Annotated in this window: 53 protein-coding genes and 1 other annotated feature; of the genes, 12 read left to right on the forward strand and 41 right to left on the reverse strand. The window is 55.7% G+C overall.

Translation table 11 applies throughout. From position 1 onward, the window contains the following. Positions 1–19: 19 nt before the first annotated feature. Positions 20–1,243, reverse strand: a complete 1,224-nt coding sequence (locus DWV16_RS08525; RefSeq protein WP_066458470.1) for a DUF3798 domain-containing protein — start codon at positions 1,241–1,243, stop codon at positions 20–22. Positions 1,244–1,411: 168 nt separating this feature from the next. Then, the gene (locus DWV16_RS08530; RefSeq protein ID WP_118478727.1) at positions 1,412–2,245 is read right to left on the reverse strand and encodes a class B sortase; all 834 of its coding nucleotides are present in this window, start codon (positions 2,243–2,245) and stop codon (positions 1,412–1,414) included. A gap of 288 nt (positions 2,246–2,533) precedes the next feature. On the opposite strand from DWV16_RS08530, the gene DWV16_RS08535 reads away from it, so the two are divergent. Further along, positions 2,534–4,024 carry a polysaccharide biosynthesis C-terminal domain-containing protein gene (locus tag DWV16_RS08535; protein ID WP_066458463.1) on the forward strand — a complete coding sequence of 497 codons (1,491 nt, stop codon included), beginning with the start codon at positions 2,534–2,536 and terminating at the stop codon, positions 4,022–4,024. 47 nt (positions 4,025–4,071) lie between these two features. Here the strand turns inward: DWV16_RS08535 and DWV16_RS08540 are convergent, their stop codons facing one another. From DWV16_RS08540 to DWV16_RS08620, 18 genes are all read right to left on the reverse strand, one after another. Further along, on the reverse strand, positions 4,072–4,902 hold the full coding sequence (locus tag DWV16_RS08540) for a sugar phosphate isomerase/epimerase (protein WP_066458459.1): 831 nt from the start codon (positions 4,900–4,902) through the stop codon (positions 4,072–4,074). A gap of 42 nt (positions 4,903–4,944) precedes the next feature. Next, positions 4,945–5,271 (reverse strand): cupin domain-containing protein, encoded by a 327-nt coding sequence (locus tag DWV16_RS08545; protein WP_066458456.1) that lies wholly within the window; start codon positions 5,269–5,271, stop codon positions 4,945–4,947. Next, positions 5,268–6,008, reverse strand: a complete 741-nt coding sequence (locus tag DWV16_RS08550; protein WP_158572826.1) for a GntR family transcriptional regulator — start codon at positions 6,006–6,008, stop codon at positions 5,268–5,270. The genes DWV16_RS08545 and DWV16_RS08550 overlap by 4 nt, the downstream gene beginning before the upstream one ends. A gap of 96 nt (positions 6,009–6,104) precedes the next feature. Then, entirely contained in the window at positions 6,105–7,397 is a 1,293-nt protein-coding gene (locus DWV16_RS08555) for a TRAP transporter large permease (protein WP_118478731.1), read from the reverse strand. Next, a complete protein-coding gene (locus DWV16_RS08560; RefSeq protein WP_066458447.1) occupies positions 7,397–7,969 on the reverse strand; it encodes a TRAP transporter small permease in 573 nt (190 codons plus the stop codon). The genes DWV16_RS08555 and DWV16_RS08560 overlap by 1 nt, the downstream gene beginning before the upstream one ends. A gap of 97 nt (positions 7,970–8,066) precedes the next feature. Continuing rightward, entirely contained in the window at positions 8,067–9,134 is a 1,068-nt protein-coding gene (locus tag DWV16_RS08565) for a TRAP transporter substrate-binding protein (RefSeq protein WP_158572827.1), read from the reverse strand. 66 nt (positions 9,135–9,200) lie between these two features. Then, entirely contained in the window at positions 9,201–9,572 is a 372-nt protein-coding gene (locus DWV16_RS08570) for a cupin domain-containing protein (RefSeq protein WP_066458442.1), read from the reverse strand. Positions 9,573–9,881: 309 nt separating this feature from the next. Beyond that, entirely contained in the window at positions 9,882–10,826 is a 945-nt protein-coding gene (locus tag DWV16_RS08575) for an AEC family transporter (RefSeq protein ID WP_066458440.1), read from the reverse strand. A gap of 202 nt (positions 10,827–11,028) precedes the next feature. Further along, positions 11,029–11,658, reverse strand: coding sequence for an RraA family protein (locus DWV16_RS08580; RefSeq protein WP_341472911.1), 630 nt, complete (start codon positions 11,656–11,658; stop codon positions 11,029–11,031). Between the two features lie 38 nt (positions 11,659–11,696). Then, complete coding sequence (locus DWV16_RS08585) at positions 11,697–13,343, reverse strand: CoA-transferase (RefSeq protein ID WP_370218985.1); 1,647 nt, start codon at positions 13,341–13,343, stop codon at positions 11,697–11,699. Then, a complete protein-coding gene (locus DWV16_RS19030) occupies positions 13,286–13,435 on the reverse strand; it encodes a hypothetical protein (RefSeq protein ID WP_158572828.1) in 150 nt (49 codons plus the stop codon). Before DWV16_RS19030 ends, DWV16_RS08585 begins: the two co-directional genes overlap by 58 nt. Before the next feature lie 17 nt (positions 13,436–13,452). Then, positions 13,453–14,742: a TRAP transporter large permease gene (locus DWV16_RS08590; RefSeq protein ID WP_242863652.1), complete on the reverse strand. Its 1,290-nt coding sequence runs from the start codon at positions 14,740–14,742 to the stop codon at positions 13,453–13,455. Next, the gene (locus tag DWV16_RS08595) at positions 14,739–15,245 is read right to left on the reverse strand and encodes a TRAP transporter small permease (protein ID WP_066458427.1); all 507 of its coding nucleotides are present in this window, start codon (positions 15,243–15,245) and stop codon (positions 14,739–14,741) included. Before DWV16_RS08595 ends, DWV16_RS08590 begins: the two co-directional genes overlap by 4 nt. A 40-nt stretch (positions 15,246–15,285) precedes the next feature. Beyond that, positions 15,286–16,326: a C4-dicarboxylate TRAP transporter substrate-binding protein gene (locus DWV16_RS08600; protein WP_066458425.1), complete on the reverse strand. Its 1,041-nt coding sequence runs from the start codon at positions 16,324–16,326 to the stop codon at positions 15,286–15,288. 11 nt (positions 16,327–16,337) lie between these two features. Further along, on the reverse strand, positions 16,338–17,021 hold the full coding sequence (locus DWV16_RS08605; RefSeq protein WP_243007296.1) for an enoyl-CoA hydratase/isomerase family protein: 684 nt from the start codon (positions 17,019–17,021) through the stop codon (positions 16,338–16,340). Positions 17,022–17,083: 62 nt separating this feature from the next. Then, positions 17,084–18,262 (reverse strand): hypothetical protein, encoded by a 1,179-nt coding sequence (locus DWV16_RS08610; RefSeq protein WP_118478741.1) that lies wholly within the window; start codon positions 18,260–18,262, stop codon positions 17,084–17,086. Between the two features lie 18 nt (positions 18,263–18,280). After that, positions 18,281–19,480: a CaiB/BaiF CoA-transferase family protein gene (locus DWV16_RS08615; RefSeq protein ID WP_118478743.1), complete on the reverse strand. Its 1,200-nt coding sequence runs from the start codon at positions 19,478–19,480 to the stop codon at positions 18,281–18,283. A gap of 145 nt (positions 19,481–19,625) precedes the next feature. After that, positions 19,626–20,690, reverse strand: a complete 1,065-nt coding sequence (locus DWV16_RS08620) for a LacI family DNA-binding transcriptional regulator (RefSeq protein WP_118478745.1) — start codon at positions 20,688–20,690, stop codon at positions 19,626–19,628. Between the two features lie 227 nt (positions 20,691–20,917). Here DWV16_RS08620 and DWV16_RS08625 point away from each other — a divergent pair, with 227 nt between their 5' ends. Both DWV16_RS08625 and DWV16_RS08630 read left to right on the forward strand, forming a co-directional pair. Beyond that, entirely contained in the window at positions 20,918–21,358 is a 441-nt protein-coding gene (locus tag DWV16_RS08625; RefSeq protein WP_161940202.1) for a cell wall hydrolase, read from the forward strand. Between the two features lie 15 nt (positions 21,359–21,373). Continuing rightward, positions 21,374–21,754 (forward strand): hypothetical protein, encoded by a 381-nt coding sequence (locus tag DWV16_RS08630; RefSeq protein ID WP_118478747.1) that lies wholly within the window; start codon positions 21,374–21,376, stop codon positions 21,752–21,754. Positions 21,755–21,983: 229 nt separating this feature from the next. Here the strand turns inward: DWV16_RS08630 and DWV16_RS08635 are convergent, their stop codons facing one another. From DWV16_RS08635 to DWV16_RS08675, 9 genes are all read right to left on the reverse strand, one after another. Further along, the gene (locus DWV16_RS08635; RefSeq protein ID WP_066458400.1) at positions 21,984–23,309 is read right to left on the reverse strand and encodes an MATE family efflux transporter; all 1,326 of its coding nucleotides are present in this window, start codon (positions 23,307–23,309) and stop codon (positions 21,984–21,986) included. Between the two features lie 184 nt (positions 23,310–23,493). After that, positions 23,494–24,555, reverse strand: a complete 1,062-nt coding sequence (locus DWV16_RS08640) for a type IV pilus twitching motility protein PilT (RefSeq protein WP_066458398.1) — start codon at positions 24,553–24,555, stop codon at positions 23,494–23,496. 21 nt (positions 24,556–24,576) lie between these two features. Next, a complete protein-coding gene (locus DWV16_RS08645; protein ID WP_066458396.1) occupies positions 24,577–25,080 on the reverse strand; it encodes a hypothetical protein in 504 nt (167 codons plus the stop codon). A 38-nt stretch (positions 25,081–25,118) separates the two neighbouring features. Next, on the reverse strand, positions 25,119–25,574 hold the full coding sequence (locus DWV16_RS08650; protein ID WP_118478749.1) for a hypothetical protein: 456 nt from the start codon (positions 25,572–25,574) through the stop codon (positions 25,119–25,121). A gap of 32 nt (positions 25,575–25,606) precedes the next feature. Continuing rightward, a complete protein-coding gene (locus DWV16_RS08655; protein ID WP_066458390.1) occupies positions 25,607–26,092 on the reverse strand; it encodes a DUF4860 domain-containing protein in 486 nt (161 codons plus the stop codon). Between the two features lie 21 nt (positions 26,093–26,113). After that, positions 26,114–26,464, reverse strand: coding sequence for a hypothetical protein (locus DWV16_RS08660; protein WP_066458386.1), 351 nt, complete (start codon positions 26,462–26,464; stop codon positions 26,114–26,116). A 128-nt stretch (positions 26,465–26,592) separates the two neighbouring features. After that, the gene (locus tag DWV16_RS08665) at positions 26,593–27,645 is read right to left on the reverse strand and encodes a type II secretion system F family protein (RefSeq protein WP_243007297.1); all 1,053 of its coding nucleotides are present in this window, start codon (positions 27,643–27,645) and stop codon (positions 26,593–26,595) included. A gap of 33 nt (positions 27,646–27,678) precedes the next feature. Beyond that, entirely contained in the window at positions 27,679–28,728 is a 1,050-nt protein-coding gene (locus DWV16_RS08670; protein WP_243007298.1) for a transglutaminase-like domain-containing protein, read from the reverse strand. 32 nt (positions 28,729–28,760) lie between these two features. After that, positions 28,761–29,627, reverse strand: a complete 867-nt coding sequence (locus tag DWV16_RS08675; protein ID WP_118478751.1) for a sortase — start codon at positions 29,625–29,627, stop codon at positions 28,761–28,763. A 227-nt stretch (positions 29,628–29,854) separates the two neighbouring features. On the opposite strand from DWV16_RS08675, the gene DWV16_RS08680 reads away from it, so the two are divergent. The 4 genes from DWV16_RS08680 (at position 29,855) to crcB (ending at position 32,914) form a co-directional block, all read left to right on the forward strand. Further along, the gene (locus tag DWV16_RS08680) at positions 29,855–31,075 is read left to right on the forward strand and encodes a BTAD domain-containing putative transcriptional regulator (protein ID WP_158572829.1); all 1,221 of its coding nucleotides are present in this window, start codon (positions 29,855–29,857) and stop codon (positions 31,073–31,075) included. 193 nt (positions 31,076–31,268) lie between these two features. Continuing rightward, positions 31,269–31,778, forward strand: a complete 510-nt coding sequence (locus DWV16_RS19575) for a hypothetical protein (RefSeq protein WP_242863646.1) — start codon at positions 31,269–31,271, stop codon at positions 31,776–31,778. A gap of 143 nt (positions 31,779–31,921) precedes the next feature. Beyond that, positions 31,922–32,506 carry a sugar O-acetyltransferase gene (locus tag DWV16_RS08690; protein ID WP_118478755.1) on the forward strand — a complete coding sequence of 195 codons (585 nt, stop codon included), beginning with the start codon at positions 31,922–31,924 and terminating at the stop codon, positions 32,504–32,506. A 30-nt stretch (positions 32,507–32,536) separates the two neighbouring features. Beyond that, the gene (crcB, locus tag DWV16_RS08695) at positions 32,537–32,914 is read left to right on the forward strand and encodes a fluoride efflux transporter CrcB (protein WP_066458365.1); all 378 of its coding nucleotides are present in this window, start codon (positions 32,537–32,539) and stop codon (positions 32,912–32,914) included. Positions 32,915–32,971: 57 nt separating this feature from the next. Here crcB and DWV16_RS08700 read toward each other — a convergent pair whose 3' ends face one another. From DWV16_RS08700 to DWV16_RS08720, 5 genes are all read right to left on the reverse strand, one after another. Further along, positions 32,972–34,648, reverse strand: a complete 1,677-nt coding sequence (locus DWV16_RS08700) for a carbon starvation protein A (protein ID WP_066458363.1) — start codon at positions 34,646–34,648, stop codon at positions 32,972–32,974. A 92-nt stretch (positions 34,649–34,740) separates the two neighbouring features. Then, positions 34,741–35,024 (reverse strand) — a binding site (T-box leader). Between the two features lie 166 nt (positions 35,025–35,190). Then, positions 35,191–35,787, reverse strand: coding sequence for an ATP-binding cassette domain-containing protein (locus tag DWV16_RS08705; RefSeq protein ID WP_066458359.1), 597 nt, complete (start codon positions 35,785–35,787; stop codon positions 35,191–35,193). Next, positions 35,784–36,572, reverse strand: coding sequence for an ABC transporter permease (locus DWV16_RS08710; RefSeq protein ID WP_118478757.1), 789 nt, complete (start codon positions 36,570–36,572; stop codon positions 35,784–35,786). Before DWV16_RS08710 ends, DWV16_RS08705 begins: the two co-directional genes overlap by 4 nt. Further along, positions 36,547–37,641, reverse strand: a complete 1,095-nt coding sequence (locus DWV16_RS08715) for an ABC transporter substrate-binding protein (protein WP_118478759.1) — start codon at positions 37,639–37,641, stop codon at positions 36,547–36,549. Before DWV16_RS08715 ends, DWV16_RS08710 begins: the two co-directional genes overlap by 26 nt. A 38-nt stretch (positions 37,642–37,679) precedes the next feature. Next, complete coding sequence (locus DWV16_RS08720; protein WP_066458352.1) at positions 37,680–38,336, reverse strand: Crp/Fnr family transcriptional regulator; 657 nt, start codon at positions 38,334–38,336, stop codon at positions 37,680–37,682. Between the two features lie 134 nt (positions 38,337–38,470). On the opposite strand from DWV16_RS08720, the gene DWV16_RS08725 reads away from it, so the two are divergent. Then, positions 38,471–38,926, forward strand: coding sequence for a metallopeptidase family protein (locus DWV16_RS08725; RefSeq protein WP_243007299.1), 456 nt, complete (start codon positions 38,471–38,473; stop codon positions 38,924–38,926). Between the two features lie 57 nt (positions 38,927–38,983). On the opposite strand, the gene DWV16_RS08730 is transcribed toward DWV16_RS08725, so the two are convergent. Continuing rightward, entirely contained in the window at positions 38,984–40,291 is a 1,308-nt protein-coding gene (locus tag DWV16_RS08730; protein ID WP_118478761.1) for an amidohydrolase, read from the reverse strand. Between the two features lie 245 nt (positions 40,292–40,536). Here DWV16_RS08730 and DWV16_RS08735 point away from each other — a divergent pair, with 245 nt between their 5' ends. After that, positions 40,537–41,163, forward strand: a complete 627-nt coding sequence (locus DWV16_RS08735; RefSeq protein WP_118478763.1) for an RICIN domain-containing protein — start codon at positions 40,537–40,539, stop codon at positions 41,161–41,163. A 68-nt stretch (positions 41,164–41,231) separates the two neighbouring features. On the opposite strand, the gene DWV16_RS08740 is transcribed toward DWV16_RS08735, so the two are convergent. Both DWV16_RS08740 and yfcE read right to left on the reverse strand, forming a co-directional pair. Then, on the reverse strand, positions 41,232–41,756 hold the full coding sequence (locus tag DWV16_RS08740; RefSeq protein ID WP_066458336.1) for a transcription repressor NadR: 525 nt from the start codon (positions 41,754–41,756) through the stop codon (positions 41,232–41,234). Between the two features lie 35 nt (positions 41,757–41,791). After that, positions 41,792–42,337, reverse strand: coding sequence for a phosphodiesterase (gene yfcE, locus DWV16_RS08745; protein WP_066458334.1), 546 nt, complete (start codon positions 42,335–42,337; stop codon positions 41,792–41,794). Positions 42,338–42,486: 149 nt separating this feature from the next. Here yfcE and DWV16_RS08750 point away from each other — a divergent pair, with 149 nt between their 5' ends. After that, a complete protein-coding gene (locus DWV16_RS08750) occupies positions 42,487–43,830 on the forward strand; it encodes an MATE family efflux transporter (protein ID WP_118478765.1) in 1,344 nt (447 codons plus the stop codon). A 29-nt stretch (positions 43,831–43,859) separates the two neighbouring features. Here DWV16_RS08750 and DWV16_RS08755 read toward each other — a convergent pair whose 3' ends face one another. From DWV16_RS08755 to DWV16_RS08765, 3 genes are all read right to left on the reverse strand, one after another. After that, positions 43,860–44,639 (reverse strand): HAD-IIB family hydrolase, encoded by a 780-nt coding sequence (locus DWV16_RS08755; RefSeq protein WP_158572830.1) that lies wholly within the window; start codon positions 44,637–44,639, stop codon positions 43,860–43,862. Positions 44,640–44,877: 238 nt separating this feature from the next. Then, positions 44,878–45,411 (reverse strand): RNA 2',3'-cyclic phosphodiesterase, encoded by a 534-nt coding sequence (thpR, locus tag DWV16_RS08760; protein ID WP_118478769.1) that lies wholly within the window; start codon positions 45,409–45,411, stop codon positions 44,878–44,880. 92 nt (positions 45,412–45,503) lie between these two features. Then, entirely contained in the window at positions 45,504–46,823 is a 1,320-nt protein-coding gene (locus DWV16_RS08765; RefSeq protein ID WP_158572831.1) for a serpin family protein, read from the reverse strand. A gap of 224 nt (positions 46,824–47,047) precedes the next feature. Between DWV16_RS08765 and DWV16_RS08770 the strand changes: the two genes are divergently transcribed. Next, positions 47,048–48,151, forward strand: a complete 1,104-nt coding sequence (locus DWV16_RS08770) for a Gfo/Idh/MocA family protein (RefSeq protein ID WP_066458318.1) — start codon at positions 47,048–47,050, stop codon at positions 48,149–48,151. A 53-nt stretch (positions 48,152–48,204) separates the two neighbouring features. Here the strand turns inward: DWV16_RS08770 and DWV16_RS08775 are convergent, their stop codons facing one another. Continuing rightward, complete coding sequence (locus tag DWV16_RS08775) at positions 48,205–49,815, reverse strand: gamma-glutamyltransferase family protein (protein WP_118478773.1); 1,611 nt, start codon at positions 49,813–49,815, stop codon at positions 48,205–48,207. A gap of 116 nt (positions 49,816–49,931) precedes the next feature. Between DWV16_RS08775 and DWV16_RS08780 the strand changes: the two genes are divergently transcribed. Continuing rightward, a complete protein-coding gene (locus DWV16_RS08780) occupies positions 49,932–50,822 on the forward strand; it encodes an NAD(P)-dependent oxidoreductase (RefSeq protein ID WP_118478791.1) in 891 nt (296 codons plus the stop codon). Positions 50,823–50,860 lie beyond the last annotated feature (38 nt).

Raw genomic sequence — 50,860 nt, forward strand, 5'->3', positions numbered from 1 at the left:
CGGCGCGCCGGTAGGTTCTTCAGATTTCCGAAGCAGCTTCGGAAGCGGAGGCTTCTTCCCCCGCCGCATCCGCGGCGCCGCCGTAAGTGTAGTAAGGCGACAGCAGGGTGAAAAAGTTGTCGTATTCCTTGCCGTTTTCGGTGAGCTTGCGCAGGGAGGTGCCCTCCGAAAGCTCTGCGCAGATTTCGGCCATCGCATCCATGTCGCTGCCCGATTCGATCTTGCCGTCGAGATAATCCATTGCGTACTGGACGCCCGCGCGGACAAACAGCATGTTGATCGGCACCGGCCAGGTGGACATCCGTCCGGCGTTTTTGCCTTCGGTGATCTTGCGGGTGGTTTCCGAAAGAATATAGCCAACGTCACCCGCTTTATCCTCGGGGATCGCGATGCCGAGCGCGCCCGGATAGCCGTGATACGGGCTCGGGCAGCACTGCTGCGGGAAAATCGCGCCGCCCGCGATAACCTGCTTGATGAGCGGTTCCTGCATCGAGCAATTGGTTGCGAAGAAGGCGGTGTCCTTACCGTATTTGGCAATCATCTTCGGCACATCCTCAAGGATAAACTGCTGGGCGCCGGGCACGCCGGAATCGCCTGTCGGGTCGGGCGCTGTGGCTTCCACAAATTCGATGCCAAGTTCCTCCGCGGTTTGTCTCAGCAGGTCGCGGCGGCCGGCCAGCAGCGCGACCGACATGTGGCGCGGGAAGGAGTAGTGCACGAAAGTTTTCGCACCCATCGCCTTCGCCTGCTCCATAATGGTGCGTCCCATGCCGAGCTCATCCGCATTCAGCACCATATCGGCTTCCCGCGCGATGACCGCCGGATCTTCTCCGGTCACGCCCGCGATCACCAGCAGATCGGGACGCAGTTCCTTCGCTTTGGAAATGGCCGCCGCCGCGCCGGGCACCGCCTGCAAAAAGACCAGCGCCTTGACTTCCGGATCGGCCACGAGGTTCAGGACGTTTGAGATGGTGGTTTCCTGTTCCTTTGAGAAGTTGTCCGGGTAGGTCGCTGTGACGACGATATCCGGATATTTTTCCTTCATCTCCTGCGCGGCGCGGAATTCCTCCTCGCCCTGGGAAACAGTGCCCGTGATGATTGCAATTTTATAAGGTGCGGCGGCATCTCCCTGCGGCCCGCTGCCGGAAGAACCGGAAGGTGCGCCAGAACTGGATGAGGTGCCGCAGGACGCAAGGCCGAAAGCCATCGCCAGCGCCAGCAACGTTGAAATCAGTTTTTTCATTTGGAAATCCTCCTAAAATGGTATGGATTCTACAATCCGGAGCCTAACATACCACAACCGTTCGTCCGGCGCAATCTCCAGAGGCAGATGCTGGCGTGCCGGCCATCATTTCAAGTCGGGAATTTCCAAAAAAATACGAATTCAGCAGCGGCTGGCAAGATCACTTTCCTAAAATTGCGGAGCTTTTGGGGACGCATTGGCCGTAAGATTCGCGGTTTCGTGATAGCTCTCCCCGGGTTTTACCAGACGCCCCAATACAATATACCGCTGATTCGGATTCTGGGAATAGGTACCATATTTATAGGAACAGGTGGAAAGCGTGATGATCCGGTCCTCCGGCGCGACATCTACGTCATAGGTGTATTGGGAACGCGCTTTCATGTCCGCGATGAGCGCATCGAATTGTTCGTCCGAGTATTCCGCGTAGTGATATGGGACCGGCGTAGTCTCGCTTTCGCAGTAGACAACCGCAAAAATTTCAAAAATATGGGTTTCGGCCGGGGTGGTGAAATAGATATAGGGGGTCTTTTTGGCAATCTCGATATCATCGAGCTTTAAAAGCTGCGCGAACTTCACCCCATCCGGATTGTCCTTGACGCCCATTGGATCTCCGAGGTTATGTCCATAGATGATGCTGTTCTGCGCAAGATCGGCGCCGTCGTCGAATAGGAGGCTTTCGTAGTCGAGATAATAGCAGCCTTCATAGGCATATTTTTTCTCCACGTCGCGCCGCAGGTAATATTCGTTGTCGGTGGTCTGCACCACCGCCTCATTGATGGCGGTGTTCGGCAGCTGCAGCCAGCCAACCACATCGCTGTTCTTTGCAATCGCCGCTTCGAGCTGCGCGCTGACATCCGGCACCTTCGGCTGGTATCCGCCGCCCGATGTATATTCGCCTTCCGGCGGCAGGATTTCTCCCTGCTCCTTTTTGCAGCCGGCGCATTCGATCAGCAAAAGCACGCCAAACGCCGCGGCCAGAAGCCTTCGAGGGATTGCCGTCATGCTCAATCATCCTTTCAGAGAATGCTTTTCCCGATCTATTGTGTGCAAAGGATCTCTGGATATTACACGGCACACAAAAATCCACATCTGGAGGATAACGCCATAAAGGAACAAAACAGCATCATCGCCACCGCGCTGGGCACGAAAAATGAAATCGCCGCGCCAGCGCTTTTCACTGTTAAAGAATAAATGCTGGACAAAATCCACCCGCTTTCCTTTGGAAAACGGGCTTTTTTCGGCTCGCATTTCATATAGTTATTTGTAATCAACAAATATTGTGGTGAAACTATGAAACGTATCCAGATCTTTTTGGTCAACGCCGGCATCCTCACCGCGACCTCCCTGCTCATCAGCAGCGCCGGGGTCTGGTTCAACCTTTATATTTCCGAAAAGCTCGGCGCGGTCGGCATGGGCGTGTTCCAGCTGATGATGTCGGTCTATTCGCTGACTGTAACGCTGGCTTCCTCCGGCATCAACCTCGCCGCGACCCGTCTGGTTGCCGAGGAAACGATCCGCGGCGGCGCGGGCGGCAGAGCCGCGATGCGCCGCTGCCTTGCCTACAGCCTTTTCTTCGGGAGTCTTGCGGGCTGCGCGCTCTTTTTCGGCGCAAACTGGGTCGGTACAAACTGGCTGCACAATGAGGATACCATCCGGCCGCTCATGGTCATGGCGCTTTCGATGCCGCTCATTGGCATGTCCTGTGCGCTCACCGGATATTTCACCGCCGTGCGCCGGGTAGCCAAATCCGCCGCTTCGCAGATTCTCGAGTCCTTCCTCAAGATCACCCTCACCATCTTTGCCCTCACCTTCCTGATGCCTGAAGGGCTAGAGCATGCCTGCCTTGCAATCACCCTCTCCGGCGTGATCGCGGAGGGGGCCTCCTTCCTCTTCGCCTACGCGCTCTACCGTGTGGACAGCCGCCGCCATCAAACGCCCGGAGCGCCATCCAGAGGGCTCACTGTCCGGCTGCTGGGCATCGCACTGCCGGTCGCACTGAGCAGCTATCTGCGTTCCGGGCTCGCCACCGTCAAAAACCTGCTCGTCCCGGTACGGCTTCAAGCGGGCGGCGTGGCCGCCGGGGATTCCTTTGCCATGTTCGGCCTGGTGCATGGCGTAGCGCTGCCGGTCATCACTTTCCCATACGCTTTTTTGAACGCCTTCAACGCGCTCATTGTCCCGGAGCTTGCCCAGTCGCACAGCCAGCACCAGAATGTCAGCCGGATGATTGAGCGGATGTTCCAGCTCACGCTTTTCTGCGCGTTTGGGGTCTGCGGGGTGCTCTTCGCCTTTCCGCATGAGATCGGCGCGATGGTTTCCCAAAACCCGGATACCGCCGTCTACATCCGGCTGCTCGCCCCTGTCATTCCGGTGATGTACCTCGATACAGCCGTGGACAACATGCTCAAGGGCCTCAACGAACAGCTCAGCGTCATGCGCTACAACGTGATCGACGCCTTTCTCAGCATGCTGATGGTCTACGCCCTGCTGCCGTTTTGGGGGATCAAGGGGTATATCATCGTCATCTGTTTAAGCGAGGTATTCAACTTTTCGTTAAGCGTCGGCCGGCTCATCAAAGTCACTCAGTTCCGATTTGATCTCACCGAGCGGGTCGTCAAGCCGGTCCTCTGCATCGCCATCGCGGTGCTTGTGAGCCGCATACTGATGCGCGGCGTCCCGGCCGCCTTCCTCCCGCTTATGCGTTCGGTGCTGCTTTGCGGCTTCGCGGGGAGCATCTACACCGGGCTGCTGTTCCTCTGCGGTTATTTTAAACGCGGTTAAATAAAAAGAAGGGATTGGCCGGGGCCAATCCCTTCTTTTTATTCTTTTCAGGCTACCGCGATTTCCCTTGCCGCGCGCTGTGCCGCGCCGGAGAGGTATGCGCAGGTCTGGTCGATATCCTCCGCGAGCGATCCGAAATTGCGGCCTTCGATCGTGATCGTCCCGTTGTAATTTAAGCCGCGCAGCGCGCGCAGGACCGCATGGAAATCGATCGCGCCGAAACCGGGATAATACCGGTTGTTGTCGGAGATGTGCAGATTCCGGAAGAGCTCCCCGTACGCGCTCAGCGCTGCCACCGGGCTGCATTCCTCGATGTTCATGTGGTAGGTGTCTGGCAGAACCTGCACCGGGCCTCCAGCCTCCCGCGCGAAAGCCGCGCCTTCGGCCACCGTGTTCACCAGGAGCGCCTCATAGTGATTGGTCGCCTCCAAGTAAAGCGGCGCGCATTCAAGCGCCCCGCGTCCGGCAAGCTCACCGAGTGAACGCCGCATCTGCGCGGCGCAGACGGCGTGATTGCCGTCCGGGCCGCCTTTGAGAAAGCCGCAGATCACGCCCGCGCCGCATTTCCCGGCATATTTCAGGATTTTTTCCAGCGCATCCACCGTGGCGGCGCGCGCGGTTTCATCCGTGCTGCTCAGGGAAAGTCCGTTTTGTTTGGCATATGCTCCGGACGCGATCATCGTGAGCTTCAGCCCATGCGCATCCAGAACCGTCTGGAGCCTTTGCCGCCCCTTTTCGGAAAAATCCAGCAAGTTCAGCTCCACGCCGTAAAATCCACGCGCCTGAAGCTGCCCCAATATGCGCAGGAATTCCGGGTTGTCCGGATCCGGTGCCGCCGGCAATTGGATGCAAAGCGGATATAGATATGGATGTTTCATCGGTCAGTCTCCTCGAAAGACCGGGAAACTGAGAACTCCTTTTTAAAAATGGAAGAGGAATATCTTCAATTCCCCGCAATCTTTGTCTTTTTTGATTTGATGCTTGACCCCGGCGGGCGCATAAAAGCAGCAGCCCTCCGAAATCGCGGTCTCCTCGTCTCCGACCTTCGCCATCCCTTTTCCAGCGTAGACATAAAAGCCTTCATTGTCCTCATGGACGCCGGGCACGGGGTATTCGTCATTGAGATAGACGGCGGCGGATGCCGAAACGCCGGATACCGGTGCGTTTTCAGCCGTAAAAATGGGGTAATTGACCGAACCGTGCGGCTCGGTATAGACAGCAGGATTCATCCTGGCAAAATAACTCATGCAATATCGCTCCTTCCGGGATAGAGGGTTTTCAGCGCCTGGGGTGAAGTCAGGTTGCGGATCAGCCGAATCCACTCCTTCGCGGACATCCGCTGCAGCGCGTTTTTATACCGTTCGACAGTGATGTGCAGGTGCGCGCGCATCGCTTCCTCCGCGGCATGGATATCATGCGCTTCCAGCGCGTCGATAATGTCAGCATGCTCCCGGACCGTAAGCGCGCTGCGCTGGTCATCGATCAGGGTCAGGAACCGGTAGCGCCGCATCTGCAGCTGGGACACCCGGAACTGTTCAAGCATACGGCTGCTCTTCGATTTTACCGCGATATAATCATGGAGCCGTTCATCGATTTCGAAGGTCAGATGGATCTGGTTGGCCTGGTTCATCTTTATCATCTCGTCGTTGAACGCGCGCATCTGCGCGATATCCTGCGCGGTGAGCTCCCCATTCTGGATGGTCAGGCGCAGCATCATTGTTTCCAACGCTTCGCGCATATGGCAAAGGTCGGTTAGGTCGCCGGCGTCAATTTTCCGGACAATCTGCCCTTTTTCACTCATTGTGACAAGGCCGTCCTTCACAAGGGAGGCCAATGCTTCCCGTACCGGTGTCCGGCTGATCCCGAGCTGCTTGGAAAGGGTGAAATCCGAAACGCGCTGCCCTGGTTCCAGGTCGAAGCAGAGGATCATATCCCGGATCATGGTATAGGCCTGGTAGTTGATTGAATCGTTCGTCTTTTTCATGGTCTCCCTCGATTGATGTTTCATTGTAAAATCATCAGAATTCTTATCCTATTATTTTACATGAACCAACCCTATTAATCAAGCGGTGGATTTGTTTTAGAACGACCAATCCGGTTTAATCAGTCGTGGGACCGCAAAGGCAATGTCCGGGAAAAACGCAAGCAGCACCGCAACCGAAGCCGTGACCGCTATGTAGGGCAGCACCGCTTTGAACGCCCGGTGGATCGGCATGTGCGCGATATCGCTTGCAATCAGCAGGCAGAGCCCATAAGGCGGCGTGACCTGGCCCACGGCGAGCGTGATGACAATGACGATCCCCATCTGTACCGGTGTGACGCCGAAGGTTTCCCCAATCGGCAGAAGCATTGGGACAAACAGGATCATAGCCGGGTTGGCGTCCATGAAGGTACCCAGGAACAGGAAGAACAGGAACACCATGAACATAAACATAAAGCGGTTATTGACGATACCGTTTTCAAAGAACGCGGCGATGATCGTGGACACCTTATAGTAGCCCAGCAGCTGGCCGAGCGCATTGGCCGAAGCCAGCGCAAACAACGAAATCGCACTCGTCTTTGCGGATTCCATAAAGATCTCCGCAATATCACGCGGATGGATGGTACGGAATACGAAAATACCCAGGATTCCCGCATACAGGCAGGCAATACACGCCGCTTCAGTCGCGGTGCATACCCCGGCGAGCACGCCGCCCACAATGATGACCGGAGCCACCAGCGAAGGCAGGTTGATAAACGCCTGCCGGGCGATCTCTTTGAGCGGTACGCGCGGGCGGCAGGGGTAATTATGAATTTTCGACGCGATAAATACAACCGCCATCTGTCCCAGGCCGATCAGAATACCCGGGATGACGCCGCCCAGGAACAGCTCGCCGATTGAAGCGTTGGCCACGCTGCTGTAGACGACCATTGGGATGGAGGGCGGGATGATGATGCCGATGGTGCTCGAAGCCGCGGTCACGCCGACCGAGGTTTCCTCCGAAAAACCCTCCTCGATCATGCCGGGGATCAGGATCTTTCCGATACCGGCGGTGTCCGCCTGCGACGAGCCGGAAATACCGGCGAACAGCATCGACACCAGGACGTTCGCATAGCCGAGCCCGCCTTTGATGTGCCCGACCAGCGCACAGCAGAAATCAATCAGCTTGTTGGAAATCTGGCCGCGGTTCATCAGATTTGCCGCCATGATAAACAGCGGGACTGCCAGAAGCGTAAAAGAATTGAGCCCGCTGAACATCCGCTGTACGACCGTGATAAGCGGGACCGTCCCCATCGCCATAATGCCCGCGACGGCAACCGCCACCAGCACATACGCAATGGGAAGCCCCATGATGAGCAGAAGGATAAACAAACCGACCAGTGAAACGCCCATCAGCGCTGGCCTCCTTTCTGGTTCTGTGTCTGCCCGGCCTGTTGTTCCGCAAGCTCCGCCTCGCGGATTGCCGCGGTCGCCTCATCCACGATTTCGCGGGAGGAGGGATCACGGATGAATTTGTAGATCGCCTCGATGCAGTACATGGTCGAGGTGAATCCGCAAAGCGGCAGGCAGAGCCATGCCCAGCCGAGGCTGACGGAAGAAAGCGAGGTGAAATGCCAGGTCCAGAACTTTTGGGTAAGCTGCGCGCCGTGCACCAGCATCAAAAGACTGATGCCCAGCAGGATCAGCATGCAGATCATCTCGTTGGCCCAAAAGAGCTTGCCCTTGAATTTTGCCGCGATCGCGGTGAAACGGAAATGGCGGTTCTCCCGGAGCATCAGCGCCGTTCCCATAAAGGTCACCCAGATAAACGCATAGTTGGAGACCTCTTCGGTGAAGTTCGCCGGAATGCCGAGAATCCGGGAGAATACCTGAAAGGCAACCCCGCAGAAAAAGACCGTCAGACACGCAACCGCAAACCAGGTCTGTATTTTAAACAGGATATTGTTTAACTTGGTTAAAATCATAGAAATCTACCTTTCGGAGATACTGTGTGAAGTTCCATATAAGGGAAGGAGGCCATCGTCTGACCTGGCCCCCTTCCCATCGCGGGAATTTTCCGCCTTATTTGCTCAGTTCCACAATCTTTGCATACTGCTCGGAAACGCCGAGCTTCTCCGCGACCGATTCGATGACCGGGGTCGCGGTGGCGATCCACTGGTCGATGTCCTCAACTTCGATGAAGGTGCCGCCTGCGGCTTCGATATCCTTCTGGGCCTTTTCGGTCAGCGAAAGGTCATATTCCCACTGTTTCTCACGGGAGATCTCCGCCGCTTGGTCGACCCAGGCTTTCTGTTCGTCGGTCAGGCTGTCATATTTGGCTTTGCTGATAACGCACATGCGGGTCGCGTAGTCATGCTGGCTGAGCGCGATATACGGGCCGGCCTCATAGAATTTCTGGAGCAGGATATTGCCGAGGTCGTTTTCCGCGGCGTCGATGACCTTGTTCTGCAAGCCGGAATAAAGCTCGTTATACGCGAGGGAGGTCGGCTGCGCGCCGAGCGCCGCCCAGATCGCCTGGACATTTTCACTGCTGTGGACACGAATCTTCACGCCCTTGAGATCGGACATATTGTGAATTTCCTTGGTGCTGAAGATGCTGCGGATGCCGCACATCCAATAAGCGGTGATGCGGAAATCGGATTTTTCTTCGAGCAGCTGCGCCATCGTCTGGCCGACCTCGCCGGACGTGACCTCTTTCCAGTGGTCAACGCTGGTGTAGAGGAACGGCATCGAGAACAGGTCCATTTCCGCGACCGAGGAAGCCAGGAAACTCGGGGAAGTTGCAATCACGTCGACCGTGCCGGTGGCCATCTTCTGAACCAGCTCGGTTTCATCGCCGCCAAGTTCGCCGTTACCGTGGACTTCCAGCGCCATTTTGCCGCCGGAAACTTCTTTCAGCGCGTCGGCAAAGGCCACCATGCCGACATTAAAGGAGCTGTCATCCGAGTTAACATGGGCGCCGATCAAGGTAACTTCGGGGGTGACTTCCGCGGACCCGGCCGCGGAGGAAGCAGGAGCCGCCGTGGAACCCGCCGGGACTGCGGAAGATTCCGGAGCGGCAGAACCGCCGCAGCCAACCAGGTTTACAAACATCAGGGCGCTTAACAGGACACCAAAAATTCTCTTCATATCCATTCTCCTTATCTTTTTCTCGGGATAAACTTTGCCTCCTGACGGAAACAAAGATGCGGGCCATTATTTTTGATTGTAGCGCGCAAGGATCAGGTCGGTACAGGCGGGGTCCGAGAACACATAGGTATGGTAGGCGGGCTTTTCGGTACGGTTGAAGATCTGATGCCACTCGCCGGCCGGCACATAAATCACGTCGCGCGGGCCAAGCACTTCGGTCCTGTCTGCAAAAACGAACTCGAGCTCGCCTTCGACCACATGCATCACCTCGTCCGCATCATGCACATGGTTTTGATTGCTGCTGTGCGGCGGGACTTCGCAGCCGCCGCAGCCAAGCCGCACACCGTCCGCAGTTGAGAGCTGCACAAACGAAGTGCGTTTCGGCTCGTCAAATACGACTGCGGCGGCATCTTTGAAATGATTTACCTTGTGTTCCATGTAAAATTACCTCCAAAGTGTATACATATTTTTCTCATATTTCAAAATATATTTGAAATATTATGTATACATAATAGCCCTGTAACATCCCAATGTCAAGCTTATTTTACCATATTTGTTTATATTGTTAGGATAATATATGCTTTTATTGTCAATAATCCATTATTTCAATTTGATTTTGAATCTGATAAATGTATACACATCCGTTTCTTCCGGAATTCGTGCAAAAATCTACAGAAATGTAAGACAAAGAAGCCCATCTTCCCCAAACGAGGGAAGATGGGCTTCTTTGCTGAAAAATGTATACAGTTATTGCAGCAGCCCCGCCACCAGCGGCAGGGTGAACGCGCTGCAAAACACCGTGATGATCGCCGCCTGCGAAGCGTAGTCCACCTGGGTATTCCCGTAATCCCGGCACATCAGCGCAAACATGCTGCTGGAGGGCAGCGCCGTAATGAGCGTCAGAAAAATCCGAGCCGGTTCATAGATTCCCAACCAGCCAGCCACATGGTGGACCAACAGCGGAGCCAGGATCATCTTGATCACCACAACCGCAACAGACGGCCATCCCCGGTAAAGCTTACGCAGATCGATCCGGGCGATACTCGCGCCGATGCAGATCATCGCCAGCGGCGAGGAACAGCTTCCGATCTGTCCCAGCGCCTCCATTACCAAATTATCGGTTGGAACCCGCAGCAGCATAAATAAAAGTCCGATAAATACGCCCACCGACGCGGGCTGGAGGATTTTTCCCAACCGGTCCCGCATGGTAAGCGGCCCGTTGTCATCCGTCTGCCCGCGCGAAAGCGCCAGTCCAATTGTCCAGCAGGCGATATTGTCGACAATCGAATAGATCCCGAAAGCAGCCGCCCCCGCGGGCCCCCAAACGGCCTTCACCAGCGGGATTCCAAAGAATCCGAGGCTGCCGAAACTCATAAGCGCCATCTGCGCCTTACGCAGATCCCCTTTAAAGCGCATCAGAACTGCACTGATCCATCCAGCCCCCAGCAGCAGCAAAAAGGTGCAGAATCCACCGGCTGTCATTGGGAGAAACAGCCGTATATTTTCCGGGCCGGCGCTTCTGGTCATCGTATCGATCAGCAGCGCCGGCAGAATGAGCCGCATAATAATGGTATTGAGCCGGTCGTGCAGTTCATCGGTCAGCAGCCCGCACTTCTTGGCAAAAAAGCCGAATGCGATCAGGATAAGAAATCCATAGAGGCGCGCGGTTAAAATCTGCATATCGATCTGCATGAAACCATTCCTTTCGTCTCATCCGCCCCAAAACCGGATAAAAATACGGTTTTAATCATAGCCAAACCATCCGGCAAAGTCAATAGAAAGTTCCGCGGCACCCTTCTCTGTCCGCTGTTTTCGCAAGCTTCTTTACAGCAAACGGGCTCCAGGCCGATGCCCGGAGCCCGTTTTATTCAGGATAGGAGCTGGCGCGGCCTTCTCAAAGAATGCCAAATTTGGCAAATGCGGCCGTAGCGGTCATCCCGCCTTCAATTGCCTGGCGCACCACCTTTTCCCCGCGCGCTTTTTCAAGCGCCTGTTCAATCACCTCATGTTCTACCGCGCGCGGGATAATGAGCACACCGTCCACGTCGCCAAAGACCAAATCTCCAGGTTTGACCGTGACTGCTCCAACTTCAATCCGGCAGCGATAATCGATGACCTGCGTGCGCACGGAGGAGTCCTGCGCAAACCTTCCCCGGCTGAAAACCGGAAAGCCCTGCGCTTTCACCTGCGGGCTGTCACGGTAGTAACCGTTGATCACAGCGCCCACACAGCCGCGCACACGCGCCGCAGCGGTCAGCAGCTCTCCCCAATAGGCGCAGCGCATCTCTCCTCCGCTGGCAAGATAGACCTCTCCTTCCCTCAGCTGGTCGAGCGCCTCGGTCAAATAGCCGAACGGTTTCTTCTGCGGGCCGTAGACGTCGGTCATCAAAACCGGCATTGCACGGCCTACAAGCTTGTCCTCCTCCCGGATTGGGGACAGCCCCGCCGGCAGGAACTGGCGATAATAACCCAATCCATCCAGGATGTCCCCCACCACAGGGGTATACAGTTCCGTCCTGATCATTTCAAATAGCTCTTTGTCCGAATTCCACATATTTTGATTCAACCTTTGTCCTTTACCTCTATTAGTTCCGCTTCCTTTTCTAAGATTTCGCGGATTAGGTTCATCCGTTCTTCCCCGCCCGTGAACTCCAATCGGCGATAACCGAACGGGTCGATCTCATGGCGGATTTTGTAAAGCTCGTCTGCCGTGGGCGGCTGTGTTTCCTGTACGTCCGGGCTGAACATCACGTCGAACCCCGTATTCCGCCGGATCTGCTCCCGTGTGGCGCCGGGATGAATCTGCGTGACCCAAAGCCTGCGGTTTTGCTGTTCTAGCTCCAGAACGCAGAGATCGGTAATAACCCGCATGCAGCCATCCGGCAGCCCCTGCTTCTCCCGTTCTTCGGCGGTGACATAACAGAACCTGCCTCCGGGATAGGAGACCGCTTCACCAATCCGGCGCGGCTCATGCTTTGTAATGTAGTAATAGGCATTGTGATGCAGGTTCGGGATATCTGCCAGTCCAGCCTGTCCCGGCAGCAGCACCTTGAGTTCTCCCTGCGCGCCGCGGATCTGGGAATTGTTGATATTCCCGTTTGCATCCAGTTGGGCGCATCCGCCAAATTCCACCGCGGTGAGACTCTTCTGGTAAATCCATTGCCATAAATCTTCAATCGCCCAGTGCGCAGCAGCCGCATGATAGGCCACCGGTTCCGCAAAGGAAAGGGACGCCGGGCCATACGGCAGATCGACCAGCCCACAGAACGGGATCAGCGTACAGTGCGGCGCGCGGGTCCCCTTGGCCAGCAGATAGGCGACCATCGCAAGCGGGGTGTTCGAACCTACCGTCGTCACCATGTGATCCTGGATCTGCCGGGACATCAGGCAGGCCATCAGTTCATCCGGCGTATAACCCTCCGGATCCGGGGTCCGCGCGCACGGCGCAATCGCCTTTCTCAGCCGGTTATTGGTCATCCCCGCATATTCGCGGAGCCTCGCAAGGCGCGCTTTTGAAGGGTTCTGGAAAGGCTCCCCGGGCAGCGCTTCGAGCAGCCGTTCATAATCGGTGGCATAATACGGCAGACAGGAGGCTGGATAAGCCCCGCCGCTGTGCACGCATAAGCCGCTGATCAAAAAATGCGGAAAGATATGCGCACGGCTGTCCTGTAAAAAATTATGCGGCTCCACCAATTCCTCCACGCTGACAAAGGCTTTTTTGGACGCTCCGATATAGAGTTTGTCCAGCCCCATCGTCCCGAATACCGCCACATTTCCTTCCCGGTCGGCCTGCTGCGCGTGGATGAGCGCAACATCCGGGCAAAGTGCCCGTACAAGCCCTATTTTCCTGCCAGTAAACGGACAATCCGCATGCCGGTAGGAACCGGTTTCCCGGTCGAACGAGGAACCTTCCGGCGGCTGGAGCACCCCATAGGGAAGTCCCAGCCGCGCGGCCTCCAGCGCGGTGTTCATCTGTAAGGCGGTCCACTCCTCGTATTCGATCTCCCCGTTCTGGCAGGCCGACCGAAAAGCCGGCGCAAGCCCGAGCAGATCAAGGCTGATAAAACTGTAGATCACCTTTTTCACAAGCCCCGCACAGATCAGCTGTTCCAGCGCGTAACCGCTCGCCTGCGTTATGATGGTAAGGTCTTTTACACCCCTTCTGACCAGCGCCCCGATGAGCGCCAGAGGAAGGCGGATGAACCACAGCCCCCAAGCGCCACCGTATCTCCGTCGTGAATCTGCGCGGCAATCCCATCCGCGTCATAAAACGCGGCCGCGCCTAAATTGCGGTAATCCATTCCACCCCTCCGTCAGATCACATCAAAAGATTCGGCAGGAAAGTCGCAAGCGGCGGGATGAAGGTGATCATCACCAACACCACCAGCAGTGCCGCCAAAAACGGCCAAACATCCTTGATAAAATCGGCAATCCGCAGTTTCAGCACCGAACAGACGGTGAACATAATGGTTCCAAACGGCGGCGTCACGCCCCCGATGGTGATGTTGACCACCATGACGATTCCAAAATGAATCGGATCGATCCCCAGCGCGGTGATCACTGGAACCAAAAGCGGCGTCAGGATGATCAGCGTAGGCGTACCTTCCAGGAACATCCCCAGGAAGAGCAGGAACACGTTGATAATCATCAGCATCAGGTATTTGTTGTCCGTGAGGCCGACAAGCATCTCGGAAATCATCTGCGGGATCCGTTCCCAGCTCATATAATAGCCGAAAGCCGACGCCGCCACGATGATCAGCATAACTGTACAAGTCGAGAGAACCGATTCCTTGATAATGGCGGGAATATGCTCAAACCGGAGCTCTTTGTAGATGAAAAGCCCGACCAGGACGGTGTAGACCACCGTCATTGCGCCCGCCTCGCTCGCGGTGAACATTCCCAGCCGCATTCCCATGATGAGCCCGAACGGCAAAAACAGCGCCCAGATGGATTTTTTAAATTCTTCCCAGATCTCCCGTCCGGTCGCGCGTTTCTCACGAGAGGGTTTATAGCCGCGCTTTTTAGAGATAATCGATACCACAATCATCAGGGCAATGGTGATCAGGATACCCGGCACATAGCCCGCTAGGAACATCTTGCCCACCGACACGTCCGCCATGAAAGCAAACAGAATCAGGCTGATGCCCGGTGGGATGATCGGCGTGATGACTGCCGAGGTTGCGGTGATCGCGGCGGAAAAGCCCATGTCATAGCCGCGGCGGACCATTTCCGGGACGAGCATCTTGCTCTGCATCGCGGCGTCGGCATTGCCCGATCCGGACACGCCGCCCATCAGGGCGCTCAGGAGAACATTGACCTGACCGAGCCCGCCTCGCATGTGCCCGGTGAGCACATCCGCAAAATTGAGCAGGTGCGCCGAGATGCCCGAATAGGTCATGATCGTACCGGCCAGAATGAAAAACGGAACCGCCATCAGCGGAAAGGACTCCGCTCCGGAGACCATCCGCTGCACCACCATTTCGATCGGCATGCCTGTATCAAAAAACAGGAAATACGAAAGGGTCGAAGCGATCAGGCAGTAGGCCACCGGAACCTTGATCAAAAAGAGCAGGAACAAAAGGAGCAGCGGCAGCATTCCCATATTCATATCGGCTCCTCCTGTCCTTCGATTTTTTCCGGCGCGTTGAAATTTCGGATATCACCGATGAGAAACTTAACGGAATAGATCGACATCAAGCCGAACCCGACCAGAGCCGCAGCGTCAATGACGCTGTAGGGCATGCGCAGCGACGGAGTCAGCTTGCTGCCAGCCGACAATGTGAGCTTCCAGCTCAGATAGGTCATGTAGAAATTGACCGCCAGCAGCAGGACATCCACCGCAATTTCAACTGCCCGGCGCGCTTTCAGCGGCAGAAAATTGACAAAGCAGTCAATCCCAATGTGGCTCCTTTCCTTGTAGCAGACGCTTGCCCCCACGAAGATAAGCCATACAAACATGGAGGTTGCGATCTCCTCCGCCTGCATCAGCGGGGAATTGAAAAAATAACGCGAAATAGCGTTTACCGCAACGATCAGCGTCATGATCGAGATCGCAGCTCCCGCAGCATACAGGCCGAGTTCCTGCACAGGCGGCTTGGCGCCTTTTTTCATCTTCACATCTTCCTTTCAGAAAGCCGGTATCCTTACCGACTTATTTCAGCGCTTCCTGAACGGTTTCATAAAGTCCAGGGGTCCACTCGGGGAATTTGTCGTACGCAGCCTTCGCAGCCTCGGCAAACGGCGCGCGGTCGACCTCGTGGACGGTCACGCCTTCGTCGATCAATTTCTGTTTCCAGGATTCCTCATCCGCGATAACTCCCGCGCTGTATTTTTCCCCCTGCTTGGCTACCTCTTCAGTGAGGATGGTTTTATGCTCGTCGGACAGCGAATCCCAAATCTGCTGGGACATCTCCAGGCCGATGATGCCGGTGAAGTGACCGGTCAGCGAAACGTTTTTGGCCGCTTCCTGCAGTTTCGAAGTGTAGATGGTTGAGAGCGGCGCTTCCGCGGCTTCCACAACGCCCTGTTCCAGGCCGCTGTAAACTTCGCTCCACTGCAGAGTGGTCGGAACAGCGCCCATGGCTTTCATCGTTTCAGCCCACATGGTTGCAGACGGGACGCGCACTTTCATGCCTTTGAGGTCGGCGGGCGTCTGGACCGGCTTTTTCGAGATGATATGCCGCTCGCCGAAATACCAGTTCATCGCCAGCACTTTGATTCCCTGTTCGCTGCATTTCTCCTCGATGCCGTCATGCCACGCGGAATTATAGAGCTTCTGCAGGTCGTCGTTCGATTTGAAGAGGAACGGTCCGTTCATGACACTGTAGTCGGGAACATAGTCAGCCATCAGCGCCGGGTCGGCATTGGCAATGATATTCGCGCCATTTTTGATCTGCTCAAGGTTGTCCTTGTTGCTGCCCAGCTCAGAATTCGCATAGACCTGGATTTCCAGCGTGCCGTTCGAGCGCTCCATCACATTCTTCGCCAGTTCTTCAAACGCCGCGTGCGCGGGGTCGGTGTTGCTCTGGACGTGATTGAGCTTCAGGAGCACGTGTTCCTGTTCGGATTGCGCCGGCTGGGATGCGGACGCGGCCGGCTGAGAAGCGCCCGCGCCGGACGAAGCTGCCGGAGCCTTCGACCCGCAGGCCGAGAACATCATCATAAGGGCGAGTAGCAAAGCAATCTTTTTCATTTTCATTCTCCTCATCTGTTTTTGTTCATAAAGTCTTCTATCTTCTGCCTGGCCTCCGGCGTTTTAAACAGCCGCAGGACCGTATTGCCTTCTTCGGTCATCCGCTCGTCGAGGTCCTTGGGGCAGGTGCTCAGGTAAACCAGCCGCTTGAGTTCCGCAAGCGCGGCCGGACTGCGCCGGGCAAGCTTCTGCGCGATTGAAACAGTGAACGCTTCCAGCTCCTCCGGTTCGGTCACATAGTTGACCACACCCCATTCCCGCATCTGTTCGGCAGTGTATTGGTCTCCCAGGAAAAGCATCTGCTTGATGCGGTTGATGCTGAGCTTCTGGATCAGGCGCTGGGTTCCGCCGCCGCCCGGAACCAGCCCGAGATGTACCTCCGGCAGGCCGAACTTCGCCTCCTTGGACGCGATAATCAGATCGCAGGCGCAGGCGATTTCAAACCCGCCCCCCAGCGCGAAGCCGTTCACCATTGCGATAAACGGCTTTTTGCCGCGTTCCGCCTGGCGGTAAAGCGCGGTCCCGCGTTCCTGGAACGCGAGGAACTGCGCATCGGTCTGCACAGCGTATTCCTTGATGTCGGCGCCCGCCATAAAAGCCCGGCCGTTCCCGGTTACGATTACAGCGCGCACCTCGTCGTCCGCGTTCATCTCGGTGAATGCCTCCACGATCTCATCCATGAACGCACGGTTCATAGCATTGAGCTGGTCCGGCCGGTTGAACCGTACAAACCCAACCGGGCCCTGTTTTTCCTTAATCAGATACTGGCAGATAACAATCCCTCCCCGGTTTTCAGATATTCATGATACAGCTCATTGAGTTTCTGCAAAATTGTATCGGTTTTCATATTCTTGGAAATCCCGTCACACAGCGCCACCGATCCGGTTTCCTGGAACCTGTTCCAATTGGGTACACGCGGGCGCAGATAGGCGTGTTCGATCGTTTCGATGGTATTTTGGAAAAAGCCGTTGCTTGCCTGGTTGATTTCACTGGAAAGCCATGCGTCCCGCTGTCCGGGCTGACCGCCGCCGGAAAAATAAATTCCCTTTTGCACCTCGGGCAGCGTGACATATTCCACAAACCGCGCGGCGCTGCCGGTATGCGTGCACTGGCTAGAGATCGCAATACCCACGCCGCCCAGAATCGGCGCATACCGTGCAGATTCCCAGAGCGGAGAATTGTAAAAACGTACGATATTCGGATAATTCCCCGGGATGGAATAGTTGACATACCCAAACAGGAACGGGCAGTAGACCGCATCCTCCCGGCAGGACATCTCATCGAGTACATGCACCGGGTTCATTGCGAAGGGGTTTCCGCCGCATATTTTTGCAAGTGCCCGGATATTCTCAATCTGCCGCCCACCGACAGCAGGGTCAATCCCATCCTGTTCCCGCAGAAACGCGTCCCCCGCGTCCGCCGCGCACAGGCTCAGGAAAAGGCACCAGATATCGGTGGGGCAAAGCGGCGCCAGGATTTCCATTCCAGACGGAAGGCGTTCTCGCAGACGGAAAACCTCCGAAAGATTTTGGGGACGCTCGATCCCCAGCTTTTCTAACAGATCGTCCCGGGAGGCGCTGACCAGCGCCGCAACGTCCACCGGAAAGGCCAGCTGTTTTCCATCGTAGCAATAGCTGGAAAACGACCTGCCAATCTCCTGCTTTCGCACCAGTTCGAAATGTTCCGGGGATATGCAGGTTTCCAGATCCACATAAAGCTGCTTGCGGCAGGCTTCCCCGGTGAAGGGATGATCGATCAGCAGCAGATCGTAATCCGCCGCAAGCTTTTCCACCGGATAATCTCCAAAATCACGCAGGGAACGTTTCTTCCAGGTGATTTTTATATCGGGATGAAGGCTTTCAAACTCCTTTGTAACATGAATCAGCGGATCGAAACCGCGTTTATGATCCCAGGTGATCCCATTTAACTCTATCAAACTCGTTACTCCTCAGGTTCAAATTTCCTCGCTGATGATATGCTCGTTCAGAAGTTCTTCGATCTGCGCCTCGCTCATGGAAAGCTCGCGCAGGATTTCACGGCTGTGTTCACCTACCATCGGCGGCGCCAGATCGATGGTGGGCTGTGTTTCACTCATCGTGATGGCCGGGGCGACACACCGGAAGGTCCCGGCTTTTCTATGTTCAAAACTGCCGATTGCGTGCATATGCTGCACCTGCGGATCGAATTCCACTTCGGTGATGTCTTTGACAGGGGCAACCCACAAATCGCGTGAAAGCATCGTTTCCAGCCAGTGGTCAACCGTCTTGGTGGATGTGACTGCTTCGATCGCGGCAAAGACTTCGTCCCGCCGCTCATAGCGTACAGTTGGATCGGCATAGCAAAGGAGATCCGGATCGCCCAATGCGTCCACCAGGACCTCAAACGGTCCCATCGCAATGGCAAGATACCCGTCCGAACAGCGGTAAATTCCAAAGGGGGCCATCTGGAACGGATGTGCGATACCGGAATCCGGACGCTCATATTTCACATCAGAATTGAGAAGCATCATAAATTCCTGGCTTTCCAGCGCCATCGACGAACGCATCAGATCGACCTCGATACGCTGTCCCTCACCGGTGCGCTGGCAGTAGATCAGCGCGGAAAGGATCCCATAGACCAGATGGAAGGAGGAAAGCTGATCCGGCAGACCGGTCCCAAGCGGCGTGGGCGGGTCGTTTTTACGGCCGGTCAGGCCGGCGAGGCCCACAAAACTTTGCAGCAGCAGGTCCTGTCCAGGCCGTTTCACATACGGGCCGGAAGAGCCAAACCCGGAATTGCTGGCGTAAATCAGGCGGGGATTGATCTTTTTGAGATCCTCGTAGCCGAAGCCAAGCTTATCCATGACGCCGGGACGAAAGTTTTCGACAACAACGTCGGTCTTTTCAACCAGTTTATAAAGGATCTCCTTTGCCTTTGGATTTTTCAAATCTATGGCGATTGAACGCTTGTTGCGGTTCCACGCCATGTAATTTGGGGAGCTGTGGCCTTTCAGGAACTCATTGCAGAAGGTGTGGGTCCGAAAGTTGTCTCCGACGTCCAGGCGTTCCACCTTGATGACTGAAGCGCCCATATCCGCGAGCATCATCGTGGCAAACGGTCCGGCCAGAAACTGGCTGAAATCAAGGATGGTGATGCCTTCCAATGCCTTTTTCATAATCTCTTCCTCTCTCAATTTTTATGAACACGCGTTTATAAATAATTATAAATAATGCACTATATTTTTAAAGAACAGCGGTTTATAGCCTCATTTTTGTGAAAGCGCGTTTATGAATCTCCAAAAGCAACCGGAGAACGACCGCCTATGTATCGGTCGGCGTCTCCGGGGCATTGATGTTCAGGATACTTTCCCGCACAATCACTTCAAATTCTTCCAACTTTAGATTTTGCCTGAGACATTCCTTCCCCTCCACCAGCGCAACAAGATTGTCAATCGCCAGGTTGGAAAGCTTTTCCACGCTGGCCGCCACCGTGGAAAGAGGTGGAGTTGTGAACCGGCTGATCTCGGTATTGTCAAACCCGATGATGGATACGTCCTGGGGAATCCGGAAACCCATATCGCCCAGAGCACGCATCGCACCCAAGGCAAGCAGGTCATTACTGGAAAAAATCGCGGTGGGCAGCCGGCCCTGGTTGTTTGCAAAAATCTGCTTGGCAGCCCAGTATCCGTTTTCCTCCCGGTGGATGTTCATTTTAACCACCAGGTTTTCTTCAAACGGAATTCCGTTTTTAAGCAGGCAGTCCCGATAACCTTCAAACCGTTCGCGTGTCGAGCTCTTATCGATCGAACCCGCAATGTGCGCAATCCGTTTGTGCCCGTTTTCGATCAGGGTATTGACCGCCTCGTAGGCGCCCCAATAGTTCTCCGTATTCGCTGTCAGTATCCCGGGATAATTGACCGATTCACGTTGGTTGATTAAAATCGATGTACAATGCGCGTCGGACAGAGCCTTCAAAATCGAAGAAGGCACCAGGTCGCCCATGAAAATACCGCCAGAGACCATATTCTCCTGGAACATATTCAGGATGTTTTTCATCTGCATCCGGTTTTTGATCACCGAAACCAGCAACTGGTAACCTTTTTGCTGAAGGCGGTCGGCCGCATAGGTCAGAAAAGCCGAATAGAACGGGGATGCGTGGATGATATTCTCGCTCGTTTCGTCCAAGTCGACAATGAACAAGCCGACGATCCGGCTCGGCTTCCCCGCAAGGTTGCGAGCCGCATTGTTGGGGGAATATCCATATTTTTCAACAACGTCCATCACCCGTCTGCGGGTTTCGGGCGGCACATTGCTGTATCCGTTGATGACCCGCGACACGGTGCTCCTGGAAACGCCTGCGAGTTTTGCAATTTCTGTCGATTTCATTGCGCCTACCTCGTGAACACGTGTTTATAATTTTATTGTAACATATTGTATCTGCTTGTCAACAAAAACTCCCTATCATTTATTCCAATTTTTTTAACTCATTTTTATCATTGTTGCTGATTTCTAATTCAAATTTCACAAAATTTAAGTTCTATTTTTAACGACCTCTTTCCGGGATCATAAAACTTGGAAGCCATACATATTCATTAACAAGAAAAAGGAGTGGTGTGTGCATGACCGACAGGGAATTGTTTGCGCGGCTGATCCAATGCGAAGCTGGAGGGGAAGGTGACAACGGCATGAAGGCGGTTGCCAGCGTCGTCATGAACCGTGTGAACGCCACCGGCGGTGAATATAAGCGCGTCGGACAGGGCAGCATCCGGAAAATCCTCTATATGACCGGCCAATTCGTCTGCATGTCCGAAACCGAACGCGGCAAATACAATCCCCAAAATATTTACAACATGAGCCCGGAACCGATCCATTTTGAGATTGCGGACTGGGCGATCGCAGGCAACCGGCTGCTCAACCTGGAGCTGGCCCTGTGGTTTTATAACCCATTCTCCCCGAACTGCCGCCAGAATTTCCCCAGCAAAATCGGCTATTGGGTGACGCGCATCGGTGACCATTGTTTTTATAATCCATCTTCCTCTTATTTTGAAACCTGAAAGGAATGATTTGTTTTGCCAAATGAACAGCTCTCCAGCAATATGCAGCAGACACAGAATCCCGTGACCCAGCCGGACAGCACCAGTGAATTTTACCGGGAATCCTTCGGTGAAGTCCTGGCCGACAACATCGGCATCTATGTCACATGTGAATTTCTCATCGGCACGGGTGGTCTGGTCGACAAATCCGGCATCCTTTATGCCGCTGGCGTCAATTTTGTCACCTTGTATGACGATGAACAGGACCGCTATATCACCTGCGACCTCTATTCGCTTAAATTTGTGACCTTCTACGGTTCCCGGCCCACTCCGCGCAATCCAAACCCGGCCAGCCGCACCATGCAGAACAATATGTCCTATCCGCAAAATCCCAACCGCCCGATGGGACGCGGATAAACAGATCTTCCAGATATTTGCAAAAGCAGTTTCATGGCACATTACAACACCCCCAGATGCGAAAATCAAACCGCATCCGGGGGTGTTGCCGCGTCTTTCAGCCCTTTCAAACAACTACTGATGCCTCACATCTTAAACTATTTTCCCTGTCCAGGCTAAACATGCTGTCACAGCCCCAATTGCGAACCATAAAAATCCATGCTTCACCATTGACCCGAGCCATCCAATCTCAGATAAAGTTTTTGTTCATCCATCTGCCTCGTACAAATCGGACTGTGAATACGGCCGACCGGAAGATCCAATCGATGCACATCGCGGCCCAAACGCCAAACACGCCCCAGCCAAGGTATTGCCCCAAAAAATAGCTGAATCCAACCCGGAAGATCCACATTGACAAGATCGAAGTGGTCATGGTAAACCGGACGTCGTTCGCGGCCCGCAGGCCATTCGGCAGCGTGAATGAGAGCGGCCACGCGATACAGTCCATGACACAGGCCAGCGCGGAGATTTCCCAGGCGATTTCAGCAGTCTCCGCTGGAAGCGCAAAACAGGCGATGATTGGGTTTAATAAGAAAAAGACCAACAGGTTGCAGCCGATCATCAGCCCATAGGATACCCCCATAAGCTTGATGGTGTAGCTCTTCGCAGCCAAAAAATCCCGCGCGCCGACACACTGCCCCACAACGGTGATCATCGCCAGACCGACCGCCGCGCCCGGGATCTGCGCCATTGCAAGGATGCTGTTGGAAACAGCGTTCGCGGCCAGCGCGACCGTCCCGAATGAGGTGATGAGCCCCGCTACGAGGATCTTGCCAATATGGAACATGCTGTTTTCGAGGCTGTTTGGGATACCGAGCCGAAGAATATTCTTCACCATTCGCCCATCCAGCCGAATTCCCTGCTCCCACTCCAAATGGATGCGGTGTTCGCCTTTATGCAGCAGGAACATCAGGAACACCGCGGCAAACGCACGCGCCGCGAGGGAACCGAGCGCCGCGCCCGCGACGCCCATATGAAATCCAAAGATAAACAGCGCGTTCAGTGAGATATTGATGATATTCATGATGAGCGCGGCCAGCATCGAAACGCGGGAATTCCCCTGCACGCGGAACAGCGCCGCCCCCACGTTATAGAGCGCGATCAGCGGATAAGTCAGCGCCGAGATCCAGAAATAGGTCTGCGCATTCTGCATGACGGCGGACTCCGCCGAACCGAACAGCGCGTAAAGGATCGGAGCCTTCCCGATCAGGCAGACAGCCCCCACCAGAAGCCCAGCCCCGGTTGTCACCATCAAGAGCTGTTTGGCGGCGATATTGGCATTTTCGCGATCCTCTCGTCCGAGGTACTGCGCCGCCACGATGGCGCCGCCAGTTGCGAGGGCTGCAAAAATGCTGTTGAGCAGCAGATTGATCGAATCCACAAGTGAAACGCCGGATACCGCAACCTGCCCAACCTGCGCCACCATGACGGTATCCGCGATGCCGATGGTCGCGTTTAGGATCTGTTCGATCACCAGCGGCACGATCAGATTAAAGAGATCTCTGCGCGTAAACATGAAATTCCAATCCGTCCTTCCTTCATTCTGTTACCATATTGCACCTTTTTTACCAAGAGATCAAGTCTTTTTTACATTTTCGTGATTTGGTCACTATGTGGTAAATTTATCGAAATTTTCTAGTGCATTATTACAAATAAAAAGAAGAACCGAATGGAATTCAGTTCCTCTTTAGGGATTTCTCTTAAAGTTTCAACTTTTTGGCCATCGTATCCGGATTGGTGGAATATGCAATTGCATCCGTTTCGGAAATCTTTCCCTGTTTATACAGGGCCAACAGGCTCGCATCCATCGTGACCATCCCCTCGCCCGCCGACGAATAGATCACCGTGTCGATCTGATGCACCTTCGATTCGCGGATCATATTGCGGATCGCGCCGTTGACAAGCATGATCTCGAACGCGGGCACCACCTTGCCGTCGGTCGTAGGGATCAGCTGCTGGGAAACCACCGCCTGCAGCACCATGGCAAGCTGGATGCGGATCTGATGCTGCTGATTCGGCGGAAATGCGTCGATGATGCGGTCGATGGTATTCGCCACGCCGATCGTGTGCAGCGTTGAAATGATCAGATGCCCTGTTTCCGCCGCCGTCATGGCCACGTTGATCGTCTCATAGTCACGCATCTCCCCAAGCAGGATCACATCCGGCGACTGCCGCAGCGACGCACGCAAAGCCTTCACATAGCTGTCGGTATCGGTGGTAATCTCGCGCTGGCTCACAATGCTCTTCTTATGCCGGTGCAGATACTCGAGCGGGTCCTCCAGTGTGATCACATGCGAACTGCGGGTCTGGTTAATCCGGTCGATAACACACGCGAGCGTGGTCGTTTTTCCGCTGCCCGCGGGCCCCGTGACAAGCACCAGCCCTTTGGAACGGCTGCCGAGCTCCAGAATGACCTCCGGGATGCCCAAGTCCTTCGGATCCGGCAAGTCGAAAGTGACCACCCGGATCACCGACGCGAGCGAACCACGCTGTTTATAAGTGTTCGCGCGAAAGCGTGAAACCCCTTTGATTGCAAAGGAGAAGTCGTCGTCCCCGCCGAGCAGCACATCGTTCACGTCCCGTCCCCCGGCAAGCTGATAGACCCCTCGGACAAATTCCTCCGTCTGCGCGGGCATGAGGCTCTCCTCATTTGTGCGCACGATGTGGCCGTTCACCTTGTAACAGACCGGCAGGCCGGCCACCACATAGATGTCCGACGCTTTCTGCCGGACCGCTTCGGTTAAAATTGCAGCAATATCCATCCGTATTCCCTTTCCAAAAGCTCAGGAGCCCATCAGGTTCATTTCTTCCCCGCCATCCCAAAGATTGAGGGTATCGTCCGCTTCCCATTCTCCGGTGTACACGGACTGCCAGGCGGCCAATTCGTAACGCGGCTGGCCGGCGCCGCCGGGATAAATGAGCAGCAGCCGCACCTTCAGTGTGTGGCTCTCGTCAATCGGCACCTCGTAAGATGCAAAAAACGATCCCGCGTCCTGTTCGAGCGTTACACCGCCGGGCATTCGGGTTTCCGCGGCTGAAAAATAACTTTCGGGGCTGTCCAGTGGGATCTGTTTCAACTGGTAGTCAATCTCTGCAAGCAGCGTCTGTGCCGAAGCATCCGCCTGATAGTATGCCGCCGTCGCTTCAGCGGTTTTCCGGGAAAGCTTCTGATCCGCGTTCGCGCTCACCAGCGAAAGGGTTGCAAAGGTTGTCAGGCACAAAAGCACAAAGATCACCAGGATCGATGCGCCGCCGACATTCACGCCGGTTTCAGCGCTCCGCTTCATCCTGCATCCCTCCTCTTTCGTATCGTATTCCGGCGGGCTTACGCGCCCAGCGGATAGTATTCTTCATTTTCCAGATATTCGCCCACTTCAAGTGAAAAGACTGTCTCCCCGCCCATCTTTTCCACATCGATCCGCGCAATTACGGGGTTTCCTTCGATAAGCACCACATTTAACCGGTAAGCGGCCAGGGATTCACTTGCCGGAGCCCAGTCCCGATCGTAGTAAACCGCCACGCCGTTCCCCGCAGGCTGTGCGCCGTCCAGAAGCTGGGTGAGTTTTTCCGCCGAACCGTCCGCGCTTTTGAAGCATTCGGCCGCAGTCTGTGCTGTAACGGTCGCCATGCTGAGTTCGCTGCTCGACACGCTCGTCAGATGCGCCCAAGCAAACAGCCGGATGCAGATTGCGCTTGCAAGCGAAAAAAACAGGATCGCGATCATCAGCTCCATCAGGAATAACCCCGACTTGGAAGAACGCCGCTTCAATTCAATTTTCACAGGGCGTCACCTGCCTTTCCATGGTCCCCGTATCAGCCGCACCGCGGGCTCACCGCAATCTGCGCGCTTTTGCCGCTTTCATCGGTCACCGTGAAGCGGTAAAGGCTTTCTCCTGCCTGTTCAGCCGTAAAACCGCCGGCCCGCATGATCTCTTCGCCGTCCGCAGGGCTCATATCCGCCCCCTCCGCGACAAAAAGTTCCCTGATCGCGCCGCTGTCATAATAAATCCAGGTCTGGTAAGTTTCTCCTTCAAGCTCCTGTTCAAGCACCAGGGCATTGCCTTCCCCAAATTGTTCGAGCCGCACGCCGCCCATAAGATCGTTCTGCCGGACTTTCTGCGCAACATACGAAAGGGAGGTCCTCAGGTTAAAGTTTCCGTTCATACTGGAAACGGTACCTTTATAAACGTTCGCGCCGATGATCACCACCATCAGCGACGAGGCCGCGAAGACGCAGAACAGCGCCAGCGTAAAAAGCAGGTCCACCATATGGGCGTGGGTTTTTCTGGGCGTTCTCATCGCGCCGCCTCCTTTCCAGGATTATTTGGGATCTTTTGCAGGCTCCAAACCGAGCACCGTGATGTCCGGCATGATATTTGAAGCAAAACACTGGTAATCCACCAGATACTTTTCCCGGTCGATGCGCAGGCCGTACTTCTCTTCCAGGTACTCCAGACTTGGTGGATAGGCGCCCTCCACCGCATAGCAGTGCACCGCCGCACGGGTGATCGCCTGCCGGGTGGATTTGAGCTGCTCGGCGCTGGCTGCGGCCGAAACGGATTGGATGCCCTGCACGAATAGAACCGAGATCACAGCGAATAAAACGGCCGGCAGCACCAGGCCGCGCAGCAGCATATGGCTGCGTCTGGATTTCGCAAAGCGGTTTTTCATCCACCGTCCTCCCTTTCAAGTTTTCACGCCGCAAAGGCGGCACGCACAGCCGGTTTTCACCGGCTTCGCCGCACCGCCGCCAGAGGCGGCGGGCCTGCGGGCTTTGCCCGCAAGGGAAAACCGGCCCTTTAGCCGATCGATGACATGATGCCCATGAGCGGCAGCATCACCGACAAAAGGATCATGCCGACTATAATGGAAAGCACCGCCACCAGGGTCGGCTCCAAAGTCGAAATGGTGCTGCCGATCTGCGCGTCGATCTCATCTTCATAACGGTCGGCCAGCTTTTTCATGACCGTATCGACAGAACCGGTTTTAAATCCAACCGAAATCATCCGGGCATAGACGCCGGTAAAGATTTCTGTTTTCGCCAGCGCGTCCGAAAAGGAAACGCCCTGGGCAATATACTGTTTGCAGGCGGCGATTTTTTCGCTGATGGTCACATTGTCCACCAGATGCCCGACCATCTCGAGCGACTGGTCGGTGTCGAGCCCGCTCGAGAGCATCAGCGACATGGCCGAAGCGAACCGTCCCGAAGCAATCTTGGCGGACAGCTTGCGAGTGAGGAAGAAGGTCGCGCGGAAACGACTGAGCATGTCGCGGCCCCCCTTGGTCGCACGCATCACGAAATAGGCGGCCGCCAACACGGCGATCACGCCCACAATCACCGCGGAATACCGGCCGACGGCGCTGCCAAAGTTCATGATGCCCACCGAAAAATCGGACATCTCAGCGCCGAGTTGTGCAAACACCTGCGCGAAAATCGGCAGAACCTTTACAATCAGCACACCGATGACAATTACCATCATCGCAATCATGATGAGCGGATAGGTAATTGCGCTTTTGACGCTCTGCGCGATACTCTCCTCCCGCTCATAATAGTCGCAGAGGGAATCCATGACTTCATCAAGCCGGCCGGACTGCTGGCCGATCTCGGTCATATCGATCACATATTTTGGAAAAACGCCGGTTGCGGCAAGCGCCATATGCAGCGGTTCGCCCGCCTCCACATGGTCCTGGATCACCCCGATGATCCGCTGTCCATCGGAATTTTTCATATCCTCCCGCATAATTGCAACGCCTTCGCTCACCGGAATCCCCGATTTGAGGATCATTGCGATCTGGGTGCAGAATGTGGAGATTTCATTGGGGGAGAGCATCCCGCCCGTCCTGTTTGCCATGGTCCGGTCTCCTTCCTCTATGTAAGGCAGATTCTAATAGACATACTTGGTACTGTAGTTGCTTCCATTGCCGATAAACTGCATGATGCTGTCACTGCTGTTGCCGTTCGATGCAAAGGTCGGGTCCATCAGCTTCCAGCTGGTGCCGTCAAAATAGATGATCCCGTTGACCCAGCCGATCTCCTTGAGGTAAACGCTCACCCACGCATGATAGGTGCCGCCCGATACGTAACCGACTTCCAGGCGCGTGGGGATATTCTGGGTGCGCAGCATGGTCGCCATCACCGCGGCGTAATCGAAGCAAATCCCCTTACCGGAAGCGAGGACGCTGTCCACCTTCGGCAGATAGCCCGACTTGACCGACGAAGCCTTGTTGTAATCGTATGTAATGTTGCTGATCACATAATTATAGACTGCCTGCACCACGCCCAGGTCGTCCGCCGCTCCCGCGGCGAGCTCCGCTCCTTTTTGGACGGTGGTGGAATCGGCGGAAAAATTCACATACTGGTTCGGATAGAGATATGGCAGCAGCGAACTCGAAAGCTCGACCTTGATCGATTTTGAATAGAGCTGCGCGTACTGATTGCCGGAAACATTTTTAAAGACCTTGATCGAATAGCTTCCGCTTCCGGAGGTCAGCGGAAATACCTCATAGCCGCCTTTTCCAAGGTCATAGGTGTAGGTGGTCTTGTTGCTGCCGGTAATCTGCAATTTGATCTTTCCGCCAGCCGAACACTTGACCATCACATACCCTTCGGAAGTATTCGAAGCGTCGATGGTCACCCCACCGCCCGAATAGGTCGTCACGCCGGACGCATCCGGCACGCGGATGGTGGTCTGCACCGGACGCGCCGCTATCGGGACCTCCCCATCCAGGATTTCGGTAAGCCCTCCGCCCTGCGGCAGCAGCTGGTTCTCCTGTTCGGACGGGTTCAGCCCGTCCTGCACCGGCCGGGAGGCCTGCGGAACCTGCGGCTGGCTGGGGAGGTTGTTTTGGGACACAGAAGAACAGCCCGCCGTCAAAACGGCAAGCATCAGCGCAAGCAAAGCCAATATCATTTGTTTGGAACGAAACATATTCATACAGCAACCCCTTTGCTGTGTTGCTCAAAATGTCAGGTTTGACCTTCTGTCATGGTTTCCGGTGCCGAAAGTTCGGCAGGCGCACCGGACGTTTCCAGCGTCTCGCTTTCCCCGGACGCGCTAGGCGCGGATTCCTCCGGCAGGTCGTTCACCGCGATGAGACGGCCGGTAACGACGATCCGGTTGAGGTGTGTCCCGATCGGGTCGCAGGAGGTGAGGGTCAGACGGTTATAATCCTTGATGCGGATCGGGTCCCAGTCATCGGCCTGGATAATCTCAGTGCCCTCGTATTCATAGACATATTCCTTGCCTTCATAATCGAGGTACATCAGATCGCCGTCGGTGACCGTCTGAATATCGAGGAATTCGCAGCCATAGATATCCCGGTGGCCGGCGATACTGACATTCGGGTTCCCTTCGCCCGGAACCTGTCCATATTCGTAAAGCCCAACGCCGCCCTTGAGCGTCTCGTCATCCGAGCCGCCCCGCACCTCGGAGACAAGGTTCAGGCGCGGGACACGCAAAACCATCGATTTATCCACATAGGCGGAACGTCCGTGCGTGCCGACCAGCTTGCCGACCGGATAGACCTGTTCCCGGTACGGTGCGAGCGGATCGGCCGGTTCAGATTCGGAGGAGCCGGGTTCCGGCTCCGGTTCGGAGGCAGAAACAGACGGCGCTTCCGAGGAGGGCGCGGGCGCGGAGGCCCCCTGCCCGGCAAAGAGGAACGTCCATGCGCAATATCCCAACAGCGCCGCACCAATTACCGCAAGCAAAGCAGGCAGCAGGCGGTTTCTGCGCCCATTGGGCTTTTTCGGCGCGGGTGTTTGGAGCTGATTTTTTGACTGTGGGGACGTATCGTTCTGTTCCCGGTTCACGGGATTCGGATTTTCTTCCATTATAGACCTCCCGCAGGATATCGTTAGATGTTTTTATTATATACATTTTGACAGAAAAAGCAAAGCCTATTTTATCCTCATATTCGGCCGAAAAGATTTTCTGATCTGAATAAGCGGTCACAAATTCCGTCTAAAAAGAACTTTACTTTTACCCAAAATATGATAAACTTAGCTTGAGAGAATCCGACTATTTATTCATAATGCTTTATTTTTGGAGGAATTCGGTCATGGATCAGTCTGTTCAACCGCCGCAGGACAATACCATTTACATCAGCATGCTCGGTGGATTTAAGCTAACCGTGCAGGATAAGGTCCTCAGCGACACCCTCAACCGGACCCACCAGCTCTGGAACCTTCTGGAATATCTGATTGCATTCCGCAACAAGACGGTTTCACAGGACGAGCTGATTGAAGCGCTCTGGCCGAATGACGGCAGCGAAAATCCCGCCAATGCACTCAAAAACCTGATCTACCGGATTCGCAACCTCTTCACCAACCACGAAATCCCTTTTGCCAAAGAGATTATCATTTTTCATCGCGGTTCCTACCGCTGGAACAACCAGCTTCCCTGTGTGGTGGATATTGAAGAATTTGAAAAGACCTTCCGGATCGCTTCGGATGTGGAGCAGCCGAGCGAATTCAGGATCGAGCAGTACCGCAAGGCGCTCGATCTCTACAAAGGTGATTTCCTGCCCGGGTCGAATTGCGAGGAGTGGGTTGTCCCCCTCACCGGCTATTACCGGTCGATCTATTTCAAATGTGTCTATGAGGCGATCAGGCTGCTCATCAAACAGGAAAAGTTCGACGACATCCGGATTATCTGCGAACAGGCCATTGTGATCGATCCATTTGAGGAAGGCGCGCATAAACACCTGATCCACGCGCTGGTCAAGCAGAATAAGCAGAGCGAGGCGCTCGCCCATTATAACTATGTGACCGATCTGTTCTACCGGGAGCTCGGCGTCAGGCCCTCCGACGCCATGCGCAACCTCTACCGCGAGATTGTCAAATCGGTCAACAATGTCGAAACCGACCTGGGTATCATCAAGGAGGACCTGAGTGAGCGCAATGCCGTCAAGGGCGCGTTCTACTGCGACTACGAGGTCTTTAAAAACATGTACCGGCTCGAAGCGCGCACCGCCACCCGCACCGGCCAGTCGGTCTTTATCGGGCTCATCACTGTGACCAACTCGAAAGATGAGGTTCCCGATCCGCAGACGCTCAGCAGGATCATGGACCAGCTGCTCGAAACGCTGCGTACCAGCCTGCGCCGCGGCGACGTGATTTCCCGCTTTTCTTCGACGCAATATGTCCTCATGCTGCCTACGCTTACCTATGAAAATGGCGAGATGGTTATCAGCCGGATCTGTAAAAAGTTCCGTTCCGAATGCAAGCTGAAGGATGTCAAGCTCCATACCACTTTACAGCCCCTCGACCCGATCCTCTGAAAAACAGACACCGCCCGGCTGCAAGCTCACCGCAGCCGGGCGGTTTTTGGCTGGATTTTCCTGTTTCTGTCGCATTTTGTAAACGCGGTCATATTTGCTCAACATCAAATCTTGTCTGGATTCGAAATTGTGACCGTCGTATGACCGTTCCATGCAATAATAAAAACAGTAAATTATAAAGGGGGATTGTTGCTTGCCGATTCGTGGTTCCACAATGCTTCCCAGCAATGTCACCCGAACGCTCGTCTGCATTGACCAGGCATTCGTTGCAGAAATGGCCGGCCGCCTTTATAATCCGTTCGCAGAGCATCCCATCGAGTTCCATGGGGTCATCGATATGGCGACCCGGATGGACCGGCTGTTTGATGCCCTGTCCTTTCCGCAGGTTTATTTCGACTACCGTTCTTTCCGGAAGGAAAACACCGCGCCGCCGGCACGTTCCAAAGCGAAGGAGGTTCAACGCTATATGGATGACAGCATTTTTGAAACTGAAAAAGGGCAAAAGGCCACTTTTATCGTCCAGGTACAGTTCCGGCAGAACGCCACCTGGCAGGGAACGATCCAATGGGCTGACCAGAAAAAAACCCGGCGTTTTCGCAGCACGCTGGAAATGATCAAGCTGATGAGCGACGCGCTCGAAGAGGAGAGCGGCGATTCAGTCGAGCTTGCCAGCTGGGAGAAAGAGCCTGAAAATGAAAAATAGATGATTTCCGCTCCACTGTCCGGCTTTACCGGGCAGTGGACTTTTTTTCCTGCGCCGCTGGTTTCGCTTGATGTGCGGCCGCCAATTGGATATAATGATATCAATTTAAGCCTTCCGGCGCGCCGGAAGGAAGGAGGCCTTCCATGAACGAAAAAGAACGGATGCTGTCCGGCGGGTTCTATCATCCCGGGGACGAACAGCTCGTCGCCGACCGCCTGCGCGCCCGCTCCCTCACCATGCGCTACAACGCTCTGCCGCCCGGCGCCTGGGACGAGCATGCAAAAATTCTGGAGGAGCTGCTCGGCCACGCGGGATATGACTGCTGGTTTGAACCGCCGTTTCATTGTGACTACGGCTATAATATTGCGGTGGGGGACGGTTTTTATGCAAACTTCAACTGCACCCTGCTCGACTGCGCGAAAATCCAAATTGGCAGCCATGTGATGTTTGGCCCAAACGTGGTCATTGCCGCCGCGACCCATCCGCTGCTCCCGGAACAGCGCAACAGCGGTTTTGAATTCGGCCGTCCGGTCACCATCGGCAACAATGTTTGGCTCGGCGCGGGCGTGGTTGTCAATCCCGGGGTAACCATCGGGGATAACGCGGTCATTGGCAGCGGCAGCGTGGTCACAAAGGACATCCCGCCGGATGTGCTCGCGGTGGGCATTCCCTGCCGCGTGCTGCGCCCGATCACCGAGGCCGACCGTATGGAGATGGGCCGTCCCTGAGCATACCGGCTGTCAAAAGGAGTGTCCAAAATGAAAACCTGCCTGCTAATCGGGATCGGCGGCGCGGCCGGCGCGATCCTCCGTTATCTGCTCGGCATGCTGCCGCTGTCGGGAGATTTCCCGCTGGCCACCTTTCTCACCAACCTGCTCGGCGCTATTGCGATTGGGTTGGTCATTGGTGTATCCGAACGGTTCCCACAGCTGCCGCGCGAACTCGTCCTGTTTTTAAAAACTGGATTCTGCGGCGGCTTTACCACCTTTTCCACCTTCTCGCTGGAAACCCTAACCCTGCTCGAAGGCGGACAGGCCGTGCTTGGGAGCCTTTATGCCGTCCTAAGCGTCCTTTCCTGCGTGTTCGGCGTGTTCCTCGGCCGGCTGTTGGCGGTTTCCCTCTCCCCGGCCATCTGACCCAAACGCGAAAAGGCGCGAACCGTGTAGCGGTGCGCGCCTTTTTAATCATTACAATTACGCAGCGGCTTTTGCGCCGGTCTTTTCGGTCAGCTTGCGAATACCCTGGAAAGCGACCACAACGCCAAGCGCGAAGAGAAGGACTGCAAAGACAAGCTGCAGGCCGTCCCCAAAGGCATTGGCCGAGGCGGAAAGGCCGGTGGCAAGCTGGACAATCTTCATGGTGAGCGCGGTGAAGGTGACCGCCAGCATGCAGACCATCGGGATCCAGAGCATGAAGCCTTTGCGGTTGGTGTGTTTGAGGAAAACCGCACAGGCGATCAGCGAGAGCGCGCCGAGCAGCTGGTTGGCCGAGCCGAACAGCGGCCAGATATTTGCATAGCCCATCTTTGCGAGGATGAACGCGAGCACCAGCGTAATGACTGTGGCAAAATATTTATTCGAAGCGAGCTTCATCGCAGGGCTGAGGTTCGCCGGATCAGCGTCCGGATCGGCGAAAAATTCCTGGAAAGAGAGGCGGCCGATACGCGCCACCGAATCGAGCGAGGTGAGCCCGAACGCGGAAACCGCCAGCAGGATCAGGGTGGTGGAAACCGATTCAGGGATCGACAGCTTGGTGAGGAAGGTTGCGATTGCGCTTGCAAAGACCTGCGGCGGGGTTCCTTCCGGCAGGGTTGCGCCGGAGGCAAGGAATGCCACACAGATCAGCGCGATGATGCCCAGCATGCCTTCGAGCAGCATGGCGCCGAATGAAACCGGCAGCATATCCCTTTCATTTTTAATCTGTTTGGATGCGGTGCCCGACGATACGAGCGAATGGAAACCGGAGATCGCGCCGCAGGCAATGGTGACGAACAGGGTCGGGAACAGGTACTGACCTTTTACCACGAAGCCGTTGAAAGCGGAAAGGTTGATCGACGGGTTATAGACGAAGATACCCACAATCGCGGCGACAATCATCGCGACCAGCAGATAGCTGTTGAGGTAATCACGCGGCTGCAGCAGCGCCCAGACCGGAACAACCGACGCGATAAAGATGTAGATAAAGATCGAAATATGCCAGAAACCAGTGGTCTGGTGGATCGGGAACGCAAGCCCCAGCGCAATGCAGGCAACCAGCAGCACAAGCGCCACCGTGGTGTTGATCCAGGTTTTCTGTTTTGAATACTTGAGGAACATCCCGAGCCCCACCGCCGCAGCGATAAAGAGGATTGAGGTGGTTGCAACCGAGCCGTTCGCGTCGATCATCGCGCCATCCGCGGCAAAACCGTTGAAGGTGCCCGCGACGATGTCCGCGAAGGCGGCGACCACAAGGATGCAGAAGAGCCAGCAGAAAAGCAGGAACAGCTTCTTGCCGACCTTGCCGATATACATTTCAATGATGATGCCGATCGAATGGCCTTTGTTTTTCACCGAGGCGTACATGGCGGAAAAGTCCTGCACCGCGCCAAAAAAGACGCTGCCCAGCAGGCACCAGAGCAGAACCGGCACCCAGCCGAAGATCGCCGCCTGGATCGGGCCGTTGATCGGGCCCGCGCCCGCGATCGAAGCGAACTGGTGTCCAAAGACCACATTGGCATCCGCGGGAACATAGTCCACCCCGTCCTCCAGTTCATAGGCCGGGGTCTTGGCTTTCGGGTCTACGCCCCAGGTTTTTGCAAGGTAGCGCCCATAGACCAGATACGCGCCGCCCAGCACCACCAGGGAGATTGCCATGATTGTTAAGCCGTTCATTTTGATTTCCTCCAAATCTTCTGTTTTACAGCCGGTAAAACAGTTGCTGTTACAGAACCGAAACGCAAAAAAGGCCCCGTCCCTTAAAACTTTTAAGAGACGAAGCCGAAGCCCCGCGTTACCACTCTTGTTGCCGTACGTACACGGCCGCTCTGCCATATCGAACAATCCGACCGCGCGGCCACCTCAAAGCAACACGGTTTCGTTGTTGAATATGTTTCCCGTTAACGGTGGAAATCCGGTCACACCTACTGGGTTTCCCGTTCAGCTGACTGCTCGCAGGGGATCAATCTCCGGGCTTTCACGCCGCCTTTCAGCGGATGGCGGCTCTCTGTGGCGGAAACTTCCAGAAACCATTCCTGTTCATCGCATTTGCATGATTCTGTATTGTGATGATTCTAACAACATTTGCGCGGTGCGTCAATGCGCTTTTCACACTTTTTCTGAAATATTGCAATATTATTCCCTTTTCTACAAAAATCCGGGCCAATCAAAAACGCTTTTCAGCAAAATTTATTGTATAAGTTGCTAAGCAATCAGGCTTATTTTTCGTCATTTCGCCCTAAGTCCCGCATCTGCAAAATTTGGGCGTCCAAAAGCCGCGCCTCGGCCGGATCGTGGGTCACAGCAAACAGGACCCGGCCCCGCGCATGGTGCAGAAGGAACCGCGCGGCGCGCTCCCTGTTTTGCTCATCAAGTCCGGTGAACGGCTCGTCAAGCAGCATCAGCGGGCTTTGAAAGGCCGCCGCCCGCGCGATCGCCGCGCGGCGCTTCATCCCGCCGGAAAGTTCCGCTGGGTAACGCCCCGCTTCCTCCCCAAGCCCCAATTCCAAAAGCAGCGTTTCCAGCTCCCGCGCCGGCCGGCGCGGTGCTACCAATGAAAGATTATCCAAAAGGGTCAGCTGTCCGACCAGCCGGTTTTCCTGAAACACCATCGCAACCCCTTCCGGCGGAAGCCCTGCGATGCTTCCCGTGTCCGGGCGTTCAAGCCCGGCAAGCAGGCGCAGCAAGGTCGTTTTTCCGCAGCCGGACGGCCCCATCAGAGCGGTTCGGCTGCCGGGCTGCAGCGTAAAATTCAGGCCCCGCAGGATCTGCTTTTCACCGTAGGAAAAGGAAACATCCCTGCATATGATCTTCATTCCCGCACCTCCCGCTTCATACGGTTCAGGCGCTTGGTCAGCGCGTCAAAACCCACCAGCATCATCCGTTCAAGCAGCACCGACAGCAGGATAATCACCGCTGTCCAGGCAAACAGGTCGACCGTTTCGAGGTAGACCTTTGCATTGTAGAGCTGGGTGCCGATCGCAGCCGTGGGAATGGCAATGACTTCGCCCGCGATGCCCGCTTTCCACGAAAATCCAAGTCCCACCCGCGCGGCCGATAAAAAATACGGAAGCGCTGCCGGCACGGTGATTGAACGCAGAACCGAGGCGTGCGGCAACCGGAACACCTTTGCCATTTCCAAAAGCTTCGGATCGGTACTTTTGATTCCCTGATGGACATTTGACCACACGAGCGGCAGCACCATCAGGAAAGCGATAAAAACCGAAAGGTTTTTCCCGCTGATCCACACAAGCGCAAGGATCACAAAGGAAGCGACCGGCGTTGCCTTGATGATATTCATCGGCAGTGAAACGAATGCGTGGGCCCATCTGGAATGCGCGGTGGCAAAAGCAACCGCCGTACCGCAAACGAGCCCCAACAGGAATCCTGTAAGGATCCTGCCGAGGCTTTGGACGATGATTCCCCAAAAGCTGCCGCTCACGGCGAGCTGGGCCACCCGGACAAGGGTGGCTGCGGGAGAGGCCAGCAAAAGGTCCTCCCCCACAGCGAGATAAGCCGCCTGCCACAGGAGCAGCCAGAGGACGATCACAATGATTCTTGTCGGGAACGGGTGTTTATCCGAGGAAGTAGAGGTTTTCATCCGGCAGCTTGCCTCCTACTGACTGGGGGTCCGCGTCGAACAGCACTTGATAGAATCCGCTGGCGATCGTCTTCATCTCCTCACCGGTTTTGAATACGATGCTGCATTCGGGGATTGCGGCTTTTGCGATCGGCGCTTTGGGGATGATGCCCCGCGCCACAACCAGTTCGGCCGCCGCATCGAGATTGGCAGGGTCGGTCACGAATTCGACCGAGGCCCTGTAGTTTTCCAGAAAGGCCTTGACCGCTTCGGGATGTTCTTCGATGAACTGCTGCTGGATGACGATGCAGCCCATTGTCAGGCCGCCCGCGCCGCCGGAAACCGCATCCCATTCCTTAGTCAGGTCAAGCGCCACGCGGATGTCCGGATTCTGCATGGTGACGGTGGTGACAAACGGCTGCGGCAGTACCGCCAGATCCGCCTGGCCCGCCGCGAGCAGGTTTGCAAGCTCGGTGTGCTCGGACTTGTATTCGACGGTTACCTCCCCGAGGATATCGTTCTGCGCAAGGATATAGTTGAGCGCAAATTCCGGCACGGAACCTTTTCCGGTCGAATAGACCGTCTTGCCGGCAAGGTCGGCGATCGACTGGATGGTATCGCCGTTTTCCACAACATACAGGATTCCCATTGTATTGAGCGCCGCGAGCTTCACTTTGCCCTCGGTCTTGTTATAAAGGGTTGCGGCAAGGTTGGTGGGCACGGCAGCGATGTCAAATTCTCCTTGGATGATTTTTCCGACGATCTCATCCGGCGCGCCCGCCATCGTGAATTTGTAGTTTGAAAGGTCTTCGCCGTCAGCTTCCTCCATCAGCTTGACCATACCGATCGCGGTCGGGCCCTTGAGCGCCGCAACGCGCACCTCCACATCGTCGGTGGGGATGGTGAATACGGGTCCTGCCGGAGCGGGAGCTTCGGATAGGGCAGGTTCGGCAGAAGCCGGCTCAGCTGTTCCAGAGGAAGCGGGCGCACTCTCAGGCATGACGGAAGAAGACGGGGCTTTTGCCTGGCCGCAGGCGGCAAAGGAAAGGGTCAATGCGAGCGCCAGCAAAATGACGGATCGTTTTTTCATAGGACAGGTCCTCCTTATGCAATTGGAAATTATTTTTGTCAGAATGGATGTTTCAGGGCTGCCGGGATGCGAACCGCAACCGTCTTCTCAGCGCGGCGGATAATCCCCCGTTTCTCCAGCACGTCGAGGCTCCGGTAAAGCGAAGCGCGGCCGATGTTGAGCTGGCGGGCGAGCTGTGCATAACCCTGAGAAACGACCACCGTGCCTTCCTGTTCATTCTCCAGCAGGTAAAAGCGCAGGGCCTCCAGCGCGCTCGGCGCGGTAAAACGCTCAATCTTACGATTGAGGAACCGGATACGGCAGGAAAGAAACGCGATGTAGTTGACCGCTGTCTGCGGAAACTCTGCAAAAAGTCCGGTCAGCTGCCGGTCGGTGATGAAAACAACCTGTGCCGCCGTTTTGGCTGAAACCGTTGCGATATAGTCCTCTTCCGGCGAGAAAAGCGCCGCCACTCCAAAGCAGTTTCCGGCGTCAAGTGTGTTGAGCAGCACGCCGGACGCATTGTGAACAACCGCCGCGCCTTTGGTAACGAACCCCACCGAGCGGGCGAACGCGCTGGCTGTATAGATTTCTGCGCCAGCCGCAAAGCTTTCGGCATGCAGCTCGTCAAGGAATCCCTCCACCAGCTGCGGGGGGATCTGCTCAAACAGGAAACTGCCGAGCAGCAGCTGTTTTTGCCGGTTTGTCAGCGACACAAGGCACTCCTCCCCAAAACTGTCTCATTTGATACAGATTCATTATATCATGGAAGTATTTTCTGTCAAGCCACAGTTGCGTCAAAGCCACAAACATGCTATGCTGGGAACATCAAAACCGCAAGGAGGCCGCGATGATTTCGATCGACGAAATGCAGGAGATGCTTTCTGAACTGCTTGATGAACTGCCGGAGCCTTTTTTTGCCGAGCTCAACGGCGGCGTAAGCCTGCTGCCCGAGGCAAAACCGAATCCGGCAGCCCGCGCCGATGATCTCTATATCCTTGGGGAGTACCATTCGGGCGGGTTCCTCGGCCGGGCGGTCTTTCTTTATTATGGCTCGTTTGAACGGGTATTCGGCCATCTCGCCCCACTGGCGCTCAAGCGCGAGCTGCGTAAAACACTGCGCCACGAATTCCGGCATCACATCGAATCGCTCGCCGGTGAGGACGGGCTCATCCTGGAGGACATGCGGCAGCTCGAAGAATACTTCCGGCAGGACGCCGCGCGCCGCGCGCCCGGTGAAGCCGCCCGGCAGGCGCATGAAAACGGTCTTCGCGAAGGTCTGCGGTTTCGCCGTAAGTCATTTTAATATACCGGCCAATGGCCAATAAGCAAAAAAACAGCCGCTTTTGCGGCTGTTTCTCTATTATTTTTTGTCGAGTCCTTCCACATAAGCCGTATAGCTTTCCTTTGTAAACACTGGCTGGAACTCCGCTTTGATTCGGCGGGCTTCCTTTCCGCCGTCCCGGAGCAGCTGATAAACGGTAAGCGCCATCAGCTTGGCCGGAACGGCCAGGGCTTTATATTCGTCGGTAATGGTGAAATCCTGGCTGTGCAATGATCCGGAAAATCCGCCGTGGGTGAAGTTCACGACCGGCAGCAGATGCGTCAGGTCGCCCACATCGGTGGATGCGGTGTTGTGGCGGATGATATCCACCGGCTCCCAGCTCACGTCCTCGAGCAGCGCGGCCGATTTCAAAAGGACCTCGTCCGCCTCCCGCGCGATGATCGGCAGATACCCCTGTTCGTCCAGAATTTCGGCAGTCGCACCGATCGCATACGCCGCGCCGGTGAATGCCCGGTCGACCTTTTCGCTTGCCGCGCGCATCGCGCCAAGCGTCTTCGCGCGCACCTGCATCTCCAACCGTACCTCGTCCGGCACGACATTGACTGCGCTTCCGCCTTTCGTGATGATCGGATGCACACGGACATAATCCTGCTCCCGAAAGGTTTCCCGCAGCATCCCGATGGCGGAAAGCCCCAAACTGGCTGCATTGAGCGCGTTTACAGCGAGATGCGGCGCATTCGCCGCGTGCGCCGCCTTGCCATGCAAAACGACCGTCTTTGCAACAAAACCATTGCAGGAAAGATTTCCAAGCAACAGATCACTGCCGCATTCGACCATATGAACATGGGTGGTAAGCGCCACATCCACATCGTCAAACGCGCCAATCCGGATCAGCTCGCTCTTGCCGCCGTTAAAACGGATCTTCCCGGCCTCGCGCAGCTCCCGGCGTATAGGAGCGTCGACATGCTCCTCCGCGGGCACCGCGAAAAAGACTGCGTCGCCGTCAAGCGCTTCGCGCACCTCTGGGTCGGTAAGCGCCATCGCCGCGCCAAGCATCGCGGTCATCTGCGCATGATGCCCGCAGGCATGCGACACACCGTTTTCCGGATTCGCAAAGGGATGCTCCGCGCAGCGGATCCCATCCAGCTCGCTGATGACCGCCGCTGTCGGACCCCTGCCGCTGCCAAGCCGCGCCTTCACGCCGGTGACCGCCAACCCTTCCTCTACCGGCAGGCCAAGCGCCCTAAACTGCCGCGCAATTTTTCCAGCAGTACAAAATTCCCGGAAGCCGGGCTCCCCGCGGGAATAAATATCATTTGCAAACCGATACAGTTCCGGCGTTTTTTCATCGATAATCGTAAGAATCCGCTGTTCAATCGGGTCCAAATCAGTCACCTCACCGCTTTATTTTTTGACGCTCCCATTTTACTCTCCTTGGCCTGTTTGGTCAATTCCCTTTATTTTCAATATATTTCCATTTTAATTGTGTGATTCCACTAATAAAATGCGTTGCTGTTTGTCCAAGTCGGTGAATCCTCTGTAAATTTCAGGAATCGTTTGACAATCTAAACAGAGCGGGTATAATTTAAATATGCAAATTAACTACCAACTGCTTAAGGAGTGTGAACAGGATGGCTTTCAAGAAAAACCAGTATTACCTGATCCTTTCCCGTGTGAACAAAAAGGCCCTTGGGATTGAAAACGCGAGCTTGGAAAACGGCGCCCTGGTGCAGCTGCAGGATAAGGACGGCAGCGACGCGCAGCAATGGCAGGCCATCGGCGGCGAGTCATCCTTCAAGCTGATTAACAAACTTTCCGGGAAGGCGTTGGACGTCGTCTACGGCGGCACCGAGTGCGGCTCCTGGGTCCACCAGTGGGAGGATCTGCCCACCGATACCCAGCAGTGGTATCTGGAACACGATCTCGACGGTTATGTCCGCATCAAATCAAAAAAATCCGGGCGCTGCCTTGACATTGTGGCAATGGTCGCCGCATACGGCGCGAACATCCAGATTTGGGACGACGTGGACGGCATGAATCAGCAGTGGACGATCGAACCGGCTCCGGCTGCCGAAAAGCCCGCTAAAAAAACCGCCGAAAAATCAGAAAAACCCGCTGACAAGAAACCGGCTGTGAAAAAGCCCGCCACGAAAAAGCCCGCCACCAAAGCGCAAACCTCTGCAAAGGCGGAAAAACCCGCTGCAAAAAGGGCCGCGAAAGCACCGGCTAAAAAAGCCGCCGCGGAACCTGAAAAGTAATCCGCAGATTACAAAGGAGCGTCCCTGATGGGACGCTCCTTTTATACGCGAAAAAATCGCTTTGGGATTCAGTGTATAGAATTTTCAAACAGGATGCCTTTTTCCGCGAGCGCCGCGCAGATGCGGCGGAAAGTTTCCTGATCCGGGCAGGAGATGGTGTGCAGGTGCACGCCGCCGGTCAATGCGGAAAGCGGCGTACCGCTGCTCGCGCGCAGCTTTCTCAGAAAGGAGTCCGCGTCGTAGCGGGAAAAAACGTGCAGCTGGCCGGAAATCTGGCCGTAGACCGCATGTTCGACCACCACGTCGATAACACCGCCGCCGTTATCGACCACCGCGTACAGCTCCTGCGCAATCTGGTCCTGTCCATGTTTGCAGGCGACCGTATAACAACGCTCCCGTTCGGATTGCTGCGCAAGGATATAGCCGCGCGGGGTGGCAGATATTGTCAAATTGGAAGCGCGCAGGAGCGCGATATCCCCCACGATGATCTGCCGGCTGACACCCATCTGCTTTGCAAGTACACTTGCGCTGACGGGCTGGCCCGCCGCCATCAGAAGTTCTTTGATTTTTTCACGCCGCTCGGAAGCGACCATTTCCATCACCGCCTTTTTTGATCGTCCGCTTTCTGTCAGCGGATGCTATAGTTCCTGATCTCGTTCCCGCTGAGATCCTTGATGGTGAACAAGCCGTCCTCATAGGTCATATAGCTGTGGGCGTTTCCCTCCTTCGGAATCGCGACCGAACCGGGGTTCAGGTAAACATAGTCCCCAACCGCTTCCATCGCCTGCACATGGGTATGGCCATGCAGCAGGATATCGCCCCTTTTGAGCGGAGGAAGCGCCCCTTTGTTGAAATGATGTCCGTGGGTGGCAAAAACCATCCGTCCGTCGAGCCAAAGCGCCATATATTCCGCCATAACCGGGAAATCCAGCACCATCTGGTCGACCTCGGCCTCACAGTTGCCGCGCACGCAGAGCAGCTCGTCCTTCATACCGTTTAACAGCGCAATCACCGCCTTGGGATTATAGTCGCGCGGAAGATCGTTACGCGGCCCATGATAGAGCAAATCCCCGAGCAGAATCAGTTTTTCGGGCCGTTCTGTTTTCCAGCATGCGATCATCTTTTCACAATAATAGAGCGATCCATGAATGTCGGACGCAATCATCAGTTTCATAAGGAACCTCCTGGATTGATTTCTATTCCATTGTACGACAATGTGAAAATTCCGTCAATTACCCCGTGCATTTTTACGCCAAAAAGCTTTTCCAACCGGTTCCATCGTAGTATAATGGTTCGGGATTTAATTGTAAAGAAGGTTCGGAAATGCTCACCGATATGACCGAAGGTTCTCCCGCCAAAATTCTCTGGCGGTTTTCCATCCCCATGCTGCTGAGCGTGGTCTTCCAGCAGCTCTATAACATTGTGGACAGCATCGTCGCCGGGCAGTATGTCGGCATGGACGCGCTCGCCGCGGTTGGAGCCTCCTTTCCGGTCACAATGATCTTCATGGCGGTTGCGACCGGTTCCAATATCGGCTGCTCGGTCGTGATCTCACAGTTGTTCGGCGCAAAGGATTTCAGCAAGATGAAAACCGCCGTCAGCACTTCTCTTATTGCGAGCGCGGCGCTCAGTTTTCTGCTCACCCTGTCGGGATTTTGGTTCTGCGGCCCGCTGATGCGGCTCCTGCATACCCCACAGGAGATCTTTTCAGACGCGGAGCTCTATCTGCGCATCTATACCGGCGGGCTTCTCTTCGTGTTTCTCTATAATATCTGCACCGGAATCTTCACCGCGCTCGGCGACTCCCGCACCCCGTTATATTTTCTGATCGCCTCGTCACTCGGCAATATCCTGCTCGACCTTGTTTTTGTGATCGTTTTTAAATTTGGGGTGGCAGGCGTGGCATGGGCCACCTTTCTGGCGCAGGGGATTTCATCGGCCTCAGCGCTCGCGGCGCTCGTTTTCCGGCTGCGGGCGGTCCCCTCCGGGGGCGCGGTTGAACGGTTTTCTTTCCCGATGCTTGGACGTGTCGCGGTCATTGCCGTGCCGAGCATTTTGCAACAGAGCTTTATCTCAGTCGGCAACCTGTTTGTGCAGGGGCTGGTGAACACCTTCGGCGCGGCAGTGGTCGCGGGCTTCTCGGCTGCGGGCAAGCTCAACACTTTTGCAATCACCTCTTTCACCACCCTCGCAAACGGGCTTTCCAGCTTCACGGCGCAGAACATCGGCGCCGGAAAACTCGATCGGATTGGCCGTGGCTTCACAGCCGGGCTCATTATGGTACTGTGCGTGGTAAGCTGTTTCTTCGTGGCTTTTTTTGTATTCAGCGGACAAATGATGGGTATTTTCCTCGATGCCGAGAATACCGACGTGATTGCGGCGGGTTCCGCCTTCCTGCGCGTAGTTTCACCATTTTATTTTGTCGTTTCAGTCAAACTCATCGCAGATGGCGTCCTGCGCGGCTCCGGCGCAATGGTGCCCTTTATGATCGCCACCTTTTCCGATCTCATTTTACGGGTGGTGCTGGCCTTTGTGCTGGCCGCGCGGCTTGGCTCCGTCGGCATCTGGATCGCCTGGCCGGTCGGCTGGACGATTGCGGCAGCGCTTTCGTATGCTTTTTATGCAAGCGGGATCTGGAAAAAGAGGCTTTTCCGCGAGGAACTATAAAAAAGGCGGCTGCCCAGCAGCCGCCTTTTTTATAACAGCCTTCCCTCCAGGAAGGCTGCCAGTGTATCCTCCACACGTTTGGCATGCAGCGGAAAGCGCTCCCTGAGCGGTTCGGCTGCGTTCTCCATGATATAGCCATGCCCAACAGCCTCCAGCATCTGCAGGTCGTTGTAATTGTCTCCAAAAGCCATCATTTCCGCCTTTTGAAAGCCGAATTTCTGCTGCAAAAGCCGGATGGCCCCACCTTTGTTGGCAACCGTGAAATCCATCCATTCCTCGCCCGAAACAGCCGCCGAAACCACGCCGCCCCATCTCTCCTGGAAATGCGCCGCCGCATGTTCGATACCTTCCGGATCGAATGCTGAAATTTTCAGGAAAGGTTCGTCCACCTGCGCAAAATCATCCACAATCGTCACAGCGTTGCGGGTGTCATAGAGCAGCGCGGCGGCCAAATCTTTGGATCTTGTGTGCAGATAGGAGGTGTGTTTTCCCGAAAGCAGCACCTCGCAGCGTCCATAGGTTTCGATGTCCCGGATAATCGCAAGGCCGATTTCCCGCGCGACGGGATACGATGCGATCACTTCCCCGTGCTGCATCATCAGCGCACCGTTCTCCGCCAGAAAAATCATATCCTGCCACACCGGTGAAAACAGCCTGCGCAGATTCGGATACTGTCTTCCGCTTGCCGCGGCAAAGACGATCCCTTTGCGGCGCAGCTCCCGGATAAGCGGGAAAACTTCCGGATTCAGCTTCTGCGCGCCGTTCTGCAAAAGCGTACCATCCAGATCACTGGCAATTAACTTGATCATACCGATCCTCCGATTTCCTCTAAAATGGGGATGGAAGCTTCCCATCCCGGCCGCAAATGGCTTTCCAACAAGATTGGACCGCAGCGGAGCGCCAAGCCGCGCGGCCAACGGCCCCGCCTCTTGTCCCTGCGGATATTGTACCATATCCGGACATGGAAATCCGATACGCCGCGCGGAGAATCTGCGCGGCGTATCGCCGGATATTCTGTTGAAATTGCCTCATCCGGACTGTACCGCATCAAAGCAGCCGCTCGTAAACAGGCGTATAGGCAATTTTCCCTCCAACCCGGTCGGAACGCATCAGGCTGACCCGCTCCGCTTGCATAGCAACCGGCTCCATAAGCCCTTCCAGCCTTTTTGCATCGACGCCTGGCGCGAGAATCACCTCTCTGCCAAGGGTGATATGCGGACAAAAGGGCCTGCTCTCGAGCGCAAAGCCCGCCTCCCGCAAATTTTTGCAGAGCTCTGCCTGCAAATCATACAAAGGGCTCGATCTTTCCACCCCGGCCCAGTAGAGTTTTTCCGATCCGCGTCCGGAAAAGCTCCCAATCCCGCAAAAGACAAGCGGAATCGGTCCAAATCGCCCCACCGCATCCAGGATCGCTTTGGCCGTATCCACCTCTGCGGTTTCTCCAAGGAACGCAAGGGTCAGATGCAGGTTTTCCCGCCGGGTAAAGCTGCCGCGCACAGCCAGTTTGCGCAAATGCCCGATTGTCCGGCAGAGCTGTTCCCCAGCCTCCCCGGACAGATTCACCGCGATAAAAAGCCGCATGGCGTTTTCCCCTTTCCATCAAAACAGCTGCAAATATCATAGCACAAAAATACCGTCCGGCAAAATCGCCGGACGGTATTTTCACTTTGTTTTTACGGACTCATAATTGCCCCGCCGAATAGGATGAGCCCGGTTTCATTGTCCACAATCGCGGCGTAAAACGGGCGGTCGCAGACCATTACGGTCTGATCGAGCGCCATCGATTTGCCAGCGATCCCAAGCCCGGTCATGCCGGCGGCCTCGGTGCCCTCCTCATCGACCTTAAGCGCCGTCTTATGGACCGCGCTGCTCACATAGAGGCTCTGGTCGCCGGTGATACCACTCAAATCCGCGTTTTCCTCGAACACGTCGGTCACACCCAGCGCCTTCATCGCATCGATCAGGCTGGTGCCATACTGCAGATCCATCTTCGGCATCCCGAAGAACACCTTACGCGATACGAGATCCGCAAGCACGCTTTCGATGAGCCCGGCGTTTACCGTCTTGAGAAAATTCGTTTCACCCTCCCGTGGCAGCAGGACAATCATAGAAGTCTTTCCATCCTTATATGGCAGCCGGATTGCCTGATACTGGTCGTTTTCCAGATAATCAAAGTTTGCCTCGCGCCGCATCATCTGCACCTTGATATCCCCGGACGGCGCATGGAAATCCTGTTCCCGCGTACGGCCGGGATCGAAGGCATCCTCCCACTGCGCTTTGAAATAGATCGTGTTGACCAGATACATAACCGTGTTCGGATCAATTTCCCCTTCAATCAGCTTTTCAATCAGGCCGTTGGTATTGCTTTTGATCCAGTTGTTGATCTTCCCGGCAGCCTCGGCACTGTCAAAATCGAGCGCTTCCACATGTGCGCTGAAAGCCGACTGCACGGCGTCCACAAACTCCTGCCGGATATCCTTAGCGGCGCTCTCCCGCATCCAAAGCGAATTGGAAAGCCGCATATCGGTCTCCCCGCGTTCCTCCAGGAGCTGTTTTTGCAGCTGCTGGCAGAATGCGTTCAGCACGGCGGTATCCTGTTGTCCAAGCAGATTCCCGAGCTGTTCGGCGCTTTCCCCTGCCGCGCCGTTTTGCAGCATCCCGAATGCAAGATAGATGCTCACCGGCGACAGGAAGGTGTTTTCATCCTCCTTATAAAGCTGTTCATACAGCCGGAAGCCAAATCCGTTCACCGCGCCGACACCCTGCGCGTCAAGCACGCCGCCCACCGCAGCGGGCAGTTTTTCGGTCTTTTGCGATCCGGGTTCGGAAGACGAAGCGGCGGACGCGCCGGATGGCGCGGGCGCCGCCGGTTCTGACGTTTCCCCGCTATTCACCGCCTGCTGCGGCTCGCTGGACGAAACCGGCGCGGGCGCGCAGGCTGTCAGCAGCATCGACAGGCAAAGCGGATAAATCCAAAGTTTCTGCCATTTCATATCCAGTTCCCCTTTCATGGCTTTCACCAGAAAAGTGGCAATTTTTTTTGAAAATCATGCATCCCGCAAGAAGAAATCTCCACTCCAATCCGGGTGGGGATTTCTGCATCATTCCGTGCCAGCCAGTCTGTCATCAAAATCCACCGCTGGCAAATTCCAGACTAGGAACCACCGCGCGATTATGCTATACTGTATAAAATCCTAACGAAAAGAGGCGCAACAGCTTGGAGAAAGTCAGATTTGGAATTGTCGGTATGGGCGTTATCGGTTTGATCCATGGAAAATCTCTTTTGGACGGAAGTGTCCCGGACGGCATTCTCACGGCCATCAGCAGCCGCAGCGACAGCTGTCTGCCGCGCTGCCGGGAGGCTTTCGGATGCGATCTTCCCTTTTTCACCGACTATCATGAAATGTTCCGTTCCGGACTTATTGACGCGGTTATCATCGCGACGCCGCACAAATTCCACCCGGAGCAGGTGATTGCTGCTTTCAAAAACGGCCTGCATGTGATGGTGGAAAAACCCGCTGGTATCGACCCGCAAAGCGTTGAGGAAATGAACCGCGCGGCAGCGCAGTCCGGCAAGGTGTTTGGAATCATGTTTAATATCCGCACAGAACCAGTTTATCAAAAACTGCGCGAGCTGGTACAGGGCGGACAGCTTGGCCGGCTGAAGCGGATCGGCTGGACCATCACCGACTGGTATCGCTGCGACCCGTACTACGCTTCCAGCAGCTGGCGTGCAAGCTGGAAGGGCGAAGGCGGCGGCGTACTGATCAACCAGTGTTCCCACACCCTCGATCTGTGGCAATGGATGTTCGGCGTGCCCGACCGCATCCAGGCCTTTTGCAGTTTCGGCAAATATCATCCAATCGAGACGGAAGACGACGTCACCGCCTATATGGAATACAATTCCGGTGTGACCGGCACACTGATCACCTCAACCGGCGAGCTGCCCGGCACCAACCGGCTGGAAATCGCCGCCGACAACGGAAAACTGGTTTTTGAAGATGGAAAAATCCATCTCTACCAGGCGGAGTGCCCAGAGCCGGAATACCGCAAGCTCGACCGCAAGCCGTACGATCAGAAGGTACCCTGCACAGTCCGCGAAATTCCAGTGGAAGGCACCGCCTCCTGGCGCGCGGGGATACTGGAAAATTTCTCGTCCGCGATCCTGCGCGGCGAACCGCTCATCGCACGCGGCGAAGACGGCCTTGGCAGCCTGCGTATGTCCTGCGCCATGGTCCAGTCGGCCTGGACCGGCAAAATGGTCCATATCCCGGATGATCTTTCCGCCTATGCCGAGCTGCTCCGGCAGCATCAAAAGTAAAAAACAGAAGAAAGCAGCGCGTCCGCACGCGGACGCGCTGCTTTCTTCTGTTTTCACCACGCGGCGACCGTGCCGTCCGCGCGCGGCTCCGCGCCGCCGCAGAGCACGCCGTTTTCCATCCGCCAGATGATTTCACCTTTTCCCATACAATCGTTGTCGTTCAGAATTACAATTTTATGCCCGCGGTCTGCAAGCTCCTGGGCGATATGGGCGGGAACCTCCCGCTCGAGATAAACTGTCTTTCCTTCGATCCACTGCCAGCGCGGGGCATTCAGCGCGTCCTGCGGGTTCATTGCGAAATCAACCGTATTGGCCACCACCTGCACATGCCCCTGCGGCTGCATAAACATGCCCATCACGCCGAACGGCCCCACCGGTTTCCCATCTTTGGAGAGAAATCCCGGGATGATCGTATGGTACGGACGTTTGCCCCCTGCAATGAGGTTGTCATGGCCCGGCTCGAGCGAGAAATTGTTCCCGCGGTTATGCAAGGCGATGCCGGTGCCCGGCACGACCAGGCCTGACCCCCAGCACATATAGTTCGACTGAATGTAGGAAACCATGTTTCCTTCGTTGTCCGCAGCGGCAATGTAGACCGTCCCGCCTGGCTGCGGCCTGCCCGCCTGCGGAAGGATCGCATCGCGGCCGATCAGTTTGCGGCGTTCGGCGGCATATTCCTCGGACAGCAGATCCGAAACCGGTATCGACAAGTGCCTTCCGTCGGTCACGTAGCGCTTCGCATCGACAAACGCAAGCTTCATCGCCTCGAGCTGGAGATGGTAGTTTTCCGCGGTTTCTCGGTGCGCACCGAGATCAAATCCGTTCAAAATGTTAAGCGCCATCAGCGCCGCAATCCCATGTCCATTCGGCGGGAGCTCGTGCACGTCGTAACCGCGGTAGTGGACACTGATCGGTTCGACCCATTCCGGTTTGAAGTCGGTGAAGTCGCGCGGCGCGAACCATCCGCCGCACCGGTCGGAAAAAGCAACGATCTTTTCCATCAGGTCCCCGCGGTAGAAGCTTTCCGCTTTGGTCTTGGCGATCGATTCGAGCGAATCCCCCAGCTCCTTGCAGCGGAAGATTTCCCCCGCTTTCGGCGCGTGTCCGTCGATCGAAAAAGCCTCGAACCAATGGCGGTATTCATCACCTTTGAGATCCTTTTGGTAGAGCGCGTACATCTCCTGCCAATCACGGGCGTTCGCAATTGAAACCGGATGCCCCTCCCGCGCGTAGGAAACGGCGGGCTGCATCACTGTCTCCAGCGGCAGGCGGCCGAAGCGTTCGTTCAGCGCGGCCCATGCGGACGGCGCGCCGGGAACGGTCACCGCGTCAAAACCATATTTGGGCATCTCCTTGTGCCCCTTTGCCCACAGCTTCTCCGCGCTGATCGCACGGGGCGCCGGGCCGCTGGCATTGAGCCCATAGAGCTTTCCCCCGCTCCAGACCTGTGCAAACGCGTCCCCGCCGATGCCCGTGGAGCTGGCCTCCACCACAACCAGCGCCGTTGCGGCGGCAATGGCCGCGTCAATTGCATTGCCGCCGCGGCGCAGCGCTTCCAGCCCCGCCTGTGCGGCGAGCGGCTGGGCGGTGGCAACCATCCCTTTCCCGGCATAAACAACATTGCGCCGGGAAGGATACCGGTAAACCGTTGGATGAAACTGCATGATTTTATCCCCGCTTTCCCCATAATCTGTCCCCAGTATACCACATTTCGTACAGCAGCACTATTGCTTTTGTGATTCGATGCGCCTAAAATAGAAATGGAATTTTAAAAATGGAAATGGAGGATTTCCCAATGAAGAAAATTGGATTTATCGGGCTCGGCGTGATGGGCCAGAGCATGGCCCGCAACCTGATGAAAGCAGGCTTTTCGCTTACCGTCTACAACCGCACGAAATCGAAAGCCGACGGGCTCATTGCCGAAGGGGCCGCCTGGGCGGATACCCCCGGACAGTGTGCAAAGGATCAGGACGCGGTCATCACCATTGTCGGCTATCCAAAGGATGTACACCAGGTTTACTTTAACGAGGATGGCATTCTCGCAAACGCGAAGCCAGGCGCCTATCTGATCGATATGACCACCACCAGCCCCAAGCTGAGCATCGAAATCTATGAAGCCGCCAAAGCGCGCGGCATTTTTGCACTTGACGCACCGGTTTCCGGCGGCGATGTGGGGGCAAAAAACGCGACTCTCGCCATCATGGTTGGCGGTGATCAAGCGGCTTTCGACACCTGCATGCCGATCTTCTCCGCAATGGGGCAGAATATCCGCCATATGGGCGCGGCAGGCGCGGGTCAGCACACCAAGATGGCCAACCAGATCGCCATCGCTGGCGCGGTCGCGGGGGTTTGCGAGGCGCTCGCCTACGCAAAAGCGGCCGGACTCGACCTGCAGGGCGTGCTCGATGCAATCAGCACCGGCGCGGCAGGAAGCTGGCAGATGAGCAACAACGCGCCGCGCATGCTGACCGGCGACTACGCCCCGGGCTTTTTTATCAAGCATTACATCAAGGACCTTGTCATCGCCAAGGAGGGCGCGGACGGCGTGAGCCTTTCGCTGCCGGTAGCAGAAGTGGTGCTGGGCATGTACCAGCAGCTGCAGGAGGAGGGCTTTGGGGACGACGGTACCCAGGCGCTCATCAAATATTATAATAATAATCCCCCGGCATAGCCGGGGGTATTTCATATGCGGGCAAAGCCCTATGATGC

This window comes from Anaerotruncus sp. AF02-27 (assembly GCF_003465835.1).
GTDB classification, from domain to species: domain Bacteria; phylum Bacillota; class Clostridia; order Oscillospirales; family Ruminococcaceae; genus Anaerotruncus; species Anaerotruncus rubiinfantis.

Excerpts from the sequence above, each read along its gene's own strand:
- DWV16_RS08690 (WP_118478755.1), top strand. The coding sequence starts at position 31,922 with ATGAACGAAAAAGAACGGATGCTGTCCGGCGGGTTCTATCATCCCGGG.
- DWV16_RS08565 (WP_158572827.1), bottom strand. The coding sequence starts at position 9,134 with ATGAAGAGAATTTTTGGTGTCCTGTTAAGCGCCCTGATGTTTGTAAAC.
- DWV16_RS08775 (WP_118478773.1), bottom strand. The coding sequence starts at position 49,815 with ATGCAGTTTCATCCAACGGTTTACCGGTATCCTTCCCGGCGCAATGTT.
- DWV16_RS08530 (WP_118478727.1), bottom strand. The coding sequence starts at position 2,245 with ATGACGGCAATCCCTCGAAGGCTTCTGGCCGCGGCGTTTGGCGTGCTT.
- DWV16_RS08555 (WP_118478731.1), bottom strand. The coding sequence starts at position 7,397 with ATGGGCGTTTCACTGGTCGGTTTGTTTATCCTTCTGCTCATCATGGGG.
- DWV16_RS08615 (WP_118478743.1), bottom strand. The coding sequence starts at position 19,480 with ATGAAAAAGGCATTGGAAGGCATCACCATCCTTGATTTCAGCCAGTTT.
- DWV16_RS08765 (WP_158572831.1), bottom strand. The coding sequence starts at position 46,823 with ATGAAATGGCAGAAACTTTGGATTTATCCGCTTTGCCTGTCGATGCTG.
- DWV16_RS08780 (WP_118478791.1), top strand. The coding sequence starts at position 49,932 with ATGGAGGATTTCCCAATGAAGAAAATTGGATTTATCGGGCTCGGCGTG.
- DWV16_RS08735 (WP_118478763.1), top strand. The coding sequence starts at position 40,537 with ATGGCTTTCAAGAAAAACCAGTATTACCTGATCCTTTCCCGTGTGAAC.
- DWV16_RS08655 (WP_066458390.1), bottom strand. The coding sequence starts at position 26,092 with ATGAGAACGCCCAGAAAAACCCACGCCCATATGGTGGACCTGCTTTTT.
- DWV16_RS08540 (WP_066458459.1), bottom strand. The coding sequence starts at position 4,902 with ATGAAACATCCATATCTATATCCGCTTTGCATCCAATTGCCGGCGGCA.
- DWV16_RS08640 (WP_066458398.1), bottom strand. The coding sequence starts at position 24,555 with ATGGATATTGCTGCAATTTTAACCGAAGCGGTCCGGCAGAAAGCGTCG.
- DWV16_RS08600 (WP_066458425.1), bottom strand. The coding sequence starts at position 16,326 with ATGAAAAAGATTGCTTTGCTACTCGCCCTTATGATGATGTTCTCGGCC.
- DWV16_RS08705 (WP_066458359.1), bottom strand. The coding sequence starts at position 35,787 with ATGAAGATCATATGCAGGGATGTTTCCTTTTCCTACGGTGAAAAGCAG.
- DWV16_RS08575 (WP_066458440.1), bottom strand. The coding sequence starts at position 10,826 with ATGCAGATCGATATGCAGATTTTAACCGCGCGCCTCTATGGATTTCTT.
- DWV16_RS08715 (WP_118478759.1), bottom strand. The coding sequence starts at position 37,641 with ATGAAAAAACGATCCGTCATTTTGCTGGCGCTCGCATTGACCCTTTCC.
- DWV16_RS08550 (WP_158572826.1), bottom strand. The coding sequence starts at position 6,008 with ATGAAAAAGACGAACGATTCAATCAACTACCAGGCCTATACCATGATC.
- thpR (WP_118478769.1), bottom strand. The coding sequence starts at position 45,411 with ATGCGGCTTTTTATCGCGGTGAATCTGTCCGGGGAGGCTGGGGAACAG.
- DWV16_RS08675 (WP_118478751.1), bottom strand. The coding sequence starts at position 29,627 with ATGGAAGAAAATCCGAATCCCGTGAACCGGGAACAGAACGATACGTCC.
- DWV16_RS08680 (WP_158572829.1), top strand. The coding sequence starts at position 29,855 with ATGGATCAGTCTGTTCAACCGCCGCAGGACAATACCATTTACATCAGC.
- DWV16_RS08570 (WP_066458442.1), bottom strand. The coding sequence starts at position 9,572 with ATGGAACACAAGGTAAATCATTTCAAAGATGCCGCCGCAGTCGTATTT.
- DWV16_RS08710 (WP_118478757.1), bottom strand. The coding sequence starts at position 36,572 with ATGAAAACCTCTACTTCCTCGGATAAACACCCGTTCCCGACAAGAATC.
- DWV16_RS08750 (WP_118478765.1), top strand. The coding sequence starts at position 42,487 with ATGCTCACCGATATGACCGAAGGTTCTCCCGCCAAAATTCTCTGGCGG.
- DWV16_RS08560 (WP_066458447.1), bottom strand. The coding sequence starts at position 7,969 with ATGATTTTAACCAAGTTAAACAATATCCTGTTTAAAATACAGACCTGG.
- DWV16_RS08545 (WP_066458456.1), bottom strand. The coding sequence starts at position 5,271 with ATGAGTTATTTTGCCAGGATGAATCCTGCTGTCTATACCGAGCCGCAC.
- DWV16_RS08635 (WP_066458400.1), bottom strand. The coding sequence starts at position 23,309 with ATGTTTACGCGCAGAGATCTCTTTAATCTGATCGTGCCGCTGGTGATC.
- DWV16_RS08755 (WP_158572830.1), bottom strand. The coding sequence starts at position 44,639 with ATGATCAAGTTAATTGCCAGTGATCTGGATGGTACGCTTTTGCAGAAC.
- DWV16_RS08525 (WP_066458470.1), bottom strand. The coding sequence starts at position 1,243 with ATGAAAAAACTGATTTCAACGTTGCTGGCGCTGGCGATGGCTTTCGGC.
- DWV16_RS08700 (WP_066458363.1), bottom strand. The coding sequence starts at position 34,648 with ATGAACGGCTTAACAATCATGGCAATCTCCCTGGTGGTGCTGGGCGGC.
- crcB (WP_066458365.1), top strand. The coding sequence starts at position 32,537 with ATGAAAACCTGCCTGCTAATCGGGATCGGCGGCGCGGCCGGCGCGATC.
- DWV16_RS08620 (WP_118478745.1), bottom strand. The coding sequence starts at position 20,690 with ATGAAATCGACAGAAATTGCAAAACTCGCAGGCGTTTCCAGGAGCACC.
- DWV16_RS08605 (WP_243007296.1), bottom strand. The coding sequence starts at position 17,021 with ATGAACCGTGCGTTCATGGATGAGATCGTGGAGGCATTCACCGAGATG.
- DWV16_RS08595 (WP_066458427.1), bottom strand. The coding sequence starts at position 15,245 with ATGAAAAAAGGCGCCAAGCCGCCTGTGCAGGAACTCGGCCTGTATGCT.
- DWV16_RS08740 (WP_066458336.1), bottom strand. The coding sequence starts at position 41,756 with ATGGTCGCTTCCGAGCGGCGTGAAAAAATCAAAGAACTTCTGATGGCG.
- DWV16_RS08670 (WP_243007298.1), bottom strand. The coding sequence starts at position 28,728 with ATGAATATGTTTCGTTCCAAACAAATGATATTGGCTTTGCTTGCGCTG.
- DWV16_RS08665 (WP_243007297.1), bottom strand. The coding sequence starts at position 27,645 with ATGGCAAACAGGACGGGCGGGATGCTCTCCCCCAATGAAATCTCCACA.
- DWV16_RS08580 (WP_341472911.1), bottom strand. The coding sequence starts at position 11,658 with ATGATCAGGACGGAACTGTATACCCCTGTGGTGGGGGACATCCTGGAT.
- DWV16_RS08725 (WP_243007299.1), top strand. The coding sequence starts at position 38,471 with ATGATTTCGATCGACGAAATGCAGGAGATGCTTTCTGAACTGCTTGAT.
- DWV16_RS08645 (WP_066458396.1), bottom strand. The coding sequence starts at position 25,080 with ATGAAGCGGAGCGCTGAAACCGGCGTGAATGTCGGCGGCGCATCGATC.
- DWV16_RS19030 (WP_158572828.1), bottom strand. The coding sequence starts at position 13,435 with ATGGATTACCGCAATTTAGGCGCGGCCGCGTTTTATGACGCGGATGGG.
- DWV16_RS08660 (WP_066458386.1), bottom strand. The coding sequence starts at position 26,464 with ATGAAAAACCGCTTTGCGAAATCCAGACGCAGCCATATGCTGCTGCGC.
- DWV16_RS08535 (WP_066458463.1), top strand. The coding sequence starts at position 2,534 with ATGAAACGTATCCAGATCTTTTTGGTCAACGCCGGCATCCTCACCGCG.
- DWV16_RS08590 (WP_242863652.1), bottom strand. The coding sequence starts at position 14,742 with ATGAATATGGGAATGCTGCCGCTGCTCCTTTTGTTCCTGCTCTTTTTG.
- yfcE (WP_066458334.1), bottom strand. The coding sequence starts at position 42,337 with ATGAAACTGATGATTGCGTCCGACATTCATGGATCGCTCTATTATTGT.